This is a genomic window from Aminobacter sp. J41, from assembly GCF_000526635.1.
Lineage (GTDB): Bacteria > Pseudomonadota > Alphaproteobacteria > Rhizobiales > Rhizobiaceae > Aerobium.
In genome coordinates, this window is sequence record NZ_JAGL01000014.1 from 1 (window position 1) to 57,671 (window position 57,671).

50 protein-coding genes (1 of these 50 running past the window's edge) are annotated in these 57,671 nt (G+C 64.4%); 16 read left to right on the plus strand and 34 right to left on the minus strand.

The annotated features are described in order from the left end of the window. From L630_RS22455 to L630_RS21330, 3 genes are all read right to left on the minus strand, one after another. Positions 1-1,355, minus strand: a 1,355-nt coding sequence (locus L630_RS22455; RefSeq protein WP_156941759.1) for a BapA prefix-like domain-containing protein, incomplete at its 3' end; no start/stop codon positions are given. Between the two features lie 365 nt (positions 1,356-1,720). Further along, on the minus strand, positions 1,721-2,623 hold the full coding sequence (locus tag L630_RS22180) for an AraC family transcriptional regulator (protein ID WP_024848333.1): 903 nt from the start codon (positions 2,621-2,623) through the stop codon (positions 1,721-1,723). Between the two features lie 431 nt (positions 2,624-3,054). Further along, complete coding sequence (locus L630_RS21330; protein WP_024848334.1) at positions 3,055-3,627, minus strand: sigma-70 family RNA polymerase sigma factor; 573 nt, start codon at positions 3,625-3,627, stop codon at positions 3,055-3,057. A 297-nt stretch (positions 3,628-3,924) separates the two neighbouring features. On the opposite strand from L630_RS21330, the gene L630_RS0111140 reads away from it, so the two are divergent. Further along, positions 3,925-4,893 carry an AraC family transcriptional regulator gene (locus L630_RS0111140; protein WP_024848335.1) on the plus strand — a complete coding sequence of 323 codons (969 nt, stop codon included), beginning with the start codon at positions 3,925-3,927 and terminating at the stop codon, positions 4,891-4,893. A 3-nt stretch (positions 4,894-4,896) separates the two neighbouring features. On the opposite strand, the gene L630_RS0111145 is transcribed toward L630_RS0111140, so the two are convergent. Continuing rightward, positions 4,897-5,580 carry an MOSC domain-containing protein gene (locus tag L630_RS0111145; protein ID WP_024848336.1) on the minus strand — a complete coding sequence of 228 codons (684 nt, stop codon included), beginning with the start codon at positions 5,578-5,580 and terminating at the stop codon, positions 4,897-4,899. Between the two features lie 195 nt (positions 5,581-5,775). Between L630_RS0111145 and L630_RS22185 the strand changes: the two genes are divergently transcribed. Both L630_RS22185 and L630_RS0111155 read left to right on the plus strand, forming a co-directional pair. Then, positions 5,776-6,507: a hypothetical protein gene (locus L630_RS22185; RefSeq protein ID WP_024848337.1), complete on the plus strand. Its 732-nt coding sequence runs from the start codon at positions 5,776-5,778 to the stop codon at positions 6,505-6,507. A gap of 222 nt (positions 6,508-6,729) precedes the next feature. Further along, on the plus strand, positions 6,730-8,166 hold the full coding sequence (locus tag L630_RS0111155) for an amidohydrolase family protein (protein WP_024848338.1): 1,437 nt from the start codon (positions 6,730-6,732) through the stop codon (positions 8,164-8,166). Between the two features lie 93 nt (positions 8,167-8,259). On the opposite strand, the gene L630_RS21340 is transcribed toward L630_RS0111155, so the two are convergent. Beyond that, complete coding sequence (locus tag L630_RS21340) at positions 8,260-8,445, minus strand: hypothetical protein (protein WP_034330059.1); 186 nt, start codon at positions 8,443-8,445, stop codon at positions 8,260-8,262. 275 nt (positions 8,446-8,720) lie between these two features. Here L630_RS21340 and L630_RS0111165 point away from each other — a divergent pair, with 275 nt between their 5' ends. After that, the gene (locus tag L630_RS0111165) at positions 8,721-9,197 is read left to right on the plus strand and encodes a MucR family transcriptional regulator (protein ID WP_024848340.1); all 477 of its coding nucleotides are present in this window, start codon (positions 8,721-8,723) and stop codon (positions 9,195-9,197) included. A 321-nt stretch (positions 9,198-9,518) separates the two neighbouring features. On the opposite strand, the gene greA is transcribed toward L630_RS0111165, so the two are convergent. The 13 genes from greA to L630_RS0111230 form a co-directional block, all read right to left on the minus strand. Continuing rightward, on the minus strand, positions 9,519-10,001 hold the full coding sequence (gene greA, locus L630_RS0111170) for a transcription elongation factor GreA (protein WP_024848341.1): 483 nt from the start codon (positions 9,999-10,001) through the stop codon (positions 9,519-9,521). 107 nt (positions 10,002-10,108) lie between these two features. Beyond that, the gene (locus L630_RS0111175; protein ID WP_024848342.1) at positions 10,109-12,628 is read right to left on the minus strand and encodes a sulfatase-like hydrolase/transferase; all 2,520 of its coding nucleotides are present in this window, start codon (positions 12,626-12,628) and stop codon (positions 10,109-10,111) included. Between the two features lie 47 nt (positions 12,629-12,675). Continuing rightward, the gene (locus L630_RS21345) at positions 12,676-13,113 is read right to left on the minus strand and encodes a hypothetical protein (RefSeq protein WP_024848343.1); all 438 of its coding nucleotides are present in this window, start codon (positions 13,111-13,113) and stop codon (positions 12,676-12,678) included. Between the two features lie 98 nt (positions 13,114-13,211). Next, complete coding sequence (locus tag L630_RS0111185) at positions 13,212-15,722, minus strand: sulfatase-like hydrolase/transferase (RefSeq protein ID WP_024848344.1); 2,511 nt, start codon at positions 15,720-15,722, stop codon at positions 13,212-13,214. Between the two features lie 10 nt (positions 15,723-15,732). Continuing rightward, entirely contained in the window at positions 15,733-17,058 is a 1,326-nt protein-coding gene (locus L630_RS0111190) for a class I SAM-dependent methyltransferase (protein WP_024848345.1), read from the minus strand. Positions 17,059-17,141: 83 nt separating this feature from the next. After that, entirely contained in the window at positions 17,142-17,363 is a 222-nt protein-coding gene (locus tag L630_RS22460; protein ID WP_024848346.1) for a hypothetical protein, read from the minus strand. Positions 17,364-17,703: 340 nt separating this feature from the next. Beyond that, the gene (locus L630_RS0111200) at positions 17,704-18,537 is read right to left on the minus strand and encodes an ABC transporter permease (protein WP_144703361.1); all 834 of its coding nucleotides are present in this window, start codon (positions 18,535-18,537) and stop codon (positions 17,704-17,706) included. Beyond that, positions 18,494-19,261, minus strand: coding sequence for an ABC transporter ATP-binding protein (locus L630_RS0111205; protein ID WP_024848348.1), 768 nt, complete (start codon positions 19,259-19,261; stop codon positions 18,494-18,496). Before L630_RS0111205 ends, L630_RS0111200 begins: the two co-directional genes overlap by 44 nt. A 60-nt stretch (positions 19,262-19,321) precedes the next feature. Further along, the gene (locus L630_RS0111210; protein ID WP_024848349.1) at positions 19,322-20,347 is read right to left on the minus strand and encodes an ABC transporter substrate-binding protein; all 1,026 of its coding nucleotides are present in this window, start codon (positions 20,345-20,347) and stop codon (positions 19,322-19,324) included. Positions 20,348-21,202: 855 nt separating this feature from the next. Then, entirely contained in the window at positions 21,203-22,075 is an 873-nt protein-coding gene (locus tag L630_RS0111215) for an alpha/beta hydrolase (RefSeq protein WP_024848350.1), read from the minus strand. An 18-nt stretch (positions 22,076-22,093) separates the two neighbouring features. After that, positions 22,094-23,035, minus strand: coding sequence for a hypothetical protein (locus L630_RS0111220; RefSeq protein WP_024848351.1), 942 nt, complete (start codon positions 23,033-23,035; stop codon positions 22,094-22,096). Positions 23,036-23,087: 52 nt separating this feature from the next. Then, on the minus strand, positions 23,088-24,593 hold the full coding sequence (locus L630_RS0111225) for a tripartite tricarboxylate transporter permease (protein WP_024848352.1): 1,506 nt from the start codon (positions 24,591-24,593) through the stop codon (positions 23,088-23,090). Between the two features lie 2 nt (positions 24,594-24,595). Continuing rightward, positions 24,596-25,042 (minus strand): tripartite tricarboxylate transporter TctB family protein, encoded by a 447-nt coding sequence (locus tag L630_RS0111230; RefSeq protein WP_144708714.1) that lies wholly within the window; start codon positions 25,040-25,042, stop codon positions 24,596-24,598. Positions 25,043-25,760: 718 nt separating this feature from the next. On the opposite strand from L630_RS0111230, the gene L630_RS0111235 reads away from it, so the two are divergent. The 5 genes from L630_RS0111235 to L630_RS0111255 are packed head-to-tail and all read left to right on the plus strand — an operon-like array spanning position 25,761 to position 29,154. Then, a complete protein-coding gene (locus tag L630_RS0111235) occupies positions 25,761-26,192 on the plus strand; it encodes a PPC domain-containing DNA-binding protein (protein WP_024848354.1) in 432 nt (143 codons plus the stop codon). A gap of 43 nt (positions 26,193-26,235) precedes the next feature. Then, positions 26,236-26,826: an ECF transporter S component gene (locus L630_RS0111240; RefSeq protein WP_024848355.1), complete on the plus strand. Its 591-nt coding sequence runs from the start codon at positions 26,236-26,238 to the stop codon at positions 26,824-26,826. Then, on the plus strand, positions 26,827-27,591 hold the full coding sequence (locus tag L630_RS0111245; RefSeq protein WP_024848356.1) for an energy-coupling factor transporter transmembrane component T: 765 nt from the start codon (positions 26,827-26,829) through the stop codon (positions 27,589-27,591). Beyond that, on the plus strand, positions 27,579-28,418 hold the full coding sequence (locus L630_RS0111250; RefSeq protein ID WP_024848357.1) for an energy-coupling factor ABC transporter ATP-binding protein: 840 nt from the start codon (positions 27,579-27,581) through the stop codon (positions 28,416-28,418). The genes L630_RS0111245 and L630_RS0111250 overlap by 13 nt, the downstream gene beginning before the upstream one ends. Next, positions 28,405-29,154 (plus strand): ABC transporter ATP-binding protein, encoded by a 750-nt coding sequence (locus L630_RS0111255; RefSeq protein WP_024848358.1) that lies wholly within the window; start codon positions 28,405-28,407, stop codon positions 29,152-29,154. The genes L630_RS0111250 and L630_RS0111255 overlap by 14 nt, the downstream gene beginning before the upstream one ends. Positions 29,155-29,176: 22 nt before the next feature. Here the strand turns inward: L630_RS0111255 and L630_RS0111260 are convergent, their stop codons facing one another. Both L630_RS0111260 and L630_RS0111265 read right to left on the minus strand, forming a co-directional pair. Beyond that, entirely contained in the window at positions 29,177-29,617 is a 441-nt protein-coding gene (locus L630_RS0111260) for a type II toxin-antitoxin system VapC family toxin (protein WP_024848359.1), read from the minus strand. Positions 29,618-29,913: 296 nt separating this feature from the next. After that, on the minus strand, positions 29,914-30,153 hold the full coding sequence (locus tag L630_RS0111265; protein ID WP_024848360.1) for a type II toxin-antitoxin system Phd/YefM family antitoxin: 240 nt from the start codon (positions 30,151-30,153) through the stop codon (positions 29,914-29,916). 148 nt (positions 30,154-30,301) lie between these two features. On the opposite strand from L630_RS0111265, the gene L630_RS0111270 reads away from it, so the two are divergent. Beyond that, positions 30,302-30,568, plus strand: a complete 267-nt coding sequence (locus tag L630_RS0111270) for a WGR domain-containing protein (protein ID WP_024848361.1) — start codon at positions 30,302-30,304, stop codon at positions 30,566-30,568. A gap of 1,172 nt (positions 30,569-31,740) precedes the next feature. On the opposite strand, the gene repC is transcribed toward L630_RS0111270, so the two are convergent. The 5 genes from repC to L630_RS0111310 form a co-directional block, all read right to left on the minus strand. Then, positions 31,741-33,345 (minus strand): plasmid replication protein RepC, encoded by a 1,605-nt coding sequence (gene repC, locus L630_RS22190; RefSeq protein WP_024848363.1) that lies wholly within the window; start codon positions 33,343-33,345, stop codon positions 31,741-31,743. Between the two features lie 222 nt (positions 33,346-33,567). After that, positions 33,568-34,614: a plasmid partitioning protein RepB gene (gene repB / locus L630_RS0111295; RefSeq protein ID WP_024848364.1), complete on the minus strand. Its 1,047-nt coding sequence runs from the start codon at positions 34,612-34,614 to the stop codon at positions 33,568-33,570. 109 nt (positions 34,615-34,723) lie between these two features. Next, positions 34,724-35,935, minus strand: a complete 1,212-nt coding sequence (gene repA, locus L630_RS0111300; RefSeq protein ID WP_024848365.1) for a plasmid partitioning protein RepA — start codon at positions 35,933-35,935, stop codon at positions 34,724-34,726. 2,052 nt (positions 35,936-37,987) lie between these two features. Further along, complete coding sequence (locus tag L630_RS0111305) at positions 37,988-39,589, minus strand: heme peroxidase family protein (protein ID WP_034330034.1); 1,602 nt, start codon at positions 39,587-39,589, stop codon at positions 37,988-37,990. Positions 39,590-40,704: 1,115 nt separating this feature from the next. After that, complete coding sequence (locus L630_RS0111310) at positions 40,705-40,884, minus strand: hypothetical protein (RefSeq protein WP_024848367.1); 180 nt, start codon at positions 40,882-40,884, stop codon at positions 40,705-40,707. A 483-nt stretch (positions 40,885-41,367) separates the two neighbouring features. On the opposite strand from L630_RS0111310, the gene L630_RS0111315 reads away from it, so the two are divergent. Beyond that, a complete protein-coding gene (locus tag L630_RS0111315) occupies positions 41,368-42,483 on the plus strand; it encodes a cation diffusion facilitator family transporter (protein ID WP_024848368.1) in 1,116 nt (371 codons plus the stop codon). Next, entirely contained in the window at positions 42,480-42,800 is a 321-nt protein-coding gene (locus tag L630_RS0111320; protein ID WP_024848369.1) for a metalloregulator ArsR/SmtB family transcription factor, read from the plus strand. The genes L630_RS0111315 and L630_RS0111320 overlap by 4 nt, the downstream gene beginning before the upstream one ends. Before the next feature lie 788 nt (positions 42,801-43,588). Here the strand turns inward: L630_RS0111320 and L630_RS0111330 are convergent. From L630_RS0111330 to dctP, 3 genes are all read right to left on the minus strand, one after another. Then, complete coding sequence (locus tag L630_RS0111330; RefSeq protein WP_024848370.1) at positions 43,589-44,896, minus strand: TRAP transporter large permease; 1,308 nt, start codon at positions 44,894-44,896, stop codon at positions 43,589-43,591. Next, a complete protein-coding gene (locus L630_RS0111335) occupies positions 44,893-45,444 on the minus strand; it encodes a TRAP transporter small permease (protein ID WP_024848371.1) in 552 nt (183 codons plus the stop codon). The genes L630_RS0111330 and L630_RS0111335 overlap by 4 nt, the downstream gene beginning before the upstream one ends. A gap of 101 nt (positions 45,445-45,545) precedes the next feature. After that, positions 45,546-46,544, minus strand: coding sequence for a TRAP transporter substrate-binding protein DctP (dctP, locus tag L630_RS0111340; RefSeq protein WP_024848372.1), 999 nt, complete (start codon positions 46,542-46,544; stop codon positions 45,546-45,548). A 184-nt stretch (positions 46,545-46,728) separates the two neighbouring features. On the opposite strand from dctP, the gene L630_RS0111345 reads away from it, so the two are divergent. Together L630_RS0111345 and L630_RS0111350 are read left to right on the plus strand one after the other, a co-directional pair. Further along, the gene (locus tag L630_RS0111345; RefSeq protein ID WP_024848373.1) at positions 46,729-47,523 is read left to right on the plus strand and encodes a DeoR/GlpR family DNA-binding transcription regulator; all 795 of its coding nucleotides are present in this window, start codon (positions 46,729-46,731) and stop codon (positions 47,521-47,523) included. A gap of 102 nt (positions 47,524-47,625) precedes the next feature. Then, positions 47,626-48,867 carry an FAD-dependent oxidoreductase gene (locus L630_RS0111350; protein ID WP_024848374.1) on the plus strand — a complete coding sequence of 414 codons (1,242 nt, stop codon included), beginning with the start codon at positions 47,626-47,628 and terminating at the stop codon, positions 48,865-48,867. Positions 48,868-48,921: 54 nt separating this feature from the next. Here the strand turns inward: L630_RS0111350 and L630_RS0111355 are convergent, their stop codons facing one another. The 6 genes from L630_RS0111355 to L630_RS0111380 all read right to left on the minus strand — a co-directional run bounded on the left by L630_RS0111355 (position 48,922) and on the right by L630_RS0111380 (position 56,266). Further along, a complete protein-coding gene (locus tag L630_RS0111355) occupies positions 48,922-49,902 on the minus strand; it encodes a threonine/serine dehydratase (protein ID WP_024848375.1) in 981 nt (326 codons plus the stop codon). 314 nt (positions 49,903-50,216) lie between these two features. Further along, complete coding sequence (locus L630_RS0111360; RefSeq protein ID WP_024848376.1) at positions 50,217-50,921, minus strand: amino acid ABC transporter permease; 705 nt, start codon at positions 50,919-50,921, stop codon at positions 50,217-50,219. Continuing rightward, positions 50,918-51,700, minus strand: a complete 783-nt coding sequence (locus L630_RS0111365; protein WP_024848377.1) for an amino acid ABC transporter ATP-binding protein — start codon at positions 51,698-51,700, stop codon at positions 50,918-50,920. Before L630_RS0111365 ends, L630_RS0111360 begins: the two co-directional genes overlap by 4 nt. Before the next feature lie 27 nt (positions 51,701-51,727). Continuing rightward, positions 51,728-52,510 (minus strand): transporter substrate-binding domain-containing protein, encoded by a 783-nt coding sequence (locus tag L630_RS0111370; protein ID WP_024848378.1) that lies wholly within the window; start codon positions 52,508-52,510, stop codon positions 51,728-51,730. Further along, positions 52,491-54,578 carry a hydantoinase/oxoprolinase family protein gene (locus L630_RS0111375; protein WP_024848379.1) on the minus strand — a complete coding sequence of 696 codons (2,088 nt, stop codon included), beginning with the start codon at positions 54,576-54,578 and terminating at the stop codon, positions 52,491-52,493. The genes L630_RS0111370 and L630_RS0111375 overlap by 20 nt, the downstream gene beginning before the upstream one ends. 2 nt (positions 54,579-54,580) lie before the next feature. Beyond that, a complete protein-coding gene (locus L630_RS0111380) occupies positions 54,581-56,266 on the minus strand; it encodes a hydantoinase B/oxoprolinase family protein (protein ID WP_024848380.1) in 1,686 nt (561 codons plus the stop codon). Positions 56,267-56,346: 80 nt separating this feature from the next. Here L630_RS0111380 and L630_RS0111385 point away from each other — a divergent pair, with 80 nt between their 5' ends. Both L630_RS0111385 and L630_RS0111390 read left to right on the plus strand, forming a co-directional pair. Then, complete coding sequence (locus tag L630_RS0111385; RefSeq protein ID WP_024848381.1) at positions 56,347-57,117, plus strand: IclR family transcriptional regulator; 771 nt, start codon at positions 56,347-56,349, stop codon at positions 57,115-57,117. A gap of 135 nt (positions 57,118-57,252) precedes the next feature. Beyond that, a protein-coding gene (locus L630_RS0111390; RefSeq protein WP_024848382.1) for a GntR family transcriptional regulator crosses the window boundary here: on the plus strand, positions 57,253-57,671 show its 5' portion. 277 nt of this gene lie beyond the right edge of the window; only the first 419 of its 696 coding nucleotides appear in the window; it begins with the start codon at positions 57,253-57,255; its stop codon lies off the right edge, out of view.

Genomic DNA, 57,671 nt, shown 5'->3' on the forward strand with positions numbered 1-57,671 from the left:
GCGTCTGCGTCCGCATCAGCATCAGCGTCTGCATCCGCGTCCGCATCCGCATCTGCGTCCGCGTCAGCATCCGCGTCGGCATCGGCGTCAGCGTCGGCATCAGCGTCCGCGTCAGCATCCGAGTCTGCATCGGCGTCAGCGTCGGCATCAGCGTCAGCGTCGGCATCAGCGTCAGCGTCGGCATCTGCATCAGCATCAGCATCGGCGTCAGCGTCGGCATCAGCGTCAGCGTCGGCATCGGCGTCTGCATCCGCATCTGCATCGGCGTCAGCATCGGCATCAGCGTCGGCGTCGGCATCGGCATCGGCGTCAGCGTCTGCATCCGCATCTGCATCCGCGTCGGCATCCGCATCAGCGTCGGCATCCGCATCTGCGTCTGCATCCGCATCAGCGTCGGCATCGGCGTCAGCATCTGCATCGGCGTCGGCGTCGGCGTCAGCGTCTGCATCCGCATCGGCATCGGCATCGGCATCGGCGTCCGCATCAGCATCGGCATCCGCATCTGCGTCCGCGTCCGCGTCAGCGTCGGCGTCGGCATCGGCATCCGCGTCGGCATCGGCGTCAGCGTCGGCATCAGCATCCGCGTCCGCATCGGCGTCGGCATCCGCATCGGCGTCCGCGTCAGCATCGGCATCCGCATCGGCGTCAGCGTCCGCGTCAGCATCGGCGTCAGCGTCGGCATCAGCATCCGCGTCCGCATCGGCGTCGGCATCCGCATCGGCGTCTGCGTCTGCATCGGCGTCTGCGTCTGCGTCTGCGTCGGCGTCAGCATCAGCGTCGGCGTCTGCATCAGCGTCTGCGTCGGCATCAGCATCCGCGTCCGCATCGGCGTCGGCATCCGCATCGGCGTCCGCGTCAGCGTCGCTGTCCGCATCTGCGTCGGCGTCAGCATCCGCATCGGCGTCCGCGTCAGCATCTGCGTCGCTGTCTGCATCAGCGTCGGAATCGTCAGGTGTGCCGGCGTGGCTGCCCCCGGCGCCGATGCCGGCCAGGCCGCCAAGGCCCGCCAGGGCAAGCAGGGCGCCGGCGAGACCGTCATCGCCCGCAAGCTGGTCGACGTCGGTTATTTCGGCAAAGTCGAATTCGGTGCCGTCGCCCTCGTAGAGCCAGAGGCGACCATCGTCATCCTCAAGGACGAGTTCGTTCTCCACGCCGTCTTCGGGATAAAAATTGCGGATGCGGATTTTCTTGCCGTCCTTCGTCTCGACGACGAGGCCGTGGCCGTCGCGGGTAATGGCTGCAACGTTGCGCGGCGACAGGCGCAGCGTGACGACGCTGGCTTCGGAAAGTTCGATATGATCCAGCGGGGCCTGAGAGACCTGGCCGCTCTGCTTGGTCGTGATTGTCGCTGGCATGTGCCTTGCTCCGTTACAGACTTCACCGTCCGTCGCGGAGGACACCTACGGGTGGGCGAGGATGCGCAAAACGCAACCGCGGCAACTGCCCCAGAAGCCGCGCGGATCCGTCTTGCTGTGTACATTGGAGAGTCCGGACGTTCCCACCCCAGTCCAAACCCGTGCCCGTTATGTATACAGTTGGTGTATCGCCTGCTTTATTCCGTAAGTTGCGCCCCGAAGATCGTCCCGTGAAGAGATTTACCCAAACACACCTTGTCCGAGTTTTCTGTCACAGAGCAGATCGTGCAGTCTTGTTTATTGGCGCGCAGTTTTGATCAATTCCGTGAGCGCACCCTAATGTGAACATCACCGTTGATCGGAAGTTAAGAGCGGCTGCAATTTTTGCGATAAGCGGCGGGTGTCGTGCCGACTATCCGGCGAAACGCGCGGGTGAGGTGCACCTGGTCGGCAAAGCCGCATTCCTGCGCGATCTCGATGATCGGCATGCCGGTTTCCTCGAGGAGATGACGCGCGCGATCGACCCGGCAGCGGATGATGAACTGGTAAAGCGTCACCCCCGAGCACTGCTTGAAAACGCGGCCGAAATGGTCGGCGCTGAGGCCGAATTCGTGGGCGACCTGCGCCAGCGCCAGGCGCTCGCCCAGCCGCGCGTCGATGAACTCGCGGATGTGGCGCAGCTGCCGCTCGGTGAGTTTCCCCGCAGGCGCGGCCTCCGGCCGCTCGCCGGCGTGGTTCTTGACGAGGTAAGCCGCGACCGCCTTGACGAGAAAGTTCACATAGAAAGTGGATACGTCCGGATCGTCGAGCGTCTTGCGCACGGCGTTGCACAGCTGCTCGAGGACGGGGTCGAATGTCGTGGTAAAGCGGATCGGCGGCGCCGGGCAGTCATCGCCAAAGATCGACTGCGCCACCTCGTCAAGGAGACGGCGGCGGATGTAGAAATGCGTCGAGCTGATGGTGGACTCCATCGATACGTCAAACGCCACTTTGTCCGGAACGATGGTGACGCTGCCGGGACCGCCATCCAGCGAATGCTTGCGCCCGTTGACGGTAATACTGCCCCGCAGGTAACCGCAATTGACAATGCAGATAAGTACATCGCTGCTCGGAGGAAAGGAACGCTTGTAGGGCGCTTCTTCCTGCACCGACATGAACGCCAGGCGCCAGCCGAGTCCGGCGCTGGTCTTGCGAAGTGCGAAATTCTCTTCCTTCTCGAAACTGTGCGTTTCGGCGATCGAGAACTCGCGGTTTAACAGCCGCTCCAATGTCTGACCTACCCCCTGCTCCTGACGGCGGCGGAAACGCCAAGACGCGACCGCTGATGCGGACTTCCGCGCTCCTCAACACCCGCCCCTCAGGCAGGCAAGGTTACGCAGTGATGGCTGTGCGTCTTTTCTATTTCCGGGACGCGATAGGACATTTCCGTGATGCAAGCGACCGCACGATACACGCATTCGTTCGCACTTGCGAAATCACAAAATATTGCCGGGTAGAATCAATTACTTAAATTGATGTTGCAGCGCGCGCATAACGTGTGAGCGGCTGTAAAAAAGTGGCGTTTGCGATGTTACGCAACGGCAATTTTTGGTTGAAAACGGACCTTCAGCTTGCCGCAGAGGTTTCATTAGCAACTGTTAGTATGCGTATTGGGTCCCAAGTGACGGATGGTGCCGCAGCGGAACATAATCTGGTCCAGTCAGCCAAGGCGGCTGCCGGGGAACGACTCGATCCGGTGCGCCTGGTCCTGCTCCCATGATGCGTCGGGCGTCGTTTCGCCCAGCTCTTCCAGCAACCGAAGCCGGGCGCGGTTGAGCCGGCTCTTGATGGTGCCGATCGCGCACTGGCAGATGTCGGCCGCCTCCTCGTAGGATACGCCCAGCACGCCGATCAGCATGATCACCTCGCGCTGCTGCTCGGGCAGCCGGTCGATCGCTTCGGCGATCTCGCGCCCGCGAGCGGACCATTCCTGGGTCGCGTTGGTGGCGGGACGGGAGGAGGCGCAGTCGGCCGCGCCCGGCGCCTCGCGGCTTTCGATCTTGATTCTTGTGTAGAAGGCATTGCGCATGATCGTGAACAGCCACGATTTCATCGCCGTGCCGGGACGGAACTGGTGGATGCTGGCCAGCGCCCGCATCAGCGTTTCCTGGACTAGATCGTCGGCGGCTGACGGGTCCTTGTAGAAGGTACGGGCAAATGCTCGCAGGGCCGGTATCAAGTCGACGATCTCCGACCTCGCGGTCGCAGTCGCGTGATCAGTCTCTCCGGCCACGGTTTTCTCCCTGTGCGCGTGTGGACTGCCCCTCTGCCCCATGTCGCGCAATGCATGGGAGCCTGCGAAGTTCCGCCGAGCGGATCAATGTGATCAGAAAAGAAGAAGCGGGGCTGAATACAGGTAGAAGAAGAAGCAGCGCGCTCGCCGGCGGCGCAGTATACAATCGCACATCATGTGCCGCGCGACCGTCTCGCATAGTCTTTTTCCGTTGCGCATAAGCCTTTTCGCCGCCACCTTCATTGACGGAAGGAACGCTGCGGCTATCGTTCGCGCGCTTTCAGGGAGGAGCCGGCCATGGAGCTATGGGACTTCACGAGCGGCAGCTGCGCCGTCTCGCATGACTTCGACCTCGCCCGCCGCGCCGACTTCCGCAACCGCTCGCTCTCGGCCTTCATGGAAGAGATCCCGGTGATGCCGGGCATTTTCGTCTATCGCGTGCGCGCAAGCGGCCGAGGCTCATTCTCGCTCGCGAAGACGCCGCCCTTTGCCGGCGGGCGCATCATCCTCGGCTGCCTCGTCGGCGGGCGTGGCTCGTGGCGGCTGGAGGCTGCCCAAACCCAGGACTGGCGCGACGGGGGCCGCGCCTATTCGATGACGCCGGTCGACCGGTCCGTCACCTACGAGGTTCACGCCGACGACGAGTGGACCTGCGTTGCGCTGCGCCTCGAGGCGGAGGCGATCGAGACGATCGGCCGCGACATGAAGCTGCCGCCGCTCGTCAGGGCCGGGCTCGAGGGTCGGTTGCGCGACCATGCGCTGTCGCTGCCGATCACGACGGAGCTGAGGCGCCTGACCGCCGAGCTGATGCGCCCTGCCTATGGCGGAGCGATGCAGGCGCTCTACCGGCAGGCAAAGGCGCTGGAATTTGCCGCGCATCACCTCGACCTGCTGGCAGGGCCGGACCGCGGCGAAGGAGAACCCTCCTCGCGCGAAATGGTTCGGGTGCGGCGGGCGCGCGACCGGCTGATCGAAGAGCTGCGCGATCCGCCGACGCTCGACGAGCTCGCCGCATCGGTCGGCCTGTCGCCGCGCCGGCTCAATGCCGGCTTTCGCGCGCTCTATGGCACGACCGTGTTCGATTTCCTGCGCGACGCGCGGCTCGACCTTGCCCGCCGCATGCTCGACGAAGGCCTCGACGTGCCGCTCAAGCAGCTTGCCTGGAGCGTCGGCTACGGCCAGGCCACCAATTTCGTCACCGCCTTCCGCCGCCGCTTCGGTGTCACCCCCGGCCACTACCGGCGAAGGGCTGCCGAGGACGCGTAAACTCTACTCGCTCCCGGTGAGCCGCTTGTTCCAGCTCTCGACCTTGCGGGTGGCGAGCCTTCGCTCGGCATAGACGCGCTGCTTTTCCGGCAGATGCGGCGCGGCAATGAGCGCGGCGAGTTCGTCGAGGTTCATCGTGTCGACAAACAGTGCGCGCCACAGCCGCTCGATGGTCCATAGCGGCTCGACCCGGTCGATGAGCAAGAGCTCGTCGCCAGCCTCCACTTGGCCGGCCTCCAGCACGCGATAGTACCAGCCGGTCATGCCGCTCTGCTGCACCTGCATCGACATGTCAGGAACGCCGAAGCGGTAGTTGAGCTTCCAGCATGGCTGGCGGCCCTGGCTCACCTGCAGCACGGTGCTGCCAAGCCGAAACGTGTCGCCAACGGCGACGTCCTTTTCGGTCAGGCCGAGCGAGGAGAAATTCTCGCCGAAGGCGCCCGGCTGTTGCAGCAGCGGATTGTCGCCGATCCGCGCGCGCCAGGCGGCATAATGGTCGAAGGCGTAGTGGTGGATTGCCTTCTCAGGTCCGCCATGGACCTTGCGGTCGCCCTGCGCGTCGCATTCGAGGCCCTCAGGGCCGACGCGGACCTTTCCCCTCACCGGCACCTTGGCAATCGCGCTTGGCGCCTGGCGCTCGCCGAGCGGCTCGACCTTGCCGGCAAGGATCTCCGTCACGCGCATCATGCTTCTCCTTCGTCGACTCGGTGACCTTCCCGCCATAGCACGTTCCCGCCGGAATGAGTTTGCGCGGTTCCCCGCAAATTTCGCGCCGCCATCACCTGTGATCGTCCCGCGCTGGAACATTCGACCGGGGACCATGTTCGGAGGGTCCACGCAATTCGAAGACCAACAACAATTCACAACAGGAAGGAAACGACCATGATCAGCAAGCTCATGACTGCAACCGCCATCGTCCTGGTCTCCGGCGGCCTCGCCGTTGCGCAGACCGCGTCCGGCACGACCGGGACGACGACGGGCGCGGCTGGCAGCAGCTCGGAAGCCGCGGGCTTCCAGTGGGATCAGTCCTCTCAGGACGCCTTCTTCAATGACGGCTCGCTGCGCAGCGACGAGGAGCTTCGCGCCGCGTTCGACGCAATGGACTCCGAGAAGCAGGCCGCACTGCGCGCCGACTGCCAGCAGTTCGCCAGCGCCGGCAGCGCAACAGGCGGCGCCACGGGCGGTGCAACCGGCTCGTCGGATATGGCAGCAGGCTCAGACACCTCCAGCAACACCAGCGGCGGTGCAACCGGCTCCAGCTCCGACATGGCAGCTTCGGGCTCCGGCTCTGGCAGCACAACGGGCAGCGCGACCAGCGGCTCGTCCGACATGGCAGCTTCGGGCTCGGGGTCGAGCACGACCGGCGGCGCAACGTCCGGTTCGACTGATACGGCGGCAAGCGCTGACACCTCGAGCAACACCAGCGGCGGCGCAACCGGCTCCAGCTCCGATATGGCAGCGGGTTCGGGCGCGGCTGGCACCGACAGCACCGCTACCTCCAGCACCACCGGCGGCACCGGCTCGGCTGGCAGCACGGCTGGCGATACTTCCGCAACCGCCGCGCCGGACATGGCCAGCATGGAGCAGCTCTGCTCGAAGGTTCAGTCCTACTAACGGCCACTTCGGGCTTCAGCCCGACACGGCTCGGATGCGCGCGGCCCTGCGCATCCAGCCACCAGAGGCGGAGCGGCAACGCTCCGCCTCATTTCTTAAGCCTGGGCGTTCCTCATCCGGCGCAGCCCAGCACCTTTCCAACGCCACCGCGCACTCTGTAGCTTCTCGGCCCCATCGATGTTACCTTGCGGCAGGCGTGGGCAGCGATGATCGGAAACGGCGATGATCCGGCTCGGCCAGACCTACCAGCATCTCGTCCATGGCTCCGGCTGTGGCTGCTCCAGCCCCGCGCTCTCTATCGCCACCGCGCGGCTCGAACGACAGTCGCGGCGCGGGTTTCTGGCCGGGCTCGGGGCGGCGGCCATGGCGACGACTCTGCCGGCGCGCGGCCTGGCGCAAAGCCCGCCGCCAAAAATCCTTTTCACCAATGTCCGGCTGTTCGACGGCAAGGCCGAAAACCTTACCGACGGCGCGAGCGTGTTGGTCGAGGGCGAGCGCATCACCGCGGTCGACACCTCGAACAACCCGCCGCCCGAAGGTGCCGATGTGATCGACGGGGGCGGACGCGTGCTGATGCCGGGCCTGATCGATGCGCACTGGCACGCCATCTTCGCGGCGCTGCCGCTGCAGGTGCTGCTTACGGCCGATCCCGGCATCATCTTCGCCGCCGCCACCGCCGAGGCCAGCCGCACCCTGCTGCGCGGCTTCACCACCGTGCGCGACCTTGGCGGGCCGACCTTTTCCTTCAAGCAGGCGATCGACGGCGGCCTCATCCCCGGCCCGCGCATCTTCCCGTCCGGCGCGATGATCACCACCTCCGGCGGCCATGGCGACCTGCGCCTGCCAACCGAAATCCCGCGCGATGGCCACCGGCTGAGCTCCGGCGAGCTGTTCGGCGCGGGCGCAATCGCCGACTCCGTCGGCGACTTGAAGATGCGCATTCGCGAGCAGTTCCTGCAAGGCGCCTCGCAGGTGAAGATCACGGCGGGCGGCGGCGTGTCGTCGCCGCGCAGCCCGCTCGACATGCTGACCTACAGCGAGGAGGAACTGCGCGCCGCAGCCGAGGTCGCGCGGGACTGGAACTCCTACCTCACCGTCCACGCCTACATGCCGAAGACGGTGCAGCGGGCGGTGGCGGCCGGGGTGCCCTGCGTCGAGCACGGCCATCTGATCGACGAGGAGACCGCGCGGCTTCTTGCTGAAAAGGAGGTTTGGCTGAGCACCCAGCCCTTCATGGGCATGGAGGATTCGTCTGCCACTGAAGGCGTCGGTGCCGAACGCGCGCAGCGCGTGTTCGAGGGTACGCGCCGGCTCTACGAGTGGATCGCAAAATACGGCATCAGGACCGCCTGGGGCTCGGACATGCTGTTTTCGGCAAGGCTCGCCGAGCGCCAGAGCCAGATGCTGACGCATCTTGGCAATTTCTACAGCAACGCCGCGGCGCTGAAGATGGCGACCTCGACCAATGCCGAGCTGCTGGCGCTGTCAAACGAGCGCAAGCCCTATCCCCACAAGCTCGGCGTGATCGAGCCAGATGCCTATGCCGACCTCCTGCTCGTCGACGGCAACCCGCTTGAGGACCTCCACCTCCTCGACCGGCCAGCCGAGACGCTGGCGGTGATCATGAAAGGCGGGGTCGCGGTGAAGAGGGAGATTTAGAAAGATGAAGAATGCAGGCTGCTCAGATGCCTAAGCAGAGGCGCCCATTGCGGGTGCCTCCCCGCTTTCTCCCGCCGGTGTCTATCCGACCACCTAGGCCTTATCCGTCAGCGTATTCTCGATGGCGGCGATGTTCAGCTCAAGCTGTGCCACGCGCTGCAGCGTACTCTGGGCTGGTAGATCACCATTCTTTGCCGCAGCCAGCAGAAGTGCCCGCTGCTCCGCCTTCAATCGTTCCGACAGTCCCTTAAGCAGATCGTGCTCATCTACTTCGCTCATATTAAGGCCCCCAAAATGCCAAATCACCCAATTGGTGTGCTCCATAGACATATTTATGCCAGACGCAATCGGTTATGTTCACACCTGCGTGCTCGCAATGCCCTGAGCCAGTGATCCGTTATGTTTACATCAAAACGGGCTATTGCTGATCGCGTGAATGAACAATAAATAACAACTGATTGCTGCAGATGTTCCTGCCAATCACAGACAAAGAAATACGCAATTCTTGACGTTCGAGACTACCAATGACGGATGTTGAACATGAGGGCCATGAGATGGAAGAGAACGACAGCGTTATCTTGAGCCGAACTGAGGAAGTTACGCTTACCGCTAATATTGTTTCCGCCTATGTCTCGAACAATCCGGTCCCCGCGCAGAATCTGGGGGAACTGATCCAGTCGGTTCACGAATCACTCAAGCGTTTGGGAAGTACCGTTGCGGCAACTGAAGAAGAACACGCCCGTCCGGCAGTAAATCCAAAGCGCTCGATCCATAGAGACCACCTTGTTTGTCTTGAAGACGGCAAGAAGTTCAAGTCGCTGAAGCGCCACCTCATGTCCCACCATGGCATGACGCCGCAGCAGTACCGCGAGAAGTGGGGCCTGCCGGCCGACTATCCGATGGTTGCCCCAGCCTATTCGGCGCAACGTTCGGATCTCGCCCGCAAGGTCGGTCTGGGCAAGCGCGAAGACGAAGCAGAGCCGGAGCCCGAGGCTCCCAAGCGTGGCCGCAAGAAGAAGTCGGCCGCCTGATCCGGCGAGCCGGCAGACACAGGCCTGGGCGGATCTCCCGCCTGGGATTTCCCTGGGATTTCGTTGGGCGGCCAGGCGCATCTTGGGCTGGGAGCGCTTGATTCAGGCATCGCCGCTGTGCGTCACCCGCCTGCGGGAGCGCAACCGGCAGTCTGAAGCCCGGTGTCGGTGTGGCTTAGGCGTGCGCGCAGCGGCAGACGAGGTCCGTCGGCTGGCGCGCAACTCCTCGAACTGGCGCCTCTTCGAGCGCGCTTAAGAGTCCGGGCGATATGTTGCGGACGCGGCTTGGCGCCTGTTCATGCGCCAACCCTGATCCATTCCCTACTCGATCGCAATGATCTCGAGTTCGTGCTGGCCGGCGCGAACGACATCGCCAACGCTTTTGCCCAGCAGGGCGATCGCCACGGGGGAGCCATACGAGATGGTGCCCGCGGCCGGGTTGGCCTCGTCCTCTCCGACGATGCGGTAGGTCTGCACGCGGCCGTCGTCGCGCTCGAACGTCACCTTGTGCCCGAAGGCCACCACGTCGTTTGACGCGGGCGCGGGCATCAGCTGCGCGGTGCGCACGCGTTCGGCAAAATACTGCGCGTCGCGATAGGGCACGGCCGACTGGCGCCGGCGCTCATTGATATCCTCGATCCGGCCTGCCTCCTCCAGCGCCTGCTGCGCGCGGGCAAGCTCGTCCTGCAGCAGCTTCAGCCCAGCCTCGGTGACGAGATTGGGCCGGCCGGAAATCGGCCGCGCGGGCAGCACCGTTTCCGATGCCGCCTCGGCGCTCTCTTCCTTCACGAATGCGACGCTCACGTCGAAGCCTCCTGTCGAAACTGAAGTTCGCGAATAAACCAAAGCGGCGGAAAAAGCTCCATGGGGTTTCAACCGGAAGATAAGCGGGGGCGTGCGTGCCGAGGTGCCTATGCCGGGGGGATAAGGAGCTCGCCAGCCTCACCGCTCTTGGATATCCCAAAGATCTTAAGCTGCGAGCGGTCCACGTCCGCATCCTGAAGCGGGCAAACGATGGAAAAGCCACTCAGGACTGCATCCGGAGACTCAAAGTGCCTCGCAACATCGGGCCGAGTACCCGATGGATTGGTCGCGCAAACGAACTCTTCGCCGGAGAAGATCGCGACCGTGTCGGTCGACTTCTTCCTTATGGAGTCCACAGACCATCCACTCACCGCCAGCGAACCACCTTCCAGGCGCAGCATGTCAACATAACCGAAGCTCTCCTTCGGAAGGATCGGATATTCCTGGCCCGCCGAGGAGGTAACCACCGACCGGCCGGCATCAACTTGAAACGTAGTTGTCTCTATGTCCACGGGGATCAGCCGGCGCTCACCGCTCTCATCAACGACCAGGAAGACTTCCAGCTTGTTGAAGCCATCAAGAAAGAGCTTTTCCGGCAGAAGGGCGCTTACATGCTGCCCATCTTCATCCTGCGCATAGACTTGGGAGACGGACGCCACTTTTCCGTTAAGTGCAAACAGAACCCAGCTTCCTGGCTGAACCTCTCCGGTGATTTGACTGTCAATGACAGCGGGCAGGAAGCCTGTACCGAAGTCAACCGACGTGAACGAGTGCAGATTTTGCAGCAGTCGCACGTCTGATCCCGACGGAGATATTTCCGCAGACAACGTCGCAATATCATGACCGATCAGGTCCGAGTAGCGATGGCTCACCTGCAGGTCGTCGAGGGGATGCCGGGGCGGAAAAGTACGTAACTGCCAGTCCAATAGCGGCAGACGAACGACCTCATCCCATGGGAACTCAAACTCCTCGCCATAAACGCTGAGGGCTATCCGCTCGCGTTCCGGAAAATCACTCGAGAACAAGCCCGCTCCGTCCAGATCCCACACATGCTCAATCCCGAGTTCGTCGGCGATGGTAGGCAGGATGTCTAGGGTCGAAACGGAAGCGTCGCTCACCCGCCCCTCCTTCTGGCCGGGCCGCTTGACGATGAGCGGGACATGCAGAAGCTCCGCGTTCTCCGTGGTCATTTTCCGGATGAAGTGTTTTCGGGAGAAGGTGCGGCTGTGATCGGCAGTGACGATGATAAGCGCATCGTCGTACATTTCCTTTTCCTTCAGGCGGTCGATCAACTCACCGATTTTCCGATCTAACAGCCCCACCTGCAGCATATATCTCTGGTAATCCAGACTAATTAGATCCTGATTGTCCCCCCACACATCCATATCGCTCCCAAAGCCATAGCGGGTGGAGTTGTACATCATTCCACTAGGGAAGAATTCATAAGGCGCGTGCGGCAGCAATACGTGAAGAAAATTCAGATGATCTTCTCCTCCGACCGTATCAATGAAATCGTCGATGAAGCGCGGTTTCGTTTTCTTCTTAAGCTTCCCGCCCATCGCCCGCTGGATATCAAGAAACTGTTGATCGAACGCCGAATCCTGACGGGCGCCAAAGCCATGCCACCCTCCTGCAAGGCTCGGCAGATGTTCTGAAGCGATTTCCTGAGGCAGCAAGCTATGACCCAGAATGACCAACACATCGGATCCGAAGCGCCCTGAACTGAATTCCTTCTTGTCGTTCTCGCAGATCGTGCCTGGACAGAGGGAAGTCAGCAACTCATGCACGTTCATCCGGTAATTCTCCCCCAACATCGTGAACAGGTTGCGGGGATGATCGGCGAAGGTAGGCAGACGTTGTTCGGCACCTGGTCGCTTGCCGGTTAGAATGGCAGGCACCGCGGCCGTCGTCAGATGGTAAGGCGATGTTGCGCGAGGGAACCACCACGAGTCCTTCGCCAGCGCCGCGAAATTTGGATAGCGGACTTCGTCGATCTGCTTGTTCTCATCCAGCAGAACCGTTGGGTTGAACTCGTCGAAGACAATGAACACGATCGGCGGGGTCTTTTTCGGCGGGCTTACTTCGCCAAAAACGTCGCCGCCCTTGCTGAGCACCAGCCTCGACGCCGGCGAAACGAACAGGAAGTTCAGCGGCAGGAGAAGCGCGCCGATCGCGGCGATGGAAACCATGCGGCTCACCGTCGCCGAGCGCCAGTAGAAGAGGCTCGCAAGCACCGCGAGGAGCAAGGAAAGGCCGAGGAGAAGCTTCACGTCGAGGTCGAGGAAGCGGTCGAGCACCTGCTGCGCGATGATACCAAGCAAAACAAGGACTACGAGACCGTGCAGAACCTTGCCGGCCGGCCGGTAGATCCTGCTCACCAGCCACTCAACCGCGATGATCGCCAGCGGCGCGATGAGCGCCAGGCCCACCGCGAAGGCGACGATCACCAGCGGCGTTGCGTTGTGCGCCACCAAGAATTCCGGCGCCTCGCCGATCGTGCTGAACACCGGCTGCGCGATTGCGAGCGCGAAAAGCGCAAGCGTATGCAGCGCCTCGACCCGGAATGGCCGGACGCTGCCCCTTCTCCCATCCCTGGCAATCTGGTTAGTGGGTGTCGAGTGTATCATGTTGGGCCCAAACTCTGTGCGTCTCGGTTAGCAGCCAGGTGTCGCCGCTACGCAGGTGGAGGTGGGATGTGAAGCTCACCCGCTCCACCATTCGGCGAAATGCCGTAGATTTTCAGCTTCGTGAGGCTCAAGGTTGAGTTCGGCGCCTTGAGATACGGCGCCACGTTGGGGCGCTCGAACGTCACCTTGTGCCCGAAGGCCACCACGTTGTTCGACGCGGGCGCCGGCTTCACCTGCGCGGTGCGCACGCGCTCGGCAAGATACTGCGCATCGCGATAGGGCACGGCCGACTGGTGCCGGCGCTCATCGATATCCTCGATCCGGCTTGCCTCCTCCAGCGCCTCGTGCGCGCGGGCAAGATCGTCCTGCAGCATCTTCAGCCCCGCCTTGGTGACAAGATTGGGCCGGCGGGAAATGGGCCGCGGGGGCAGCACCGTTTCCAATGCCGCCTTGGCGCTATTTTCCGTTACGACGCCGACGCTCAACTGACCCTCCCACTATTTCAGGACCGGCTCGCGAACACGAACTATCCGCGCACAACAAGTGACCTGCGGTCTCCGTGTGAATCCTGAGCATTGTATATTCAATGGGTCAGGATCTCTGATGGCATCCGCAGTGGTGCGGCAATACCTGAGTCATCGACCGCAAAGGCTTTAAGTTCGGAGCCGTCAAAACCGTCCTCAGGAAGCGGACACTGAGTAGCAAACCCGCTGTACCTAGTTGTTTCCTTCCCGAAGCCGGCGACAAGGTCAGGCCGCTCGATGTACACGGCAGCACCGCAAATAAATCGCTCGCCACTGAAAAGAGCTACGCTCTTTGCTGGCAGGAAATTCGTACGATTGAACGACCAGCCTCGCATCAACACGCTCTTCCCGCGAATTTCAAGGGAATCTACGTATCCGTGCTCAACGTCGCGACGAATAGTGAATACCTCCCCAGTCGAAGCGGTAATAGTGTCGGCAGTTGCATTCAAGGAATAGATTTCTTCGGATCCAGATACGGGGACAAGATATGGATATTCTTCATCCCGCATCATTATCAGATATAGGGCGACGTCATTTGCCCCATCCTTAAAGTATTTATCCGAAACAAGAGATGCTATCTGACCATTACCGCGCTCGTTGCGAGATGTCGGTACCACATCCGCAACCATGCCGTTTGCCACCACAGCTACTGAAAGGCCCTCCCCGAACCCGCGTCCTGTCAGTTCCGCGTGAAGCAGCGACGGAACAGTCCCGCTGGACAATTCGATGTCGGCGAACTGGCGCAGAGACCCAAGCAACCTAACATCCTCCCGGCCGTCGGGAACAGTCACATCGAAACTCTCGATGTTCCTGCCGATCAAATCGGAGTGACGACGAATGATGTGCGTATCCGCAAGCGGAATACCGCTCCCAAAGGTCGCTTGCTGCCACGACAGCAACGGGAGCGATGTGATTTCGGCCGTCTTAAACGTGTAAGGCTTGCCTCGAGCAACAATGTTGATCTCGGCGAGATGTTCACGTTCCTTTGCAAACAGAGAAACGCCGTCAAACTTCCAGTCGGTATTAATCGCGAGCTGCTCGACGATAGTCGGGACTATGTCGAGGGTTGAGACCGTTTCATCACTGATCTCTCCTGTAGTCTGGCCCGGCAATTTCACAAAGAGAGGCACGTGCAGGACATCGCCGTTCTCCTGCGCCAGTTCCCTTACCGGCAATCCTGGCTTGAACGCCCGTCCGTGATCAGCCGTCACGATTAGGAGAGTCTGATCGTAGACCCCTTTGCGTTTCAAGCTGCGAATGAGCTCGCTGACTTTTCGGTCGACCAGCCCAAGCTGCATCATATAGCGGAGATAGGCGTGATTGATCAGCTGCTGGTCATCCGACCAAGATCGATCTTTCATACCGAGTTGAGTGGTGGTGCCGAAATATCTGTTTCCACTCGGGAGAAACTCGTAAGGCGAGTGCGGAAGGAGAACGTGCAGAAGATCAAGCCGTCCTTCCTCCGCTCCGCTCTCTTCGATGAAGCGATCGAATAAATCGACGCGCGATACCGATATTTGTTTGTTGAAGCGCTGCACGAAGTCACGTTCGATTTGCCGCTTTTCATCGGCATCCGTCGCACCATCCTTGAAGCCTCGCCAGCCCTGGGTAAGCGGGGGCAACAACGCAGCAGCGGAACGTCGCGGCAATAGTGCATGGGCTGCCACGACCCCAAGATCTGACAGGAACTGGTGGGGCTGGAATTGGCGATCTGAGGAGCTGCAGTAAGTCTGGGGGCACAGTGATGTGAGCGCCTCACGGACATTTAGCTCGTAGTGTTCGCCCAGCATCGTAAAGAGGTTACGCGGGTGGTCCGAATGGGACGGGACCGCCTTCTCCGGGTCGGGCAGCTTGCCGGTCAGGATTGCGGGCACGGCGAACTGCGTTTGGTGATAGGGGCTTACGGCCTTGCGAAACCACCAAGATTCCGCTGCCAGTTCACCGAAACCCGGAAATCTCGCGCTGTCCAAATTCCCATCAGCGTCAAACAGCGGTGTGACGTTGAACTCGTCCAGGATGAGCATAACCACCGGCGTGCGCTTCTGCGGCGCCGACGACCCTGATCCCATATCATCCCGGCCACTCGCTACCAGCCTCGATGCCGGCGAGACGAACAGAAAGTTCAGCGGCAGGAGAAGCGCGCCGATGGCGGCGATGGAGACCATGCGGCTCACGGTCGCCGAGCGCCAGTAGAGGAGGCTCGCAAGCACCGCGAGGAGCAAGGAAAGGCCGAGGAGAAGCTTCACGTCGAGGTCGAGGAAGCGGTCGAGCACCTGCTGAGCAATGATGCCAAGCAGTACAAGGACTACGAGACCGTGCAGGACCTTGCCGGCCGGCCGGTAGATCCTGCTCACCAGCCACTCGACCGCGATGATCGCCAGCGGCGCGATGAGCGCCAGGCCCACCGCGAAAGCGACGATCACCAGCGGCGTTGCGTTGTGCGCCACCAGAAATTCCGGCGCCTCGCCGATCGTGCTGAACACCGGCTGCGCGACCGCCAGTGCAAACAGCGCAAGCGTATGCAGCGCCTCGACCCGGAATGGCCGGACGCTCGTCATCTTCTCGTCCATGGTCAGCCCCTCAGCGCCTGTCGGTCCGGTCATACTGGAACAGGGTGCGGCCAGATGCCGAGATCACCTTCTTCCCAACGATCGCCGCCCGCCGCGCGAGTGCCGCCTCGAAGACTTCCTCGGTGTAGTCCGGGAAAATATCCTCGCGCAGCGCCAGCATCTTCTGCACGGTGCTGTCGTTCTTCGGCACGAACTCGATGATGCCGACGGGCGCGATGCCGACCAGCCAGTCGACCACGTCGTCGAGCGGCACGTTGCGGCCGATCGCGAGGTGATGCTCGAAGGCAAGCGCGATCAGCGCATCGGCCTTCGCGCGGCTGGCAAAGCCCGAGCGTTCGCCCTGCTTCCAGCCTTGGTCGGGGCTTGGATTGGCGGCGTCGAGCCACAGCGGCAGGTAGTTGAGCTTCTGTTCGCGGGCGCGCGAATAGGCAAGGTCGACCGCGCGCTGGTCGAAGTCGAAGCCGATCACCGACTGCGCGCCGCCCTCAAGTGCAGCCACCGAATAGTCGCCGGTGTTGCAGCCAAGGTCGATGAGCCGCGCGGGCTTCACCGCGGCGGCGAACTGCTGGATCGCGGCCTTCTTGGCGCGCGCTTCTTCGTCGGTATAGGTGTGGGTGTGGGCGTATTCGCCCCACACGGTCTTGCCGGTGTCTGCCGGCTCCATGCGGGCGATCCAGTTGCGCAGCTGCACGAGGAAGCCGTTATAGGCGGTGCGCGACAGGCGCGTGTTGGACTTTGCCTTCTCGATCGACTCGTCGGGGGCGTTGAGCGCGCGCTGCTCGAGCTTGGCCGGCATCACAACCTGGCTCAGCATGTTCCAGGACAGGCGCTTGCGAAGCGGCAGCATGTTGGCGAGATGCAGCGTCGGTATGCCTTCTAGGCTCCCGCGGAACCAGGCATTGTGCGGCACGCCCAGCACCGAGCGCAGGATGAGCGGGTTCAAAAACTGCTCGCAGAACTGGCGATGACCCTGCCAGAACTCGCCCTCGCGATAGGGCCTGAGCGACAGAAGGTCGATGAAGACCGGGTCGGGACCGACGAACTGGACGTTGTAGGCGGTCGCGTCCGAGAGGACGACGTCGCGCTTCAAGAGGTCGATCTGCAAGTCGAGATGATGCAGCGCCGCGGCCTTCAGCTCCGAGAACGACCACTCGTAAGGGTATGAGATGAACGGCACGCGGTCGTGCTCGATCAGGTATGCGGCGCTTGGAAATTCGAACGGCCATTCGCTGCGCGGCACCTCGCGGCTGCCGACGATGCGACCCTCCGAAGTAAATTCCCCTATTACTCCGGCGTCGCGCACTTTCTCATAAGCTTCGCGCGCGACTTCATTCACCGTGCGAAAGATACGTGAACCAAGAGTATAAACACTTCCCGACGGATCTCGAAAGGATCCAAGATTTCTCCCCGTCTCGAGCACTATTTCTTTTCCTCGCCATCTTTCTTGCGAAACATGGAAAGGACAGCGTACTTGAAACGCTGGTAATTGAGCGAGATGACCGCACCTGCCGCGGCGATACCGCCAATAATTCCCTGCAGCAACATGCTTGCCGTGCCCGGGTCAAGATAAGCAAATGCCGGACGCATCAATGTCAGGCTGCAGATAATCATGAGAAGTAGACTAGTAATCGCTTTACGCATGGTGCCGTTCTCTCGTGTCTATTTTAACACTGGATTAGGTCACACCCTGTATTGCTGCAGTACGTTTCGCCGCACACTCGCTAGGATGCAAAGTACATGGCAGTTATTCATGCCAAACAAGGCCATAATATTGTTAGCCGGCAATTTCTGGACTGGCATGCCATTCAAATAATGTGGCAAGCTGCAACAATCTGACCTTAGGGAAGGGAAACGCTGTGTGACAGTATGCACTTAGCGGTGCGCCTTCCTCCAAAAGGATGAGCCTGAAAAGCAAGAGCCGGGGCCAGTTTTCGCTGACCCCGGCTCTAAAAATTCCGGCGAATCTGGCTGGCTTTTCGCCTCACCCTCTCCAGCTGAGGAAGTGCTTTTCGATCAGCCCGATGATCCAGTTGGTGATGAGGCCCATGATCGACAGGATCGTCACGCCCGCGAACAGCCGCTCGAGGTCATAGAGCGAACCCGCCTCGAGGATGTAGGAGCCAACGCCGAATTCGGCGCCGAGCATTTCGGCCGCGACAAGCAGGATAATGGCGATCGAGATCGACACGCGCAGGCCCGACAGGATCGCCGGGAACGCGCCGGGCATGACGATCTTGCGCACGATCGACCACCAGGACAGGCCAAAGCTCTGGCCCATGCGGATCAGGCTGCGGTCGACATTGTCGACGGCGCCATAGGTCGCCACCACCGTCGGCGTGAAGGTGCCGAAGGCGATGAGCGCGTATTTCGAGGCTTCATCAATGCCGAACCAGATCACGAACAGCGGCAAAAGCGCGATCTTCGGTATCGGGAACAGCGCCGCGACCAGCGGCACAAGGCCCGCGCGCACATAGCTGAAGAGGCCGATCATCACGCCGAGCGACACGCCGACGGCAATGCCGATGGCGGCCCCCACGAACAGGCGCTGCAGCGAGGGAATGAGGTGCTTCCAGAGCAGCCCCGTCGTGTAGAGCTGGACGAAGGTGTCGAGCACGGCCGACGGGCGCGGCAGCGTCAGTGCCGAAATGACGCCGGTGCGGGTGCCGATTTCTGCGAGCGCGATCAGCACCACGAAGACGATGACGCCGATGCCGCGAATGTGCCTTGGCGCGAAGCCGCGGCCGCGGAAGGCGACGGGGCGAACGACGGCGTCAGACATCCTGCAGCTCCTGGTCGGCGGCGGCTGCCTCCTCATGCATCAGGTCCCACAGCACCTTCTGCTTGGCGGCAAGTTCCGGATTGGTGATGTCGCGCTCGGAAAGCGGCGTGTCGATCTCGACGATCTCGCGTATGCGTCCCGGCCGGCGCGACAGAACGACGATGCGGTGGCCAAGGCGCACAGCCTCGGCAAGATTGTGGGTGACGTAGACGGCCGTGAATGGCTGGCGCTCCCACAGCTGGACGAGGTCGTCCATCAGAAGTTCGCGCGTCTGGCTGTCGAGCGCCGACAGCGGCTCGTCCATGAGGAGCACCGCGGGGCGCACGGCGAGCGCGCGGGCAATCGCCACGCGCTGCTTCATGCCGCCCGAAAGCTGCTTGGGCAGCGCCTTGCGGAAGTCGGTGAGGCGCGTGCGCGCCAGCACGTCGGAAATGATCGCCTCGCGCTCGGCAGCCGACAGCTTGTGCTCTTCGAGGGGAAGCGAGATGTTGCCTTCGACCGTGCGCCAGGGCAGCAGCGCAAAGTGCTGGAACACGTAGGTCAGCGGATTGAGCGAATCGGCCGGGGGGCTGCCGACCTGCAGGACCGCCCCCTTCTCCGGCTGCTCGAGGCCGCCGAGGAAACGCAGCAGCGTCGACTTTCCGCAGCCGGACGGCCCGATCACGCAGACGATCTGGCCCTGGGGAATGTTCAGCGTGATGTCGTGCAACACTTCGAACTTGCCGTAAGTGTGGCTGACGTTTTCGATCCGCAAATCCATGCAGGTCTCCAGCGGAGGCCCTGAACGGGCCTCCGTTTCCCGGTTGATGCGAGAAAGGCTTTAGATGACGTCGACGTAGGAGGTGTCGAACAGCATCTCCGGCGTGATGTTCGCCTTGACCATGCCTTCCGCCTTGAACCACTCGAGCTGCTCGGTCACCGAGTTGACCGACAGAGCGAGGTTCTTGTTGATGCGCATCGAGCCCTCGACGAGGTTGTACTTCGCCTGCTCGAACGGGGAGTCGGACTCGACATATTTGTGGCAGATCTTCGCGACCGCATCGACCTCTTCCGCGCTCGCCGTCTTGTCGACGAAGGCGGCGTTGTAGTCGTCCACGGCGCGCGAATAGGCTTTCAGGAAAGCCTGCGTCTTCTCGCGCTCATTGGCGGCGTTAGCTGTCGAGGTGAACACGGTCGTCACCTGGTAGTCCGGCGCGTAGTCGGAGACGAGGCCGATCTGCTTGGCAGCGTTTTCGGCGAGCATCTTCTTGGCGACGGAGGCCTGGATCGCCCAGGCGTCGATCTGGCTGGTCGACAGCGCGCCGACGACCGCGCCGAGCTTCTGCAGCGGGCGCAGCGAGATCTCCGACATCGGGATGTTGTTGGCCTTGGCGATCTTGTAGGCCATGAAGTGGAAGGAGGAACCCGCCGTCGTGATGCCGAAGGTGTGGCCGCCGAGCTTGGACGGCTCCGTCAGGCCGGCGTCGAAGGCCTTGTTCGAGGCGAGGATGATCGCGCCGACCGTGCCCTTCTCCTCGGCGAGCGCGCCGCCGATGACCTTCACCGCTTCCTTCTCGGCAAGGCTGATCAGGCCGCCGCTCATGGCGGTTACGCCATAGTCGGCATCGCCCGATGCGATCGCCACCGCCATCGGCTGAGCGGCCTCGAAGAACTTCAGTTCGACGTCAAGGCCGGCTTCCTTGTAGTAGCCGCGCTCGTAGGCAATGAAGCTCGGCGCGTGGCTGGCAAGGCGGATGACGCCGACATTGACCTTGGTGCTGGCGCGCGCGGGAAGGCCGAAACCGGCCAGGGCGGACGCAGCGGTAAGGCCCATCAGGGTCTGGCGGCGGTTAAGCGAGAAAGTCATCAGGTCGTCTCCTTCCCAAGAGTGTTGGACTGCTCGTTGCGGGGATCGGCGCGTCCTAGCACGAATGTTGCGCGCATATCACGGCGCTTTCGTCGCACCCGTGCGCAATTTTTTCCCTTGTGCGGCGAGAAAGCTGTGGGTTTTGCAGCAGTTTACGCAAGGTAACGGCCCGCGGGGCGACTGTTTCAAGCCCGTGCCCCAGCCGCAGCAACTGCTCGACGGGCACACTTTTCTGGGTTTGGGAGTGTTGAATGTTTGCCCCCTGCCCGGCAGAAGGCGAAATAATCTGCTTTGCATCCACAAGCTGCGCTCTTGTGCGAAGGGGAAGGGACAACTCCCCCGGCAGCACCCCATGAGCAGCGCTAGTGGCTTTGCTGGCATAAGCGGCATGTGAGACCCGCCACGCCAGGCGTCAGCGTTCAGGCATGGATCGTCGGGTCAAGCCCGACGATGACGATGGAAAGACGGGCAAAGGAAATCGCGCACGCCGCGTTTTCCGCGCCCCTCGCCTTCGCCCGTGTTCTCCCCGCCTCTCCGCTTCGTCATGCCACGGCTTGACCGTGGCATCCAGGCCGGAACGCGGCGGCCATCTGCGGCGAGGGAATGAAGGTGATGGGTAAGGCAGCAGCGCCCGAGGCACGATACGCCATGTGGGGACGCACGCGACCCGTGAAGAACCCACCACACCACGCCGTGGCGAGGTCGCTTTCACTATCCGGCAACAAAAACCCCGCCACGGCGTGACGGGGTTTTTCAGCTTCAATGCTCTTGGCGGTTCGGGCAGAGGGCGGCGCCGGAGGCGCCGCGTGGTCCCCGCACCGGGGAGGGCGTCCCCGCTGGTGGCCCGGCAAAAGATCAGCCGCGCAGGAACTCGAGGCTGAGCTTGTTGAAGGTCTCCGGGTCTTCCCACTGCGGCCAGTGGCCGACGCCTTCCATCTCGACATAGCGCGCGTTCGGCATCAGCTTCGAGACGACCTGGGCGGTGCGCAGGTACTCGTCGGCGTCGGCGAGCGAGCCGACCACGAGGGCCTCTGCGCTGATCGCGCGCCAGTCCTCGTCCTTGAGAAGGTTGCGCTCGCGGATGTCCGGATCCTGCAGCGCGAGGATGTTGAGCATGCCCTGCTTCATCTCCGGCATGCGGTAGATTGCCTGGCGGTGCGCGACGAGATCGTCGATGCGGCTCTTTTCCTCGGCGAGCAGCTTGTTGAAGATCGCCTTGATGTTCTCCCAGGACGGATCGTCGACCGCCTTGGTGCGCTGGGAGATGATGCGGCCGCGGTTTTCGGCGCTCGAGAAGTAGCCCGAAGCCGACAGCAGGACGAGCTTCAGCACGCGCTCGGGATGGTTGCGCGCGATCGCCGCCGAAATCCAGGCGCCGAGGGAGCAGCCCATGAAGTTCGCCTTTTCGATGCCCATGACATCACAGAAGGCGAGCACATGGCCCATATAGTCCTTGATCTCGAGCGGATGGTTCGGCTTGTCGGTGAAGCCGCAGCCGATCATGTCGAGGGCGAAGATGTCGAAGTCGGCGCTGTGCGCCTTGAAGTTCGACGAGAACGCTTCCCAGTGGCCGGCGGTGCCGTGCAGCATCACCAGCGCCGGCTTGCCGCGGGTGCCCGAGCGGGCATAGCGGGTGTTGAGGCCGTTGACGCTGACAAAACCCTGCTCGAACGTGGTGTCGCGCAGGCCAGTCCAGATCGAACGGTAGTCGTGGGTCTGTTCGCTCATTGAAGCCGGTCCCTTTTCTCAGTTGTCCTGCGGCACGCAGATGCCGCCGCCGACGACGCCCATGCCGGTGATCCAGGTCGGGACCGGCTCGTAGCCGACGACCTTGATGTCGCGGCCCCAGGCGGCGGCGGCCGCGACCCAGCTGCGCAGCTCATGCGCGCCGTTGCCGGCGGCAGCCTCGATCTCGGCGTCGGTGCACTTGTGCAGCGGCTCGAGATTGTTGGTGGTGAGCATGTTCAGGAACCACTGGTCCCATTCCTCGGAGATCTTGCCGGTGCGGCCTTCCTTGCGGCGCTCCTTGGAGACGCGCTCCTTCTCGGCGTTGAACTCGCGCGAGCGCTCGCGGCCGTTGATGATGTAGTCGCGGGTCTCTTCCGGGGTTGCCTCGTCGTCAGCCGACATTTTCGGCAGGAAGTGCGACAGGCCGCCCGAGCCCATGACGATGACGTTGATGTCAGCCGGGAAGGCGCGGATCGCATCGCCGACGGCACGGCCGAAATCGGCCACGCGGCGGTAGCTCGGGCGCGGGCCGCCCTGGCAGTTGATCATGATCGGCACGACCGGAATGTCGAGCTCCGGGTTCACCGCGGCGTAGGGCTGGGTGTGGCCGTGGTCGAGGCACATGTTGAGCGAAACGGCCGGATCGAAACCGTTGTCCATCAGGTTGCCGAGGATGTGGCGGCCGAGCTCCTGCTGGACCGGCATCTGGCCCTTCGGGCTGTCGTAGTCGCCATAGCCCTCGAGCTTCTCGATGCCGATGCAGAACTGCGGCATCTGGTCATAGAAGAAGTTGCGGTAGTGGTCGGGCCCGAACAGGACGATGGCGTCGACCTTCTGACCGTTGAACTTGCGCAGGCGCTCGATCGCCGCGACGAACTCCTGGCCCGGACCCACCAGATCGCGGGACAGGTCCCAGGATGGAGAGTGGGACATTGCAGCGAGGCCGACGAGATTGGCCATGACAGATCCTCCAGTGTGTTGGGGTGGATAGGATGTGAAGCGGTTTGCGCGGCTATTCCTCGAACGCCTTCTCGCGCGACTTGCGCAGGCCAGGCAGCGCCATGACGAGGAGCAGCAGGACCGCGGCGCCCAGCAGCGTTGCCGAGATCGGACGGTGGATGAACACCGAGTAGTCGCCGCCTGAGACGGTGAGCGCGCGGCGCAGGTTTTCTTCCATCATCGGGCCGAGGATGAAGCCGAGGATCATCGGCGCCGGCTCGCAGCCGCAGCGCATCAAAAGGTAGCCGAGCAGCGTGAAGCCCGCGAGCAGGAACACCTGGAACGCGCTGCCGCCTTCCGAATAGACGCCGATCAGGCAAAACATCATGATCGCAGGGAAGAGCATGCGGTAGGAGATGGTCAGCAGGCGCACCCACAGGCCCACCAGCGGCAGGTTGAGCACGACGAGCAACAGGTTGCCGATCCACATCGAGGCGATCAGGCCCCAGAACAGGTCCGGACGCTCGGAGATGACGGCCGTGCCCGGCGCAATGCCGTGGATCATCATCGCGCCCATCAGGAGCGCCATGATCGGGTTCGACGGCAGGCCGAGGGTGAGCAGCGGAATGAAGCTAGTCTGCGCGCCGGCATTGTTGGCGGCCTCAGGCGCGGCGACGCCCGCAGGCGCACCGTTGCCGAAGGCCTGCGGCGTCTTCGACAGCTTCTTTTCAAGCGTGTAGCTCGCGAACGACGCCAGCACCGCGCCGCCGCCCGGCAGGATGCCGAGCACCGAGCCGATCAGCGTGCCGCGCACGGCGGCAGGCGCCGCGTCCCGCGCTTCTTCCCTGGTCGGGTAGAGGTCGCGCATGCGCATCTTCGGGTTTTCGCCGCGCTCTTCCGGGTGCTCGAGGTTGCGCACCACCTCGACGAGGCCGAACAGGCCGATCGAGATCGCAAGGAAGCTCACGCCCTCATAGAGGTCGGGAATGTTGAAGGTGAAGCGCTGTGCGCCCGAATTGAGGTCGAGACCGCAAAGACCGAACAGGAAGCCGATCAGCATCACGGTGATCGCCTTGAAGATCGAGCCCTGTGCGAGCACGATCGACATGGTAAGGCCCAGCACCATCAGCGAGAAATAGTCGGCCGAGTGGAACTGCATGGCAACGTCAGCGAGCGACGAGCCGAAAGCGGCGATCAGCAGCGTGGCGACCGTGCCGGCAAAGAACGAGGCGAGCGCGGCGATCGACAGGGCCGCGCCGCCGCGGCCCTTGCGGGCCATTTCGTAGCCGTCGAGCGCGGTGACGATCGAGCCTGCCTCGCCCGGCATGCGCACGAGGATCGCGGCGGTCGAGCCGCCATACTGCGCGCCATAATAGATGCCGGCGAGCATGATCAGGCCCGAGAGCGGGTCGATGCCGAAGGTCAGCGGCAGGAGCATCGCCACGGTCGGGACGACGCCGATGCCCGGCAGCACGCCGACGAGCGTGCCGAGCAGGCAGCCGACGAAGGCGTAGCCGATGTTCTGGATGGTTGCGGCGCCCGAAAAGCCGAGCACAAGGTTGTCGATCAGCAGATCCATGTTCAGAACCACCACAGATCAAACGGCAGGCCGAGGCCGACGATAAACACAAGCGCGAGCGCCGCCGGCAGGACGACGATCATGCCGATGACGTAGAGGAGCGAGGCGCCGGGCATTGCGAACAGGGCAATGAGGATCGCGGCGGCGCTGGCGACGATGAAGCCGGCCCAGTCGACGAGGTAGGCGAAGGCTCCGCAGGCGGCGAGAATGAGGATGATCGGGCGCAGGGCGATGGTGCCCACCTTCGGGCTCTTCAGCCACAGCGCCCGCAGGCAGGTGAAGACGCCCATGGCGCCGATGATCCAGGCGAGCGCGCGCGGCATGTAGCCGGGGCCCATCTCTGCGGATGTCCCGGCGTCGAGGTCGGCGCCGAACCAGAGGGCCACCGCCGCGATTGCCATGAAAATGACGCCTGCGAGCATATCTTGTGACATGCGGATACTGAGCACAGTTTCCTCCTGCACACGTTGAGGTCAGGCGGGGGGCAGAGCCCGTCACGCACGGCGTCTGACGACGAAAGTGGCACTCCCCCTCCAGGGTGGGGGACGCTCTAACGCGCCGTTTGATCATTATCAATATTAAAAAAAGGCCGTACCAAAATTCGACAACAGGTTATCCAAAGCTGCCGCTGCGGCAGAAAATTGCCGAAAGACGGGCACCTCTTCCAAGGGAGAAAGCGGAATCAGGGGGTTAGGTGCATAGGGGATTAGGGGAGTAGGCGGCTAAGGGATTATGGCCTCCGCGCCCCCTGCGGCATTACGACGTTAAGCAGTTTGGGTGCGGGGCGGCGCCGCAAGTGCCGAAACGACCGCTGCGAGGGTCCCCACCGGCAAGCGGAATCCCTACTTGCCTATTCACCTACTCCCCTACTCCCCTACCCGCTTACCCCCACTTGACACTACGTCACCCGTGCATAGTCTCGGTGCTGCGGTTGAGATGAAGTTGCGATGCGCCGTGTGCGCTCCGGCTATCCGTCAGCAGACCTTCGTTCCGAAGCCGTATTCCCGTTCATCCGTCATCGGGAGATGACATGCATTGCTTCGACGAAGCAGGTCGGCCGGATCTGCCCGCATCTTGTTTCCATTTCATCTTTGGCCGCGCCGGGCGCGCGAGCGCTGCTTTTTCAGGTAACAACCGGAGTGCCCTGCCCGTCGCCGGAGGGCGCGCATGAGTTCGCCTGCGCCTGCCCCGTCGAGCCATGCCCGGTTCTATGCGCTGCGGCTCAAGCCCGGCGAGGACATCGTGCTCGAACTGCGCAAATTCGTGCGCATGCACGAACTACAGGCCGTTTCGATCGTCACCTGCGTCGGCAGCCTGACCGAAGCGCAACTGCGCTACGCCAATGTCAGCGAATGGGCCAATATTACCGGTCATTTCGAGATCGTCTCGCTTGTTGGCACCGTCGATGCGGAGGGGGAGCATCTGCACATTTCGCTGTCGGACGGGACCGGGCGCATGATCGGCGCGCATTTCGGCCCGGGCTCGGCGGTCTACACGACGGCGGAGATCGTTCTCGCCGAGCTGACCGATCTCATTTTCACGCGTGAGCCCTGCCAGCTTTCGGGCTGGGACGAGCTCACGATCCGCAGGAGGACATGAGGCCGGCCCGCGTCCGGCTCATGAAACAGGAGGGGGAAACATCATGGCAAGCAGCACGACCAGGCTTTTTGAAACGCGCGTTCTTTCGCTGATCGCGGTCGCGATCGTCATCAACATCGTCGGCAACCAGATCAACGATCTTGTCCGGCTGCCGATCTTCCTCGACTCGATCGGCACGGTACTTGTCGGCGTGCTGGCGGGCCCGCTCGCCGGCGGCGTGACGGGGCTGCTCACCAACCTGATTCTCGGGCTGATCGTGTCGCCGGTGGCGGCCGCATTCGCCCCGGTCGCCATCGTCATCGGCGTGGTCGCCGGCCTGATGGCCCGCGCCGGCTGGTTCCGCACCTGGTGGCAGGCGGCGGTTACCGGCGTCGTGATCGCCGCGGCGCTGACGCTGGTTGCCGTGCCGATCCGCATCTACATGTTCGGCGGCGTGACCGGCTCTGGCGCCGACTTCATCGTCGGCTACCTGTCGAGCGTCGGCCAGACGCTGTTCAGCTCGGTCGCGCTCACCGTGTTCGGGACCAACGTCGCCGACAAGGTGATAACCGCGCTCATCGTCTGGGCGCTGGTGCGGCAGCTGCCCCAACGGCTCACCGCCGGCTATGGGCACCTGCAGTACAGCCGGGCCTAGATGCGGTCCTGGTCGATCCACCGGCCTGGCTCGAGCGCGCTGCACCGCGCCAATCCGCTGACGAAGCTCGCCGCATTGCTTCTGCTTGCGGCGCTGCTTTTCGTGCTGCCGTGGCCGGGTGCGTGGGCCGGCACCCTGCTTCTCTTGACGGCGGCCTTCGGCTTGCACATCGGCGGCGTGGTGCTGCGGCGCTACCTCGTGCTCGCGACACCGTTCCTCATCGCCGTCTTCATCTTCCACGGCCTGATCGTCGACCGGCCGGACCGCATGCCGCTCGCCGCCTTCCTGTCATACAGCCAGGAGGGCCTGACCTATGCGGCGGTGCTTGGCGGGCGGATCTCGCTGATGCTGGCGGGCTCGCTCCTGTTCGTTGCCACGACGCATCCGGCGGCGCTGCTGCGCTCGCTCGACGTCGCCCGTATGCCGCCGGGGCTTTCCTTCCTGCTGGCGAGCCCACTGCTGCTGATCGACGAGTTCACCAAGCGCGCCGGCGCGATCCGCGATGCACAGCAGGCGCGCGGCATGCGCGTCAACACGTTTTCCGACCGGCTACGCGCGCTCCGGCTGCTCACCCTGCCGCTGGTCACGCTCGCGCTGGCCGATGCGCAGGAACGGTCCGGCGTGCTCAACGCGCGCGCGTTCCGTGCCTTTCCGCGCCGCGCCGTCCTGTCGCCGCCGCCGGATACGGCGCTTGAGCGGCGCCTGCGCCACGCGCTGGTTGCCGCATCGGTGCTTCTCGTGGGTTGCGCGCTTTGGCTGCGATAGCCGTCTCTGACCTCACCTTTGCCTTTGGCGACAAGCGGGTGCTCGAGAATGTCAGCCTCGAGGTGCGGGCAGGTGCGCGCCTTGCAATTCTCGGCGGTAATGGCAGCGGCAAGACGACGCTCGCGCATTTCCTCGCCGGCTGGCTGCCGGACGGGCGGCCGCATCAGGGCACGGTGACCTGCGACGGCAGGCCATGGGCCGAATGGAGCCTTGCCGAGCGCGCCTGCGCGGTGCAGCTGGGCGGGCAGGTGCCGGTCCGGCATCTTTCCGGGCGCGCCTTCACCGTGCGCGAGGAGATTGCCTTTGGACCCGAAAACCTCAACCTGCCGCTCGCCGAAATCCGGGAGCGCACCGAAAGGGCGCTGGCGCAGTGCCGGCTCGAACAGCTGGCCGAGCGCGATCCGTTCACGCTGTCCGGCGGCGAGCAGCAGCGGCTGGTCATCGCCGCCGCGCTTGCGCTGGAACCGCGTTTTCTCATCCTCGACGAGCCGCTGACGAACCTCGATCCCGAAGCGCGCGAGCATGTGCTTTCGCTGCTTCTGTCGCTGCCGAGGGACCGGGCCGTGGTGCTGTTCGAGACGAGCCCCGACGCCGCGCTCGCCTTTGCCGAGGAATTCGTGCTCCTCGACAGCGGCAGGATCGCCGCTCATGGCAGCGCGCGCGACGTTCTTCTGCATGGCGATGCCGTCCGCACGCTCGGCCTGCCCTCGATCCCCCGAGCCTGCCGGGAACTTGGCCTGTTTGGCGAACTTGCCGACAGCGAGCTGCCACTGTCGCTCGACGAGGCAAAAGGGCTCATCAGGGGAGCGGCGGATGCTCGTCGTTGAAGATGTTTCCTTTGCCTATCCGGGCTCACCGCCCCTGTTCGAGCATCTTTCGCTCAGGGCCGGCGCAGGCGAAATCATCGCCGTGGTTGGCCGAAACGGCGCGGGCAAGAGCACCTTCCTGCGGCTCCTCAACGGCTTGCTGCGCCCGGACCGCGGCGCGATCTTCGCGGCCGGCACGCCGACGGCAAAGCTGAAGATCAACGAGATCGCCGCGCTGGTGGGTACGCTGTTCCAGACGCCGGAGCAGCAGCTTTTCGCCGGCACCGCGCAGGAAGAAGTGCGCTTCGGGCCGCTCCAGTTCGGGCTGGACAAGGACGTAGCGGAACGCCGCGTCGAAGCCGCGCTGCGTCGCTGCGGGCTTGAGGGGAGCGGCTCGGTGCATCCGCTCGACCTCGGCTATGCCGAGCGTCGCTTCGTCGCGCTCGCATCGGTGCTGGTCAACCAGCCGCGGATCCTGCTGCTCGACGAGCCGCAGCGCGGCCTCGACCGGATCTGGCTCGGTCGGCTCGAAACGATCATCCGCGAGGAGCGGGAGGCTGGCCGGGCGATCATCCTCGTCTGTCACGATATGGACTTCGTGCTGCGCAATGCGTCGGCTGTCCTTGCCCTCGGCGCCGGCCACCCGCGCCTCATGGAGACCGGCGCCTTCTTCCGCGACAGAGATCTTGTCGCGCAAGCGAGCGTCACCATGCCCGCGCGATTGCAGCTGGAGGCGTTGCTGGCGGACCGTCCCTGACCGCGCTCTTCGCCGCCCTCCCCTACCCCGGCAGCTTCGGCAATTGCGCAAACGGATCGACGCACCGCGCTCCCAGGGGTGCGAAGTGGCGAAGGTTGCGGGTGAGGACCACAAGATCGTGCGCGCGGGCGGTGGCGGCAATTGCGATATCCTCGAAGCCCGGCTGGTGCGCGCGGGCATGGTCGATGATCGCGCCGGCCTCTGCCGCGCATTTCAGGTCGAACGGCAGGATGCGCTCGCCATAAATGTACTCGATCGCCGACCACCAGTCGGCGAGCCGCGCGGCCTTCGTCGTTGCACCCTCGCGCTCGGCCTTGGCGATCCCGGCGCGCACTTCCGCCGCCGTGATGACCGAGAGATAGAGCCACGGACTCGCCCGGTCGAGCCACTCGACCAACTCCGGCGCCCCCTCGCGCTTTGACGGCGCAAGCGCAGAAATCACATTCGTATCAACAAGATACATCTTTTCACCTGGCCGTCAGGAGGAGTTGGTTGGTGGGTGGTAGGGCGACGTGTTTTCAGGGGGTGATCGTACTGCAAGAGCCGTCCGGAGCCCCCTCTCTCGACCAATTCGGCCAATGCCTCGGGTCTCTCTAGACCTCAACGGTTCGCCTCAAATGGCGTGGCACGGCTTCCTCGCGCCGGTCCGGGCATCGCGAAAGCGGATGAGAAACGCGCGGGCTTTCGTGGCAATTTTTGGCGACCGATGGACAGCGAAGCCTGGAGCCGAAAGCATGAGCCGAGGTCAGCCTCGCCCGCCTAAAACTCGCTTTCCCGCGTGCCGCGTCCGCGATCCGGCAACTCGTCGCCCTCGCCGGGGAAGGCGGCAAGCAGCCGGCCGAGGCTCGGCAGCTGCGACAGCTTCTGATACTCCTCGAACGAAAGCACCACGGCCTCCTTGCGGCCATGGCGGGTGATGATCGCCGGATTGCCGCGCACCGCCTGGTCGACGACGGCCGAGAACGTCGCCTTGGCTTCCTTGAGCTGGATCTCGCGCATGGCGCGCCTCCTTGTGACTACTGTGGTCATATATAGCGCACGTGGTGCGCGCTCACAAGCCGATGCATCAGCGGCCTGAATCGGTCGCGCCCGACTGATTCATCCTTTGCGTTGGACGAGGCGCGCTTCGCCGCGCAACCTTGCGCGCATGACCATCCCCTCCCCTCTCCTCCTCTACCGTGAGGACGCCGCGCGCAACATGGCGCGGTTCTATCACCTGTCGATCGAGCCGACGCTGTTCGGCGAGGTCGCGCTCGTCCGCGCCTGGGGCCGGATCGGCACGCGCGGGCGCCAGATGCTCGAATTTCACGACGGCGAAGCCGAAGCCCGCCGCGCCTTCGAAAAATGGGCGCGCCGCAAGCGCCAAAGGGGCTATTCGATGCATTTTCGACAAGAGGAAGAAGAACACGGTTAATGAGTTGATATTCTTTCCATTTTTCTCCCGATCGTGGCCATTTTCTCGGCAAAACACGCGCTCTCTCGTCGAGCAAATTTTTGCGTGCCGTATCGCTGGACGTTCTGCTCGACGACAGACGCGGTTTTTGAGGGGCAGTTTTGGACCTTAAACTGTCTTGATGAGGTGAAGTCTGCGCGCCCCCGCCACCGTTTTGTCCGGGCGAAACGTTCAGGCATGGACCCTCGGGTCAAGCCCGAGGGTGACGAAGGGGGAGACGTGAGTGTCAACCTTGATGCGTCAGCACGCTCTGCTGACCAGGGTGATGTCCGCGCGGATGGAGCCTCATCGAGGATCCTCCCCTGCGAAGCGGGGGAGGTGTCGCCGAAGGCGACGGAGGGGGCGTCGTAAAGCGCGGGCGCCGACGTTCGACCCCAACCGTCCTAAGCCGCCCGGTCCTCTGAGCCGTTCTTGCGGTGCCTTTGACAGGCCTCATCCGCCCCCTTCGGCGACCACTGGCAACGGTCCGCCCTGCCGTATCTGGCGCTGATTTTTCCATCTTCGTCACCCTCGGGCTTGACCAGAGGGTCCATGCCGGAACCTTGCCGCCCCACCGACGGTGGGAGACTGAAAGACCTGACACCCTCTGCCCGATCGCGCGTTCGCCCACGCCTCGCTCCATGAGCCCCCTCCACCACCTTCGGTGGTCCCCCTCCCCCATAAATGGGGGAGGATCCGGGTGTGCCGGGGTGGATGAGCAGCGCCACGTCTCACACTTAGCCTCCTTGGCAAGGTGGCACACACGCTAATGACGCCACCTGCAGAGGATCCTCCCCTGCGAAGCGGGGGAGGTGTCGCCGAAGGCGACGAAGGGGGCGTCGTAGAGCGCGAGCGGCAACAACATTTCTCCCTTCGTCACCCTCGGGCTTGACCCGAGGGTCCATGCCGGAACCTTGCCGCCCACGCCGGCGGCGGAAGACTGGAAGACCTGACGCCTCCTGCCCGATTGCGCGCGTTCGCCCACGCCTCGCTCCATGAGCCCCCTCCACCACCTTCGGTGGTTCCCCTCCCCCATAAATGGGGGATCCGGGGGGAGCGGACTGCAAGGACGGTCAAGGGCCTCTGGAGAAGCCTCTGGCAATGGCCTGGCGCTGTCGCCTCGCAATGCCGGCTACACCACCACACCGCGCGTCTCACTCCCCCCCCCCGCCTTCGAGGGCCGCGAGCATCGGCTTGACCGAGAACTTGCCCTGTTCGGCGCGTTCGGTGAGCGCCCGCAGATAGCCGCCTGGCGAGCGGATGTGCTCGGCGCGTTCGAGGATCGCCGCGACGGTTGCGGCGGCGGCTGGCGCGCCCATGGCCTCGCAGGCCCTGCGCCATGCGTCCGGCGAAATGCCCAGCATCGAGCGCACCAGCCCCGCCGTCGTGATCACGTCGCGCCAGCCGGAAATGCCGTCCTTTGCGTAGGTGACGAGCGTCGGGCAGACGCCGAGCAGATAGGCCAGCGGCACCGGCTCGCCCTTGGTTTCAGGTGCGACGCGGGTTTCGGGCGCTGCAGCGGAAACGGATGACGCGACGAACCGGGCGGAAACGTCGAGTATGTCCCGTGGACCGGCGCCGGTGCCGCCGCCAGCAGCCGACGCGAGGCCAGTCGGCACCCCGGCTCCGCTGGTTTCACCCGCAGATCGAGCCTCCACGTGGCTTACTGGGTAAGCACCCTCGGAAGGGCGATCCCCGCTGCCTTCGTCGGTCGGCGCATCATCGTTCGCGTCGGCATCCATCCCGCGACGGGCATCAATCTCAATGCTCAAGCCGTGGGTCATCCCCTCGCGGCCCGACGCAGACCTCGCGCCCCCGCCAGCTTCGCGATCTTTCTCGCTTCCACCACTGGTTGCGCCATCCCGGCCCGCATTCCTTTCCGCCGTTCCAGCGGTTTTCCCGCCTGCTGCGTGCTTCAGCTCTGTTTCGGAGCCTTTTTCAAAAAGATGGTGTGTGTTTGAATTCTGATAGTGCCGCTCGAAACCGGCGTCACTGCCGCTCATTTCTTCATCATCGAGAGCGTCGAGCCATGCCTTTTCGACCCGGGCGCGCAGCGCAACGAGGTCGTCACGGCGCCGTTCAAGCACGGAACGCTCGGCCTGGCGCGACAGGCGGCGGGCAAGCGGCTGCAGCTCGATGAGAAAGCCCTGCCAGTCGCCGGTACGCTTTTCGGCGAGCCCCGCCTCGATCAGCTTGCCGGTGTCGCGGAGGTGGATGGAAATTTCGACGCGCAGCTTTTGCAGCGCTCGCTGCTCCTCGCGTACGGCGTCCGCCGCCGCACAGATCTCGCTGGCGGCGAGCGCCAGCGGCGAGAGATCAAAGCCATAGGCGTCCTCGATCTGGCCGCGGTCGTCGCGGCGGCAATAGCGCTTGCCGTTGGGGCTGTCGCGGCGCAGGATCAGCCCCGCCTCGACCAGCGCGGCGATGTGCCGGCGCAAGGTCGCGTCCGCCATGCCGCGGCTGCGCAGCGAAAGCTCCGCATTCGACGGGAACACGACGATCGGCTGCGAGCCATCGAGCTCGCGCGGCGTGTGGAAGCTCAAGAGCGCGTCGAGCACCACCAGGGTGCGGTCGGACAGGCCGAAGGCCGCGCGTGCTTCGGAAAGCGCGCGCATCAGCTGCCACTTGTCGGCGCGGCCGGTGTCGTTGCCGCCTTGCTTGAGGGCATTGCGCTTGCGTTCGACGTCTTCTCGCCGCCGAAAATCGGCCGCAGAAACCCGCCCGCCGCCGAATGGCGTCGTTGCAAAATGCTCCGTCATCTGAATTCACCTCATTCCGAGGCACAGAAATCCGTGGCCGGAACGCACCGACGCCTTGACAGCGAGTCGCGGAAGTGATTCTTTCAGATCGCTACATCGAAAAGGGGCTTCCGGGATGGTGACGTTCTGGGGGCCTTTTTTCTTGCCTGTTTCTCCGTTCGTAGTTTCGTCCTAACGCGGTTCACACTGCCGGGAAGGCGGCGAGCCTGCCCGGGAAATCCTTCACTCCTCCTTCGAGCCGGCCACGAAGGCCGCATGCAGCTCCGGCAGCCGGGCCGCGACATAGTCGGCAAAGCCCTGGCCTGCGGAAGCGGGAATCGTCAGGCGCGCGTTCTTGCCCGCGCGCGCAAGCTCGGCGATGGCAATGCCCGCCTCGCCCTTGATGGTCTTCGGCTTCTCCGCCTTCGGCTTTGCGCCGCGGCCCTGGGCCGAGCGCTGCAGCCGGTCGAACAGGCGCTGGAAGCGCGTGTCGCTGTCGGCGGCGGCAAAGTCTTCCGAAGCGATTTCCTGCGCGGCGAGCCCGGCCTTGTCCTTTTCGAGGAGTTCGCCGAGTTCCAGCCAGCGCGGCCGGCCCGCCTTGGGTGCCGGGCCGATCGCGCGCACGATTGCCGGCGGGATCGCTTCCGCCACCTGGATCAGGCGCGACATTTCCGACTTGTGCACCGAAAGCGCCGCCATCGCGGTTGCGCGATCAAAGCCGTGGTCAACGAGCGTCTTGGCGAAGAAGGCGCGCTCGATGAAGGAGAGGTCACGACGCTCGGCGTTTTCCTTGCCCTGCGCGAGCGCAAGCGCCGCATCGTCGAGCTGGCGCACCACGGCGCGGATTTTCAGGCCAAGCTCGCGCGCCGCCTGGGCGCGGCGGTGGCCATAGGCAAGCTGGTAGTGACCGCTGGCGGCCTTCGCCGGATCTGGATGCGGACGCACCAGCACCGGCACCTGCTGGCCGTGCTCGCGCAGGCTTTCTTTCAGCTCGAGGAATTCGGGGTCATTGACCGCGCCGTCGCTGAGGCGGTCGGCAAAGGGCGAGCGCTCGAGCATGTTGGGGTCGAGCTCGACCACCTGCTCGCCGGCCGCCAGCGCCTCGCGCAGCCGCTTTGCCTCTTCCGCCTCCTGAGACAGCGAGCCGAGCGACAGGCCCATCGCCCGCACCGCAGCCGAGGGCGTGCGCTTGACGGCATCGGCCGCTGGCAGCGGAGCCACCGCTTCCGGGGTCGCCTCCGGCACCTCGCCGGCGAAGAGTGATTTCAGCCTGTCCTTGCGCGCGTTCATAGCAAACCTCCTGCGAGGTCATGATCGCGCAGGCGCGCGACGGGTGGATAAGTCCCCCCGAACTTTTCTGAGCGCACCGCCCGGTTGACAGCTGTCAACTTCGATCCGGTCATGACTTGCGCCCCCAGCTTTGCAGCAGAAGCGCCTCGATCTCGGCGTTCACCGCATTCAGTGCCTCATAGGCGCGGTCGTAGGTGGCGCGGTTGAAATTCTCGCGACCGACCTCGTAGAGCGTCTGCTTGGACAGGCCCGCATCGGAAATCGCCGTCGACTTCAGCATCGGCGCCGTCAGGACCCGCTCGCCGAACTGCGTGCGCAGGAAGCCGGCGATCTGCGTCTGCGGCCCGTCATTCGGCTCATAGCGGGTGATCAAATAGCGCAGGAAGTCGAAGTTGAGCTCGCCGCCCGCCTCACGCACCACCGACAGAAGGTCGGACGTCATGAACAGGAACTGGCTCATCGAGGCGACGTCGAGCATCTGCGGATGCACGGTGACGATGACGGACGTCGCCGCGCACAGCGCCGAGAGCGTCAGGTAACCCAGCTGCGGCGGACAGTCGATGACGACGACGTCGTAGTTTTCCTCGACCGACTGGATGGCCTGCTGTACGCGGGCGAAGAATAGCCCGCCGCCGTCGTCCTCGGTGCGCCGCGCCAGATGCTGCGGCGTGGTGTGCTCGAACTCCTGCAGCTCGAGATTGCCGGGCACGATGTCGAGCCCGTCGAAATAGGTCTTGCGCACGATCGAGGCGAGCGGCACGCGCTCGCCGTCATAGCGGATCGCGCCATAGAGCGTGTCGTTGCCGGTGAGGTCCAGCTCCGGCTGGTAGCCGAACAGCGCCGACAGAGATGCCTGCGGGTCGAGGTCGATCGCAAGCGTGCGATAGCCCTGCAGCGCGAAATACTGCGCAAGATGCGCCGAGGTCGTGGTCTTGCCCGAGCCGCCCTTGAAGTTGGTGATGGCGATCACCTGCAGGTGCTCGCCGGGCTGGCGCCACTTGAGATAGTGCCGCGCCTTGGCCGGCCCCTGGGCGGCGAGATACTGGCGCAGCGCGTTGACGTCGGCGAGCGTGTAGAGGCGGCGCCCGCCGGCGGTCACCTCCGGCACGGGCCCCTCCCCCGAGATCGAGAGCTGGCGCAGGTACCCATCGCTGACGCCGATCAGCCTGGCCGCCTCACCGCTGGTGAAGGGCCGCAGCGTCTTCATGGCGCTCGGCGGAAACAGCCGGCCGCGCAAGGCGGCAAGCTGGGCCGACAGCAATTCCGCATCTGCGGCGATCTGCCGGTCGGCTGGTTGTACCTGAGGTTGAGCGATCGTCATCAACACCGTTCTGCCTGCATGTGCGCGGGTAGCCGAGAATCGCATCGCGACTCGCCCGACGTGATCAATTCTACGCGAAGTTACCAAAACTGACAGCCTGGGGCGCGAGTAACGGAAAAGCCGTGCGATTCACCCGCAATCCGTAGGTACGTTGCGGCAAGCGTCGATTCCCGTCAAGCAATTTAGGGTTAACGGAAATTAACCGGTCTGCAACCGGCGAAGGCGGTTGGGCGGGCGGAGGCGGCGAGCAGGAGGGAGGGAATAGGTGAAGTAGGGGGCTAGGGGCTAGGGGGTGTGAACTTGGGAGCTTGGAAGTTGGGGGCTTGGTCGGCTACGTGCCCAGGGGGGCTGGTGTAATACTCCAAATAGAGTGTCCCCCGGGCCTGCGGTATTGGAAGCAACAGGCGGCGGTGGTGCCGGATGTGAGACCTGCCAACTGTAGGGGGCCCTAGGGATCCGCCACCTTGGCGAGGGATTTAAGGAGCTTCGGGCCGGTCCGGCCCTGTGAAAATTCCGGATGGATCTAACTTTGCGTTGGCTCTCCGCCCCCTTACCCGGCTTGGGCGTCAGAAGCTTCGGCACAGCGCGCGCGTTGGAAGGGCCTTGGGACGTTGGCGACTGCCTGGACGTCGTGTCCCAGCCGCATCACGCTGCGGAGCGGGTTCGGGCGGACACTTTCGCCACCGTCGCACAAGACGCCCCCTCCCCCATGCTTCGCATGGGCCCCTCCCCCGCGTTGCGTGGGAGGATCCTCCGCCGCGTGTGCCATCCACGGCAAGACAGACCGGCCGCGCCGCTGGCGGCAAGCAGTCCGGTTTTTCTTCCCACTGGCACTTCACGCCCCAGCGCGCGGGGCCAAACAGAGCCAGGTCCCGGGGCTGCCGCACGCCCCCTTCTCCGCATCGCAGGGAGGATCCTTTGCCGCATTTGTCATCCGCGTAGAACAGTTCGGCTTCGCCACTGGCGGCGACGCTTCGGGATTCGTTCGAGCATGTTACGCCCTCGCGTGCCGGACCAAGCGGATCGGGTCCGGGGACTGTGCCATACTGCAACGAGAGAGCGAGACGACCATGCCAACGCCTGGACCAAGGACAAGGCCACCGAGAAGGAGAAGGAGGAATCCTTTACCGCGGGAGGCTTCACCAACCGGTGCAGGACCGTCCAAAAATTCGCGCCTTGGATCCTCCCCCATCTATGGGGGAGGGGGACCATGCGAAGCATGGTGGAGGGGGCTCATAGAGCGTGGCCATTTAGATGGGCAAATCGAGAGGTGTCGCCGCCGGGTACGGAACGATTGCCTTCCAGCCGCCCTGCCCGCGCCTTCCCCGCTACGATGTCTACTAGGCGAGGGAGGCAGATACGGGGCTCGACATTTCCGTGTTCGTCATGCCCCGGCTTGACCGGGGCATCCACGCCTGAACGCCTCAGCGCGGCCAGCGTCCGGAGTCTTGGCTCCGAACGCGCGGCGCCGGCTTCGGCCCCGCACTCACCTCTGAGTTGACAGCTGTCAACTCGCCGACCATCCATCAGCTGCAGGTGGAGAGGAGATGTTCAGGCATGGATGCCACGGTCGGGCCGTGGCATGACGAAGAAGGAGAGGCGGTGCCGCGTACATTGGGCGCTCGTCACGTTTGTTCGCGTTGCCGGGGCCGGCGATGCAGGGCAGGCAGGTCGGTCCTGCATGCGTGCCGATACGTCTCCCGCTCCTGTTGCCGCCGGCGGCGCTGACGCCGAGCCGAAGTTGACAGCTGTCAACTTCGCCGGATTGGCTTTTTTTCTCCCCGGCGACGTAGCCTGCGGCCGGCGCTTCCCGTTCCCATAGCTGCCGCAGACTTCCCTGCGACCTTCACGCCAACCCCTCCATCCCTTTTTGTGCACCTCGCCGCCCCGGCGAAAGTTGACAGCTGTCAACTTTTCCCTCGCTCTCTCGCGCCGCGCCGCTGATGTGTCCAGCCGGATAGATATGCCCGACCGCGCAAAACCGAGCAAAGATCGCAGCGGCTTGCACCGCTGCGGTCGCGTCCCCCTGCCTGATCTCGTGTCGTAAAAACCTCAGTCCCCGATCGGATTGATGTCGTTCACGAAGCGCAGCATGTCGACCATCGTGAATTTGCCGGGCTCGGCAGACGGCAGCGTCGGCTTCCAGTTTCTCTCCTGCCACAGGAACGAATTGTGGTCGCCGTGGATCAGGCCGACGAACACTTCCGAGACGATGATGGACCCGACCGGGCCGAGCCGCTTGCCGCCGTGGCGCACCTTGGCCTCCTTGAGGATGTAGTACCAGAGCGGCGTCTTCGTATGCAGGCCCTGCGACTTCGCCGCCGCGCCGTCGGTCGAGCCGTTGCTGTCGGAGGCAACCTCGTCCGGCGTCAGCGGGTCCCTGATCCGCATGCGGGTTGCGACGTCCTGGCCCGAGGGCAGGCCGAGCTTGACGCCGCGCTGGAGGTTGCGCAGGGCAAGGTTGCCGCCGCCGCCCGGCAGGGTGTGCAAAACTTTGGCCAGATGCGGGTCAATGGTGCGCGACGGCGTGGCCTTCATCGGAACGCCCCCGCTGGCGCCAAGGTCGTAGAAGCGGCGCCAGTCGATGATCCAGTTGCTCGGCAGCTTCGCCACCGGGGTTGGGTCCGTCGGCGGGTTGGGCGCAAGGTCGCCGAGAATGCCGCCGGAGAGACCCGAGAAGTCGAACAGCAGCTCGAAGTCCGCGTCGGGAAATACCTTGTTGTGCGGGTACCTCGAACGCACCATGCTGTGCCCGAGCCGGTAGGCGGCCGCCGAAAATTCGATCGGCATGTAGGGCACTTTCCGGAACCGGTAGAACTTGCGCCCGTCATGCAGGATCTTCGCGACCGTGCCCGGCCCCGTCAGCCGCTCCACCCAGTCGTGCAGCACGATCCACTGGTAGTGCCAGGTAACGATCCGCCGCGCCTCCTTGAAAATCTCGCGGGGAGGGGAGGCCGACGTCGCCAGCATGTCGCAGACCGCATTGTGGAACTTCAGGAAGGCGAGATGCGTCTGCGCAACCAGCAGGTTCTCGTCGTTGCGGTGGTCGCCGATCAGCGCGAAGCCTTCCGGGCTGCGCGGCAGGTCGTTATGGAAGTCGCCGGTGATGCCGCCGAACTGCACGTTGATGTTCTTGCCGATCAGCATCTTTGGGCCCGGCTTGTGGCCGTTGTTCGGGTCGCGCGCATAAAGGTGCGGGCTGCCGTCGGGTCCGAGCCCGTAGAGGCAGTCGAGGTCGACCGCGGGCGTGCGGAAATTCTCGATGCCGAGCGGGTCCTTCTCCTTGTCGCCCAGCGAAGTGAGGTCGAGGCTGATGTCGTGATCGACGAACTGGCCGAAATAGGTGAAGCCGGCGGGGATCTTGTCGTTGTCGCCAAGCTCGTTCGCGGCGTTGTCCTCCATCGCCGCGGCCAGCACCTGCAGTTTGGCATCGGGAACGACGAGCGGATCGAGCCGGAACATGCGCCCGAACATGCCGGGATCGCGGTTCCCCGAAAGCGCATCGAGCAGTTCGCGGGTGGGATGCCGGCCAGCTTCACCGTGGCCGGGCGTGACCTTGATGGCATTCGAGGCGGCGGCGGGCCTTGCTTCGAGGCTGGCGACCGTTTTGGCGAACGTCGTGGCCGCCGCCGCGGACTTGGGCTTGAGGGACATGCATGTGACTCCTCTCCGTGCATCGAGCGCGCGCTCGACACGTTAGGCCTCCCGCCGTGTCTGGTCGTGGATATGCTCTGCCGGCCTTCTCGGCTCAGCTCTTTCAGGATGTTCGGTGCGACAGAACATGCTGCCCGGGCCAGAGCATAAATCGAAGAGGCATCCCCCCGCGACCCGAGCGAACGATCTAGGGCAATAGATCGAAGGATTGGCTAGGGAAATAGATCGAAGGGTTGGGGCGGAATGTTTAGCGGGCGCACCACTGCCGCTCTCCGATCAGGCCCAGCCAGCTTCGCGCCCTACAAGCCCCCTCGGGCGCTTCGCGCCACCTCCCCCGCACTGCGGGGGAGGATCCGCGTCGGCGCAGAGGGAAATGAAGCGCTCCAACGGCCACCGGTTACGTGCCGCAACGAATACCCCGGCTCGCGGATGCCCTGCCGAGACGACCCGTCTCAAACCGCCGAAGGGTGGACGGGGCATTGCAGCAGGCACGGCCTCAGGATCCTCCCCCACGGAGTGGGGGAGGGGGACCATGCGAAGCATGGTGGAGGGGGCTGACGGAGTGCGACGGGTGAGGTTTGTGCTGAAGGGTGGCCTGACTGAGTTGGAAGCGCCACGTCACGGTTACATCGTTCCGTCCAAATCCATGGCCCACAAGGACGATCTTCCCGCTCTCAAACCAGGCCCGGAACCCTACCCGCTCTACGAGCCCCCTCCGGCGCTTCGCGCCACCTCCCCCGCGCTGCGGGGGAGGATCCGAGTCGGCGCAGAAGGAAATGGCGGGCTCCACCGGCAAAAGGTGTCGACGCCGAGGGTGAGATGGTGCATTTCCACCTCGTCATGCCCGTGCTCGCCACGGGCATCCATGCCTGAACGGTGAAGCCGACGCGACCGCGCAGAACCGCCGTCTTGCCAGTATCGGTTCACCACCGCCGCCGGTCCCTTGCAGACGTTCCGGCATGGATCCCCAGCTCGCGCCCGCTTCGCGGGCTTGGCGGGGATGACGATGGAGACACCGCAAATTCACGACGGGTCCGCGTATCCGCGACCAGGTCCAGCGTTAGGGTAGCTCCGGGTCCGACTGGATCCAAACCCCAACCGTTCCGGCCCCCGCGCTAGTCGCGGTTGCGGACCATGTGGCTGATCGCGGAGACGTTGTCGGCGTCGACGCAGCTCGGGAGGACCTGGTTGCCTTCCCTGCGCTGGTTCTCCTGAAGGGTCAGGAGGAAGCGGCCGCACTTGACGCAGAAGTGGGTAGTCGTGTCGATCTCATGCTCGAAGAAATGGTATGTCATCACGTCCTGCTTTCGCCGGCCGCCGGGTCCTCCAACCGCGCGCCGGATGCTCCTACCGAAACGCGATTTACAGGAACGCGTTCCCCCGCGCACGGCGTCGTGATGTCCCACACCAGAAAGTGGCAGGGGATGCTGAAGCTGCGGGTTAGGGGGCGGAGCTCAGGCGACAACTCCCGGCATGGCGTAGCTCTAGCCGGTTATGGGCACGGCAGGGCAGGGCAGGGGAGGGGAGGGGAGGTGCTGACCGGCAAGAAAGGTGCCAGGCAGGGAGCAGATCAGCAGCCGGCGCTGCAAGTCATCGGTTTGCTCCGCCTGCTCGGCGGCTGCATCCGAAAACACTTTCAGCGTCGCCAGCCTCCAACCCTCTCAGCGGCTTTTTCTCCCGTTTCATCCCGCGTCCGTAGCTCGATTTCTCGTCCACCATCCCAGTTGACTCCTAAAATATGAATACGTCTTCATATGTCATTCATATGGAGCTTCCCGATGGCGCACGAGCACGCCCACCATTCGCATCACGATCATTCCCACGCCCCTGAAGTCTCGGCCGCGAACGAACGCAAGGTGCTGATCTCACTCGTCCTGATCGCGACCTTCATGGTGGTCGAGGTCGCGGGCGGGCTGATTTCCGGCTCGCTGGCGCTGATTGCCGATGCCGGGCACATGCTGACCGACGCCGCGGCGCTCGCGCTCGCCTATGTCGCGTTCCGGCTTGGCCGCCGCGCCGCTGACCAGCGCCGCACCTTCGGCTATGCGCGGCTCGAGGTCGTCGCAGGCTTCGTCAACGCGCTGACGCTGTTCGCGATCATCTTCTGGATCCTCTACGAGGCGTGGCAGCGCTTTCAGGAGCCCTACGAAATCCTCGCCGGACCGATGCTGGGTGTGGCGGTCGCGGGGCTCGCGGTCAATCTGCTCGTCATCTGGATTCTGACGCGGGGCGACGCCGAGCACGTCAACATCCGCGGCGCGCTGCTGCACGCGATCGGCGACCTGCTCGGCTCGGTCGGCGCCGTCGGCGCGGCGATCGTGATCGCCTACACCGGCTGGACGCCGATCGACCCGATCCTGTCGGTGCTGGTCGCGCTGCTGATCCTGCGCAGCGCCTGGAAGCTGATGAAGGCCTCGCTCCACATCCTGCTCGAGGGCGCGCCGGAGGGCGTGAGCGCCGAGGCGATCACGGCCGAACTCGGCGCGCTGCCTGGCGTTGCCGGCGTGCGCCACGTCCATGTCTGGTCGCTCACCTCCGGCCGGGCGCTGGCGACGCTCCACGTCGCGCCGCAGAACGAAGCAGAGGCGCGGCAGGTGCAGGCGGCGGTCGAGGACGCGCTGCGCGACCACTTCGGCATCGACCACGCCACCGTCGCGATCGACTGGGGGAGGGGAGGGGACTGCCCGCTGGCGGATGGCGAGGCGCATGGGCATGAGCATCATGGGCATGATCATGCCCGACATGCCGGTTGCGGCCACGACCACGACGCCGGGCGTCCGCACGCGCACGACGGGCCCGCCAGGGCAGAACATGCCCACGACCACGATACCGCCGACCACGTGGCGGAGCATCCCACTGTTTCCCGGAACTCCAACGGCGGAGAGACGCGATGACCGCCGAAAACAGTCTGTCGATTCAGGAAGTCGGCATCCTCGCCGAAACCTTCCGGCTGCTGGGCGATCCCACGCGTCTGCGTATTCTCTTTTATTGTCTCGGCGGACCGAAGGCGGTTGGCGACATCGCCGAGAGCCTCGGACTATCGCAGACGCTGGTTAGCCATCACCTCAGGCTCCTGCGCGCCGCGCGGCTTGTAAAGGGCGAACGGCAATCCAAGCACGTCTTCTACCAGCTCGCCGACAGCCACGTCAGCGACATGCTGACCGACATGGCAACCCACCTGCGCGAGGAAGAGCATGAGCATGGGGAGTAGGGGAGGAGCTTAGGGGCTTAGGGGCTTAAGGGCTTAAGGGCTTAAGGGCTTAAGGGCTTAAGGATACTATTCGAGCAGGAGAGGGGAGCTATGTCATTGCTCCTGTTTTTGTTTTTTGATGCCTCCTCATGTTCCCCGAAGCCTCAGCACGTAAAGCGTGCGCTTTCGGTGATCAATTGTCTCAATATGCGCCAGCAAAGCCCGACTGGCTTCATGCACGATAATGTTGCCTTATCGGGCCTTGTGTCATGGACGCGATTTTCGCGGGCCCGCGCGAGTTATCGGCCGCACACGTCGGTTCTTCACGGGAAGCGCGAGCAGGCGCGCCGGAAAGGCTACAGGCGCAGTTGAGAGTCCCGAGTTGGCTGCGCCCCTAAAGGGGCCCCATCAAATGCTCGGCGACGACGAGGCTGACGAAGGGAGAGGGGAGAGGGGAGAGGGGAGAGGGGAGAGGAAGGGGAAGCGGGAGGAAAAGTACAGCCGCATCAGACGCTGATCCGGCTCCGCCGGCCCGCGCCCACCATGGCTCGATCCAGTCTCCACCGCAGCCAAACAAAAACCGGCGAGGAGCCATTCCTCGCCGGTATTGGACCGTTCGCCCTTCGTGCAGACAGCGCTGATTGCCTTGCGCCGCAACGCCAGGGACGTTGCACGGACAGAGCCGGGAGCCATGCGCTGATAGCGCTCGCAACCCTCGGCTCACAGCGCCGGGATCATTGCGCTAACAGCGTGGGGAGCTTCTTGCAGAGAGCGCGGGGAGGTCGTTTCCCCGCGCCCGAGAGGAAACCCTAGTTCAGCCCCAGCACCCAGCGCGGCAGGGTGAGCGAGAGTTCCGGGATGAAGGTAACCAGCAGCACAACCGGCAGGTAGGCGCCGAGGACGAAGACCAGCGCGGGCTTCATCATGTAGCCGACGGGTGCCTTGCCGATCAGCGCCGCGAAGTAGAGGATCGGCGCCGTCGGCGGGGTGATCAGGCCCATGCCGAGATTGACGGCGATGATCGCCGCGAACTGGATCGGATCGACGCCCACCTTCAGCATCAGCGGCATCAGCAACGGCGAGGCAAGCAGGATGCCGCTCGCGTCGTCCATGAACATGCCGACGATCGCCAGGAACACGTTCGCCATGAGCAGCAGGATGATCGGGTTTTCGCTGACCGACAGGAACACCGACAGCATCTGCTGCGGCACGTTCTCCATCGTCCAGATGCGGGCAAGCATCGAGGCAAAGAAGATCATCAGCAAAAGCACGCCGGTGATCTGGCCTGCGCGCCAGATCACATTGCCGAGCTCGCGCCAGTTGAGATCCTTGTAGACGAACAGGCCGATGGGGATAGCGTAGAGCACGGCCACGGCCGCGGCTTCCGTCGGCGTGGTCACGCCACCATAGATGCAGCCGAGAATGACCACGGGCATCAGGAGCGCCAGCGTCGCGTGGCGCACGCGGCCGAAAAACTCGACGGCCACCTGCTTCAGCGGTGCGGGCTCCGGACGGATGATCGGCATGTTGCGCGTCAGCACGATGTTCCAAAACGCCATCAGGGCGATCAGCAGCAGCGCCGGAACGATCGGTGCGAGGAAGCAGGCAAGGATCGAGGTTCCCGTCACCCAGCCGAACAGGATCATCGAGGCGCTCGGCGGAATGAGCAGCGCGAGCACCGCCGACACGGCGACCAGCGTCGAGGCATAAGCGCGATCATAGCCGCGCTCGACCATGCGCGGCACCATGATGGTGCCGATCGCGGCAACGGCGGACGAGGCCATGCCGGAGATCGCGCCGAAGATCGCCGTCGTCACGATGACGACGCCGCCGAGCCCGAGCCTGGTGCGGCCGAACAGGGAGTCGGCGACGGCGACAAGGCGCTGCGCGATGCCGCCACGGCTCATCAGGCCGCCGGCAAGGATGAAGAGCGGAATGGCGACGATGACCAGGGAGCTGACCTTGGCGTAGCCGGTGCCGATCAGGAAGGCCGGAGCGCCGTAGTCGCCGAAGGTCATCAGCACGAGCACCGCGCCGGCAAAGCAGAGCGGAACGGGCACGCCGATCATCAGGAGCACGGTGAGAAGGAGCGCATCCAGCGCGACGAGCGTGCTCATTTGTCTTCTTCTCCGGAAAACAGGCTGCGGATCGTGCCGAAGGCTTCAACGGTCCAGTAAAGGGTCATCAGGGCGAGCGTGATCGGCATGATCACGTGCACCCAGGCAAGGACGATGCCGGTGTCCGGCGACGTGCTGCCGCGCCTGAGCGAAAAATTGAAGTAGTCCCACGCCCAGACCGTCATCCAGCCGGCGATGACGACCGTGAGCACCGACGCCAGCACCTTCATGAAGCGGTTGACGGGACCGCGCGGTGCAAACAGCTCGACGAGGCTCGCCGAGATGTGGCCGCGTTCCCACGCGCCATGGGCCGAGCCGATGAAATACATCCACACGGCGGAGAAGCAGGCGATCTCCTCGATGCCGAGGATGCTGATGCCCATCACGTAGCGGGTGAAGACCTGCAGGCAGATGAGCAGTGTCAGCGCGACACCGCACACGACCAGAAGGATGCGCTGCAACTGGAGCGTCGCGTTCCAGACGGAAAGAGCCGGACCGCCAAGCCAGCGCGGCGTGTTGACCTGCTCGGTTTCTTCTTGCTCGGACATGAAAAGCCCCGGCTGCTCGGACGAATGCACGCGGCAAGCGCGTCGGAGAAATGCGGCTGCCCCCGCGCCAGGCGGAGGCAGCCGGTTTGCCTCAGAAAGGCTTATTCGAGGCCGAGGCCAGCCTTCAGCTGTGCGTAGCCCTCATCGCCGAGCTCGCCGGCGATCTTCGGCCAGACGTCCTTGCGCACCACGTCGGCGAACCTCTCGAGCGTTGCGTCGTCGAAGGTGATGACGTTGGCGCCGAGCTTGCGGAACTCTTCGAGCGCCGCCTCGTCAGCCTGCTTCACCTCGACCCAGCGCTTGGCCGAAAGCTCCTGCACGACTTCGCGCAGGGTGTTCTGGTCTTCCTCGGAAAGCTTTGCAAGGCTGTCGTCGGAGATCAGGAACCAGTTCGCCTCGAAGTGGTCGTTGTACTGCACCCAGGTCTTGGTGATGTCCTTGAAGCTCTCGAGCGCCATCGCCGCGGTGCCGCCGACCTGACCGTCGACGATGCCGGTCTGCATGCCGGTGTAGAGCTCGGCCCACGGCAGCGTGCCGGTCGCAAAGCCGAGACGCTCGAGCAGCGCCTGGTGCGTCGCACCGCCCGGCCAGACGCGAACCTTCAGGTCGTGCTTGGCATCCGGGTTGCCCGCGTCGTTGACGTCCTTGGTAAAGCCCGCGCCGCCCATGCCCTCCCCATAGACGCCGAGCACGGTGACGTTCATTTCCCTGGTCGCGCCGTTGATGATCTCGAACACGGCGCCGCCCGGCTTGTGCATTTCCTCGGCGCTCTCGTAGTTGGAGAACGCGTACGGGAACCAGGTGATGGCGACGCGCTTGTCGTCGAGCGCCGGCACCGGCTGCAGCGCCATGTCGACGACGCCCTGCATCAGCTGCTCATAGACCTCGGTGTAGTCGCCGAGCTGGTCGGACGGATAAACCTTGATGGTGACGCGGCCTTCGGTGCGCGCCTCGACTTCCTTCGCCAGCTCCTGGGCGGCGAGCTCACCCGGCGAGCCGGGGTGCTTCAGCGTCGAAAGACGAAGGGTTTCCGCATGTGCGGCAGAGCACAGCAGGGTTGCCAAGGCGGCAGTGGCCAGAACCTTGCGAGTAAAAGACATGGCGATCTCCAGCAGGAAGTAAGGAACTACACTGAAGCGGCCCCCCGGTTCCTCCCGTTTGGCCACCCTGAGGAGATTGAATGCCCACATGGTCAGTCAAGTCAACCGAATAAGTGGTTCTTGACCGTTTCGACCGGCGTGCTCCACAATTACCCTTGGGGAACCCAGAAGGTCGGACGGCAACATGGAACAACAGACTTCGGCGGAACGGGCATCGGTGAGGGCGCGGCAGCTGGCAATCCTGGAGAGGCTGTCGAGAGAAGGGAAGGTCACCGTCGTCGAACTCGCCGACTGGCTCGGCACGTCGCGCGAGACGGTACGCCGCGATCTTACCGCCCTTGCCGAACACGGCCTGTTGCGAAAGGTGCATGGCGGCGCGGTGCCGCTGCAATCGGCGCAGGAAGACCCTTTCCACTCGCGGCTTGAGCTCAACCGGGACGCCAAGCGCCGCATCGGCGAGCGCGCCGCCGAGCTATTCAACAGCGGCGACAGCCTCCTGGTGGATTCCGGCTCGACGACGATCCTGTTTGCCGAGGCGCTGTCCCGCAAGAGCGGCCTGACCATCATCACCAACTCGCAGCACGTCGCCCACGCCGCCAGCAAGGGCCCGGGCGAAAACAACGTGTTTCTGCTGGGCGGACACTATTATCCGGAAGGCGCGGAAACGCTCGGGCCGATCACCAACGACCAGATTCAGGCACTCAGCGCCGACCATGCGGTCCTCACCGTTGGCGCGGTGGATAATATCGGCCGCTTCATGGACTTCATGGCCGAGGCTGCTTACACAGCACGCGCGATGATCGCCCGCGCCCGCCAGGTCACGGTGCTGATCGACAGCTCCAAGATTGAAAAGGCTGCGCTTTTTCAGGTTTGCGCGGCCGACCAGGTGTCGCGCGTCGTCACCGACGCGCCGCTTCCCGCCGCGGTGATGACCAGCTTGGCCAGCGCGGGGGTCGAGTTCATCGTCGCCGAGAAGTGAATGCGGCATTCCCCGGTGTGAAGTTGGGGATTGACACCCTGACCGTTCAGTCATTGATAGTGGGCTCAAGCGACCGTTCGGTCATCAGCACGAGCTCACACCATGGCATCACAAATTCGCACTGAAACGGCAATCATCGGCGCCGGCATCGTCGGCCTGTCCTGCGCCCTCCGCCTTGCCGAGGCAGGCCACGACGTCACGATGATCGACCCGGCCGCGCCCGGCTCCGGCGCGTCCTACGGCAACGCATCGTCGATTTCGCCGCATGCCATCGGCCCGGTGGGTTCGCCCGCGGTGCTGAAGAACCTGCCGAACCTGCTCTTCAATCGCGAGAGCCCGCTGTCGATCCGGCTGCCCTACCTGCCGCTGCTGGCGCCCTGGCTGCTGCGCTTTACCGCCCAGTGCCTGCCGCAGGCCTATGAGCGCAATCTGCGCGCGATGGCCGAGCTGCAGACCCAGTCGAAGGCGGCCTGGTACGACCTGGCCGAGCGAGCGCCGCTGCGCGACCTCTTCATCGAGCGCGGCGTTCTTTATGCTTATGCCAACCAGGCAGCGTTCAGCGCCGCGCAAAAGGACGTCGCCCTGCGCCGCAGCTATGGCATCGAACAGAACGTGCTGACCCCGACGGAAGTGAAGGAGCTGGAGCCGAACCTTCCGGCCTGCGCCGGCGCCGTGCATCACGCAGGCAGCATCCATCTGAGCGATCCGGGCCTCGCCACCCAGCGCCTTGCGATTGCCGCCACCGAGCGCGGCGCGCGGCTCTTGACCGCCCGCGTCGACGGGCTTGTCCGCGAGAAGGACGGCGTTCGCCTTCACGCGCAGGACACCGTGATTCACGCCCGCCGCGTCATCATTGCCGCCGGCGCGCATTCGGCGGCGCTGGCGCGCCAGGCCGGAGATCGCATCCCGCTCGTTGCCCATCGCGGCTACCATGTCGAGTTCGACATGGAGGAGCTGCCAATCTCGCGCCCCGTCCACCGCACCCATCTCGGCTACTACATGACGCCGCTGGAAGGGCGGCTGCGCGCAGCGGGCACCGTCGAGCTTGCCTCGAACGAGGCCCCGCCATCGCAGCACCGCTTTGACCAGATCGAGCGCGGCACCCGCGAGACCTTTCCCGGCCTGCCGCCGGTTTCGCGGCGGTGGATGGGCCTGCGCCCGGCGCTGCCGGATTCGCTGCCGGTCATCGGCCCGTCGAGCGGCGGCGCCGACGTCATCTACGCCTTCGGCCACGGCCATGTCGGCATGACGCTCGGGCCAATCACGGCCCAGCTCATCATGGGGCTCATCCAGGGCAATACGGAGCCGGAAGTCCTGCGCCACTTCAGGCCCACTCGCTTCTAACCCGCCGGAGAACAGCGCCGCCGACGCATGAGGCTGCGGCGGCGTTTCAAGCCGTCATCGGCCTCCGCCTGCCGCCAGCGTTCTCGCGAAAAGCTCAGGGTCCACGTTGCCTCCGCTGGCAACGACGATGACGCTGTCGCCGGAGAGCTCTTGCCTGCGAAAGAGGGCGGCGGCGAGTGCGACGGCACCGCCGGGCTCGATCACCAGCTTGAGGTGGTTCGCGGCAAGCGCCATGGCCGCACGGACTTCGTCTTCCGTCACGGCAAAGCCTGTGCCGCACAGGCGCTTCATCACCGGGAAGGTGAGCTCGCCGGGCTTGGGTGTCACGATCGCGTCGCAGATGGTCGGCGCGTGGCCTTCGATGGCGAGGCGTTCGCCAGCTGCCAGCGAGCGTGCCGCGTCGTCATAATTTTGCGGCTCGCAAGTGTGGACGACGAAGCCCGGCGCCTTCTGCTCGAGCGCCAGCGCAATGCCCGCGGTGAGCCCGCCGCCGCCGCACGGCACCAGTACGTCGCACGCAAAAATGCCTTCTTCGCGCGCCTGCTCGGCGATCTCGAGGCCGACTGTGCCCTGGCCCGAAATCACCTGCTCGTCGTCGAACGGGCGGATCAGCGTCAGCCCGCGCTCGCGCGACAGCTTTTCGCCGATCGCATCGCGATCCTCGGTGTAGCGGTCATAGGTCACGATCTCGGCGCCATAGGCCCTGGTGTTTTCGAGCTTCGGCAGCGGCGCATCGCTCGGCATGACGATGAGCGCCGGGATGCCGTGCATCTTCGCCGCGAGCGCCACGCCCTGCGCGTGATTGCCGGAGGAAAAGGCGATCACGCCGCGCCGGCGCTGTTCCTCGGGAAGCGCGGAGATCGCCGACCAGCCGCCGCGGAACTTGAACGAACCGGTAAGCTGCAGGCACTCGGCCTTGACGTAGACGCGCCGTCCCGCGAGCGCGTCGAGCAGTGGCGCGCGCAACAGCGGCGTCCGCCGCGCCTTCCCGGCGAGCCTTCCCGCCGCTGCCTCAATCATCGAAAAATCAACCATTGTGGTTCCCCGGGTGCGACAGACCTGTTCATCTTTCGGGGGGACCTTACACGGTTTGGCGCGGGGCTGCTCCATCAACCCGGAGCCGGCCGGACGTTGCGCACAGCCCGAAAAGCGACAGGCGATGGCCGCTCGGCTGCATGTGCCTGCCTGGCATATATTAGTATCCACTTGTGGACTATGACGTGAGGGCAGGTGGCGGCTAGAAGCGCGGGGCTCAGGCAACGGGAGAGTGGGAATGGCATTAGCCTTTCCTGCTCGACCTGTCCTGCAGGAATGTCTGCCCCTGGAATCCTGTGCGGACTCTGCGCGCCCTACCGCCCGCTGCGGATGCCCATTGCGCGGTTCATCCGCGCCTCGATCTTCACCGTGATGAACTGCAGCACGATCACCAGCACCACGTAGACCAGCGCCGCGAGCACATAGGCGTCTAGGTTGCGGAAGGTGGAGGAGGCGATCATCTGCGCGTTGCGCATCAACTCCGTCACGCCGATCACCGAGGCGAGCGACGTGCCCTTCAGGATGATGATGAACTCGCTGCAGAGCGGCGGGAAGGCGATGCGAAAGGCCTGCGGCAGGATGATCCGGCGCATTGCTTTCGGATAGGTCATGCCGATCGAGCGCGCGGCCTCCATCTGGTCGGCTGGCAGCGACAGGATCGAGGCGCGGATGATTTCCGCGACATAGGCGCCGGCATTGACGGCAAGTGCGAGCGTCGCGGCAATGAAGCGGTTGTCGAGCGGCGAGAACAGCGCGATCAGCGCCGGGCTCTCGCTCGCCATCGCCCAGGCCGGAATGCCGAAATAGACGATGTAGAGCAGCACCAGCGGCGGCACCGCGCGGAACACCGCGACATAGGCGAGCGTCAGATATTTCAGCACCGGGTTCGACGACAGCCGGCCGATCGCGACGAGCACGCCGATCACCAGCGCCCCGGCCATGGCGGCGGCGGTCAGCCCGAGCCCGACGAGCGCGCCCTGCAGGTAGAGCGGCAGATACTGGATCGCGAACTCGATCATTTGCCGAGGCTCGCTTCCAGAAACGCCGCAATGCGCGGGGAGGGGGGAGCGGTGAAAAACTGTTCGGTCGGAAGGTCGGCGTGGATGCGCCCGCCCTCCATGAAGACGATGCGGTCGGCCGCCTCGCGCGCAAAACGCAGCTCATGGGTGACCACCACCATCGTCCGGTCCTCGTCGGCAAGCTTTCGCATGACGGCAAGCACCTCCCCGACGAGCTCGGGATCGAGCGCCGAGGTGGCCTCATCGAACAGGAGCAGGATCGGCTCCATGCACAATGCGCGCGCGATGCCGACGCGCTGCTGCTGGCCGCCGGAAAGCTCGGCCGGATAGCAGCTGGCCTTGTCCGCAAGGCCGACGGATTCAAGAACGCGCAGCGCCAGCTCTTCAGCGGCGCCGCGCGTTCGGGCGAGAACCTGCACCTGGCCCTCGGTCAGGTTCTCTATTACGGTTTTGTGGGGAAAGAGGGCAAAGCGCTGGAACACCATGCCGATGCGCTGGCGCATCCGGGAAAGCTCGCGGTCGGACTGCATCTTCCGCCCGGAGGGTGCCTCGCGATAGCCGATCAGTTCCCCATCGACCCGGACCTCGCCCCGGTCGTACGGGACGAGGAAATTGATGCAGCGAAGAAGGGTCGTCTTGCCCGAGCCGCTCGGCCCGACGACGGCGACGGTCTCGCCACGGCGGACGGTGAGGCTGATGCCGGACAGCACCTCATTGGCGCCGAAGGACTTGTGAAGCCCGGCGATCTGAAGAACGGGTATGCCATCCGTCTCGGCCAATGAGGGACCCTTCCTGCCGGTCCCGTCTTACTGCGGGATCGCGCTGGCGTTGCCGAACCACTTGACGGCAATCGCATTCAGCGTGCCGTCGGCCTTCATGGCGGCGATCGCCTCGTTGATCTGCTTGAGGCCCTCGGTGTCTGCCTGGCGCAGCGCGACGCCGTTGAGCTTCACGTCCTCGGTCAGCGGCTTCTCGACCACTTCGAGCTTGCCGGCGAACTGGTTGGCGGCAATGTACTGGCCGTTGACGCTTTCGACCACGACCACGTCGATGCGGCCGAGCATCAGATCGTTGTAGGCATCGACGACGGTGTTGTAGGTGGCAACGTTGGCGCCCTCGACGCCCTCGACCACGGTCGCGGCGGAGGTGGCTCCCTGAACGCCGACGCGGAGCGTCTTCAGGTCGTCAAGCGTGACGTCCTTCTTCTCGGCGCCGGCCTTCACGACCGCCATGATCGTCTGCTGCATGATCGGATCGGAGAAGGCGACGACCTTCTTGCGCTCGTCGGTGATCACCATGTTGGTGACGGCGTCGATCTTCTTTGCCTGCAGCGCCGGGATGATGCCGTCCCAGGCCATGCCCTCGTACTTGACCGGGATGTCGAGGTGCTTGCCGAGCTCCTCGACGAAGTCGACGTCGAAGCCGACCAGCTTGCCGCTCTCGTCCTGGAACGAGATCGGGCGGAAATGCGGGTCGGCGCCGGCGGTGAAAGACGTGAACTTTTCCTGCGCGTGCGCCGGCGCGGCCATTGCGGCGGCGATCAGGCAGGCGCCGGCAAGTCCGGCCAGTTTACGAAGTACCGAGTTCATGTCTTTCGTTCCCATTGATAGTGTTGTGCACCGGCGCGGCCAGCGTGACCATGATGGCCCGCGAGCCTGCCAGAACCTCGATTTCGTCGGCCGGCCCCACCACCGTTACCGAGTCGAACTGTTCGATGACCAGCGGCCCGGTCGCCTTCCAGCCGGACGGAAGATCCTCACGGCTGTAGACCGGGCATTCGGTCTCATTGTGTTCATCCAGCCATATTTTTCGCGTCGCGACCGGACGCGGCTCACTGTTCGACGCAGCTTCCTTAAGGGAAGCGAATTCAGCGCGTTGGCGGCTGATCTTGAGGCGCAGATTGACGAGTTCGACGGGCGCCGTGTCGGAGGCATGGCCGTAGCGCTTGCGGTGCTCGGCAATGAAGCGCAGGCGGGCGTCCTCGAGACCTGCAAGGTCGGCGCGGCCAAGCGGCACGGTGATCGTGTGCGACTGGCCGACATAGCGAAGATCGACCTGCCAGCGCGAGGCAAGTTCATCTTCGGCAAAGCCATCGGCGACGATGCGCCCGATGAGCTGGCCGGAGAGCTCGCCGGTAATGCCCGCGAATTCGTCGGCGGGGATCGTGCCGATCTGCTTCAGCCAGGTGCGCTGGGCGTCATAGGCGATGTCGACGCTGGCGATGCCATGCGCGGAGAAGACGCCGCAATAATAGGGGACCAGCACCTGCGGGATCGACAGCGCGCGGGCGACATCCAGCGCATGCAGCGCGCCGGCGCCGCCGAAGGCGACGAGCAGCATCTTTCTCGGGTCATCGCCGCGCTCGGTCGAGATCGCGCGCACGGCGCGAACTATATTGGCGGCGGTGACGCGCAGCACGCCGTGGGCGGCGCGCTGCCAGTTGGTGCCGAGCGGCCCGGCGAGTTCCTTCTCGATCGCGGCAATCGCGGCGGCGCGGTCGAGCGGAAATTGCCCGCCCAGCATGCTGCGCTCGCCGATGCGGCCAAGCGCGATGTGCGCGTCGGACACGGTCGGCTGCGTGCCGCCATTGCCATAGGCGACGGGACCGGGCTCCGAGCCTGCGCTGCGCGGGCCGACCTTGAGCAGACCGGTGGCATCGATATGCGCGATCGAGCCGCCGCCAGCACCGATCGTCTCAATCTCGGCAGAGGCAATCGCTACCGGATAGCCGCCGATGACGCGCTCGTCGGTGACGGTGATCTCGCAGTCGTGCAGCACGGCGAGATCCGAGCTGGTGCCGCCGACGTCGAGCGTCAGTACCGACTTGAAGCCGTGCTCAAGCGCGAGCTCGCGCGTGCCGACGACGCCGCCAGCCGGGCCGGACATGGCGCACTTGATCGGGAAACGGCCGGCTTCCTCGAAGGTCAGGCAGCCTCCGGCCGAACCCATGATATAGGTTTTTGCGATGCCGCCGTCATTGACCTGCTTCAGGCCATCGAGGAAGCGGGACATCACCGGAATGGAAGCGGCGTTGAGCGCCGTCGCCGCGGTGCGCTCGTATTCGCGGAAGACGGGCAGAACTTCCGAGGAGATCGACACCGGCACGCCAAGGCTTTCGAGGCGCTCGCGCGCGGCCTTTTCATGGGCGGCGTCGACATAGGAATAGAGGAAGCTGACCGCGACCGCCTCGACGTTCTCGGCGCGCAACGTTTCCACCACGCGGTCGACCGCCTCGATGTCGAGCGGCTTCAGCACCTCGCCGGTGTGGTCGAGACGCTCGGGAATGTCGAAGCGCAGATTGCGCGGCGAGACGACCGGCGCGCGGCGCTTGTGCAGGTCATAGGAGGAGGGGCGCGTCATGCGCGCGATTTCCAGCACGTCGCGGAAACCTTCGGTGGTCAGCACCGCGGTGCGCGCGAGCTGGCCCTCGAGCAGGGCGTTGGTGACGACGGTGGTGCCGACGACCAGCGACTGGATGTCGGAGAGCGTTGCGCCCATTTCGCCGGCGAGCGAGCGGAGAGCCGCGAAGATGTCCTCGCCCTGGCGGCCCTTGCGGTGCAGCACCTTGGAGATGCGGGTTTCGCCCGAAACGGGATTGGCGAGCACGATGTCGATGAAGGTGCCGCCGACGTCGGCTGCTGCGAGAAGGTGTGCCATGCTCACGCCCTCCCGGCGGCCGCGCGCCGCATGCCATAGCCGAACAGTTCGTCCTCGGCCGTGAGGGCAGGGGAGCGTTCCGCCGCCTTGCCATAGCCGCCGCCGCCCGCCGTTTCGATGGTGACGAGCGAGTTGGCGTCGACCGAGGCTGCGGTAAAGCGCTTCACGTCCTGAACGCGGCCATCGGCGTGCTCAATGGTTGCGTGGGTCGGGCGGCCCGGCTCGCCGCCATAAAGGCCGCTCGGGCCGTTCGACGGCATGCTGATCTGGAACGAGCAGCGCACGGGCGCGAGCATGCGGAAGGCGCGGCGCAGGCCGAAGCCGCCGCGGAATTTGCCATCGCCGGCCGAGCCCTCGACCAGCTCATAACGTTCGATGCGTACGGGAAGGCTGGTTTCCAGCACCTCGACCGGCGTGTCGTGCAGGTTCGCGACCGGCGGGATCATGCCGCTTTCGCCATCGGCCACGGCACTGGCGCCCGAGCCGCCGCCAAGCGCCTCACCATAGGCGAACAGCCGGTCCGTGCGCGGGTGAAAGCCGCCGAAGGAAAAGACGCCGCCGCCGCCGGTGCCAGCCAGCACCAGCTCCGGCACGATGTCGGCCAGCGCCGTCATCATCGCGTCAAAGGTGTGGTAGGAGACCTGCGTTGCCGCCGAGATCGCGCAAGGATAGCGCGGATTGACGATGGTGCCTTCCGGCGCCACCACGTCGATCAGCCGGTAGAGGCCGGCATTGGCCGCAATTCCTTCCGCAATCGAGATGCGGACTGCCATGTAGACGCTGGCGAGCGTGTTGGAAAAGCACGAATTGAACGGGCTCGGCGTGTGGCCGCCGGTGCCGGTGAAGTCGACGACGAGGCGGTCGTCCTTCTTCGAGACGGCAACGCGGATCGGAATGCCCTCGCCGCCAAAATCGGCATGAGCGAGACCTTCCCAGACGCGCTCGGGCAGGGCTTCGAGCCGCTTGCGGAACGCCTTTTCGGAGAGGCCGATGATCTGCGCGATCGCGAAGTGGAGGTCGGTGGCGCTGTGCTTTTGCGCCATTTCGTCGATGCGGTTCTGCGCGACGGTGACGGAGGCGATCTGCGCGCCGAGGTCGGCGCGGCGCTCTTCCGGCAGGCGGGAATTGGCGCAGATGATGCGTTCGATGCCTGCATTGAGCACGCCGCGGTCGACCAGCTTCACCGGCGGAATGCGCAGGCCTTCCTGAAAGATCTCGGTGGCATCCGCCGGCATCGAGCGCGGCGCCATGCCGCCGACGTCGGTGTGATGCGCCATCGAGGCGGCAAAGCCGACCAGTTCGCCGCCGACGAACAGCGGCCCCGCGACGATGAAGTCCGGCAGGTGGTTGGCGCCATGATACGGATCGTTCGCCAGGAACACGTCGCCCGGCTGCATCTGTGCAACGTCGAACTCGCGCAGGATGTGCAGCATCGCCTCAGCCATGACGCCGAGATGGATCGGAATGTGCTCGGCCTGCACCGCCATCTCGCCGTCGCGGCTGTAGAGGCAGCAGGAGCAGTCGCGCCGCTCCTTGATGTTGGGCGACTGGCTCGACCGGATCAGCCCCTCGGCCATTTCCTCGCAAACCGACTGCAGGCCGCTGCGGATCAATTCGATCTCGATAGCGTCCAGCGGGCTGGATGCTTCCTGCGCACGTGCTACAAGGTCGAGATCAGCGGTTCGCATGGTTAGTGCTGGCTTCCGGAGGCTGTAACCAGCATTAGGCCCGCTGCGACGCCACTTCAATGCAGGAATGGTTCACATATATGGACGCACAAGTCAAAAGCGCGGTCCGCATCCTCGAAATTCTTGAGCTGCTCGGGCGCGCAACGCGCCCGTTATCGCTGAAAAACATCATGGATGAGCTGGGATATCCGAAAAGCAGCACGCATCTGCTCATGCAGACGCTGGTGGAGCGCGGCTATGCCGTTCGCGATGATGAACACCGCTTTTCGCTGAACCCCGACCATCGCAACGGGCCGGGTTGGGTCACTGGCCCGCATGCGCGCCTGCTGCAGGTCGCCGCCCCGATCATCGAGAGCCTGCGCAACGCCACCGGCGAGACGATCATGCTTGGCGTTCTCAATCGTGACCTTCGCATGCAGACGATCAAGATCGCCGTCGGCCCGCAGGCAATCCGCTACGATTCGCCGCTTTCGGGCGGCAGCGTCCCGTCCTACTGCTCGGCGATGGGCCGGATGCTTTTGTCGGCGCGCCCGCAGCGCGACGTCGACCGCTATCTGTCGAGCGAGCGCATCATTTCCTACACGCCCTATACGGTGATCGACCGCGCGGCGATCCGCCAGCTGATCGCGCAGGCGGCGAAGGACGGCTACTCGATCTCCGACCAGGAGCTCGACATCGGCGGCTCGGGAATCTCCGCCCCTGTCTTCAATGCCGCCGGCGAAGTCTTCGCCGCGCTCAACGTCGCCGCCGTTTCCAGCCGCTTCGTCTTCAACCGCGACAGCTACATCGAGGAAGTCGTCGCCCACGCGAAGGAACTGAGCGACCGCCTCGCCCAGCCGCTGGCCGGGTGAGCCGCAGAGAAGGCAAGGGCAGGGCGGTCCCTCTCCTGTCCTTCACCGCATCGTCCGCCGCCTCCACCACGCGCCACCCTCCCGTAGTTGACTAGTATGGCAGTGTGCTTCATGGTTTGATCCGAGGAGCGCGAGATGCACGACGTGATGCGAAGGGGATGGACGCTTGACCAGGGGGCGCCGCTGGCGCCGCAGCTCTACCGCATCCTGCGCCAGCGCATCATTTCTGCTGACCTCACCCCTGGCTCGCGCATCTCCGAAGCCGAAATCGCCGCAACCTATGCGCTGAGCCGCCAGCCGGTGCGCGAGGCCTTCATCAAGCTCGCCGAGGACGGCCTGCTGGAAGTGCGCCCGCAGCGTGGCACTTACGTCCGCAAGATCTCGACCGCCGCCGTCAAGGACGTGCGCTTCGTGCGCGAGGCGATCGAGGCTGACATCGTCGCCCTTCTGGCCGACAATCCCGACCCCGCGCTGGTGCGCGAGCTGGAAAGCCAGCTGCGCGAGCAAAAGGAAGTCGCCGAGAGCGAGGCGAGCCGCTTCATCGTGCTTGACGA

Bases quoted from the DNA above. Each gene is read 5' to 3' on its own strand.
- L630_RS0111140 (WP_024848335.1), top strand. From the start codon at position 3,925: ATGGAGCTATGGGACTTCACGAGCGGCAGCTGCGCCGTCTCGCATGAC.
- L630_RS0111145 (WP_024848336.1), bottom strand. From the start codon at position 5,580: ATGATGCGCGTGACGGAGATCCTTGCCGGCAAGGTCGAGCCGCTCGGC.
- L630_RS22185 (WP_024848337.1), top strand. From the start codon at position 5,776: ATGATCAGCAAGCTCATGACTGCAACCGCCATCGTCCTGGTCTCCGGC.
- L630_RS0111155 (WP_024848338.1), top strand. From the start codon at position 6,730: ATGATCCGGCTCGGCCAGACCTACCAGCATCTCGTCCATGGCTCCGGC.
- L630_RS21340 (WP_034330059.1), bottom strand. From the start codon at position 8,445: ATGAGCGAAGTAGATGAGCACGATCTGCTTAAGGGACTGTCGGAACGA.
- L630_RS0111165 (WP_024848340.1), top strand. From the start codon at position 8,721: ATGGAAGAGAACGACAGCGTTATCTTGAGCCGAACTGAGGAAGTTACG.
- L630_RS0111175 (WP_024848342.1), bottom strand. From the start codon at position 12,628: ATGATACACTCGACACCCACTAACCAGATTGCCAGGGATGGGAGAAGG.
- L630_RS0111185 (WP_024848344.1), bottom strand. From the start codon at position 15,722: ATGGACGAGAAGATGACGAGCGTCCGGCCATTCCGGGTCGAGGCGCTG.
- L630_RS22460 (WP_024848346.1), bottom strand. From the start codon at position 17,363: ATGCGTAAAGCGATTACTAGTCTACTTCTCATGATTATCTGCAGCCTG.
- L630_RS0111200 (WP_144703361.1), bottom strand. From the start codon at position 18,537: ATGAGGAGGCAGCCGCCGCCGACCAGGAGCTGCAGGATGTCTGACGCC.
- L630_RS0111205 (WP_024848348.1), bottom strand. From the start codon at position 19,261: ATGGATTTGCGGATCGAAAACGTCAGCCACACTTACGGCAAGTTCGAA.
- L630_RS0111210 (WP_024848349.1), bottom strand. From the start codon at position 20,347: ATGACTTTCTCGCTTAACCGCCGCCAGACCCTGATGGGCCTTACCGCT.
- L630_RS0111215 (WP_024848350.1), bottom strand. From the start codon at position 22,075: ATGAGCGAACAGACCCACGACTACCGTTCGATCTGGACTGGCCTGCGC.
- L630_RS0111220 (WP_024848351.1), bottom strand. From the start codon at position 23,035: ATGGCCAATCTCGTCGGCCTCGCTGCAATGTCCCACTCTCCATCCTGG.
- L630_RS0111225 (WP_024848352.1), bottom strand. From the start codon at position 24,593: ATGGATCTGCTGATCGACAACCTTGTGCTCGGCTTTTCGGGCGCCGCA.
- L630_RS0111235 (WP_024848354.1), top strand. From the start codon at position 25,761: ATGAGTTCGCCTGCGCCTGCCCCGTCGAGCCATGCCCGGTTCTATGCG.
- L630_RS0111240 (WP_024848355.1), top strand. From the start codon at position 26,236: ATGGCAAGCAGCACGACCAGGCTTTTTGAAACGCGCGTTCTTTCGCTG.
- L630_RS0111245 (WP_024848356.1), top strand. From the start codon at position 26,827: ATGCGGTCCTGGTCGATCCACCGGCCTGGCTCGAGCGCGCTGCACCGC.
- L630_RS0111255 (WP_024848358.1), top strand. From the start codon at position 28,405: ATGCTCGTCGTTGAAGATGTTTCCTTTGCCTATCCGGGCTCACCGCCC.
- L630_RS0111260 (WP_024848359.1), bottom strand. From the start codon at position 29,617: ATGTATCTTGTTGATACGAATGTGATTTCTGCGCTTGCGCCGTCAAAG.
- L630_RS0111265 (WP_024848360.1), bottom strand. From the start codon at position 30,153: ATGCGCGAGATCCAGCTCAAGGAAGCCAAGGCGACGTTCTCGGCCGTC.
- L630_RS0111270 (WP_024848361.1), top strand. From the start codon at position 30,302: ATGACCATCCCCTCCCCTCTCCTCCTCTACCGTGAGGACGCCGCGCGC.
- repC (WP_024848363.1), bottom strand. From the start codon at position 33,345: ATGACGGAGCATTTTGCAACGACGCCATTCGGCGGCGGGCGGGTTTCT.
- repB (WP_024848364.1), bottom strand. From the start codon at position 34,614: ATGAACGCGCGCAAGGACAGGCTGAAATCACTCTTCGCCGGCGAGGTG.
- repA (WP_024848365.1), bottom strand. From the start codon at position 35,935: ATGACGATCGCTCAACCTCAGGTACAACCAGCCGACCGGCAGATCGCC.
- L630_RS0111305 (WP_034330034.1), bottom strand. From the start codon at position 39,589: ATGTCCCTCAAGCCCAAGTCCGCGGCGGCGGCCACGACGTTCGCCAAA.
- L630_RS0111310 (WP_024848367.1), bottom strand. From the start codon at position 40,884: ATGACATACCATTTCTTCGAGCATGAGATCGACACGACTACCCACTTC.
- L630_RS0111315 (WP_024848368.1), top strand. From the start codon at position 41,368: ATGGCGCACGAGCACGCCCACCATTCGCATCACGATCATTCCCACGCC.
- L630_RS0111320 (WP_024848369.1), top strand. From the start codon at position 42,480: ATGACCGCCGAAAACAGTCTGTCGATTCAGGAAGTCGGCATCCTCGCC.
- L630_RS0111330 (WP_024848370.1), bottom strand. From the start codon at position 44,896: ATGAGCACGCTCGTCGCGCTGGATGCGCTCCTTCTCACCGTGCTCCTG.
- L630_RS0111335 (WP_024848371.1), bottom strand. From the start codon at position 45,444: ATGTCCGAGCAAGAAGAAACCGAGCAGGTCAACACGCCGCGCTGGCTT.
- dctP (WP_024848372.1), bottom strand. From the start codon at position 46,544: ATGTCTTTTACTCGCAAGGTTCTGGCCACTGCCGCCTTGGCAACCCTG.
- L630_RS0111345 (WP_024848373.1), top strand. From the start codon at position 46,729: ATGGAACAACAGACTTCGGCGGAACGGGCATCGGTGAGGGCGCGGCAG.
- L630_RS0111350 (WP_024848374.1), top strand. From the start codon at position 47,626: ATGGCATCACAAATTCGCACTGAAACGGCAATCATCGGCGCCGGCATC.
- L630_RS0111355 (WP_024848375.1), bottom strand. From the start codon at position 49,902: ATGGTTGATTTTTCGATGATTGAGGCAGCGGCGGGAAGGCTCGCCGGG.
- L630_RS0111360 (WP_024848376.1), bottom strand. From the start codon at position 50,921: ATGATCGAGTTCGCGATCCAGTATCTGCCGCTCTACCTGCAGGGCGCG.
- L630_RS0111370 (WP_024848378.1), bottom strand. From the start codon at position 52,510: ATGAACTCGGTACTTCGTAAACTGGCCGGACTTGCCGGCGCCTGCCTG.
- L630_RS0111375 (WP_024848379.1), bottom strand. From the start codon at position 54,578: ATGGCACACCTTCTCGCAGCAGCCGACGTCGGCGGCACCTTCATCGAC.
- L630_RS0111380 (WP_024848380.1), bottom strand. From the start codon at position 56,266: ATGCGAACCGCTGATCTCGACCTTGTAGCACGTGCGCAGGAAGCATCC.
- L630_RS0111385 (WP_024848381.1), top strand. From the start codon at position 56,347: ATGGACGCACAAGTCAAAAGCGCGGTCCGCATCCTCGAAATTCTTGAG.